The organism is Pseudomonas palmensis, assembly GCF_017848315.1.
GTDB classification, from domain to species: domain Bacteria; phylum Pseudomonadota; class Gammaproteobacteria; order Pseudomonadales; family Pseudomonadaceae; genus Aquipseudomonas; species Aquipseudomonas palmensis.
The window spans coordinates 1-57,671 of sequence record NZ_JAFKEC010000031.1 but is presented as its reverse complement, the minus strand read 5'-3'; the positions used below and the strand labels follow the sequence as shown (position 1 = coordinate 57,671).

Here is a 57,671-nt window from a genome sequence, read left to right as displayed (position 1 = left end):
TCAACAGCCTGTTCGGGCTGCTGTGCTGGGAAGCCATCTTCGCGCCCGTGCCCGGCGCGTTCTTCCACCCGTTCCAGAGCGGCCCGCTGGACCTGCACGATGCCGGCTTCCAGGCGCGCCGCGCCGAGCATTTTGCCGCCTGCCTGGGGCAGCTGGACGATGAGCGCTACCGCCACACCATCCTGGCCAACTACCAGGCCAAGCACGGCCTGCAATCACCCTTCGTGTACTGGGAACTGCTGGATGCCACGCTGTTGCAGCAGGCCCTGGACTGCCTGCCGGCGGCGCACCTCAAGCGCTGCTTCGAGCGCCTGCTGGAGGATATCCAGGCCAACCGCGCCGGCATGCCGGACCTGATCCAGTTCTGGCCCGGGCAACGGCGCTACCGCATGATCGAAGTGAAGGGCCCGGGCGATCGCCTGCAGGACAACCAGCTGCGCTGGATCGCCTTCTGCACCGAGCACGGCCTGCCCGTCGAGGTGTGCCACGTGCAGTGGGCACAGCCGGCAGCATGAGCTACAAGGTAGCGGTGCGTGCGCTGTGCGAGTTCACCGCCAAGGTCGGTGACCTGGACCTGCGCTTCACCCCGTCGCCCTCGGCCCAGGAGGGCATCACCGGCCACCGCACGGTGGTCACGCGCCGGGGCCGGGGCTATGAGTCGGAGGTGGCGCTGGAGGGGCAGTTCGAGCAGTTGCAGGTACGCGGGCGCGCCGACGGCTACAACCCGGCGCTCAACCGCCTGGAAGAGATCAAGACCTACCGCGGCGACCTGGCCAGCCAGCCCGACAACCACCGCCAGCTGCACTGGGCACAGGCCAGGGTGTATGGCTGGCTGCTGTGCCAGCAGCGAGAACTGGCCGAGGTGAACCTGGCGCTGGTGTACCTGGACGTGGACAGCGACCGAGAAACCCTGGTGGAGGCCCGCCATACCGCCGCCGAACTCGAGCAGTTCTTCATCGCCCAGTGCACGCTGTTCCTGCGCTGGGCCCAGCAGCAGATGCAACGCCAGGCCTTGCGCAACAGCGGCCTGCAGGCGCTCGCGTTCCCCCACGCCAGCTTTCGTATCGGGCAGCGCGAGCTGGCCGAAACCGTGTATAAGGCGGTAAGCACCGGCCGCTGCCTGATGGCCCAGGCCACCACCGGCATCGGCAAGACGCTGGGCACACTGTTCCCGTTGCTCAAGGCGATGGTGCCGCAGCAACTGGACAAGGTGCTGTTCCTGACCGCCAAGACGCCGGGGCGGGCGCTGGCGCTGGAGGCCGTGCAGCGGGTCATGCACGCCAGCCCCGAGCTGGCCCTGCGTAGCCTGGAACTGGTGGCACGGGAAAAGGCCTGCGAGTTTCCCGGCACCGCCTGCCACGGCGAAGCCTGCCCTTTGGCCAAGGGCTTCTACGACCGCTTGCCCGCCGCCCGCCAGGCCGCCGCGCAGCAGCCGGTGCTGGACCAGGCCCGCCTGCGCGAGGTAGCCCTGGCGCACCAGGTGTGCCCGTACTACCTGGGGCAGGAGATGGCGCGCTGGGTGGATGTGCTGGTGGGCGACTACAACTACTACTTCGACCAGAGCGCCTTGCTGTTCGGCCTGGCCCAGCTCGACCAGTGGCGGGTGGCGGTGCTGGTGGACGAGGCGCACAACCTGGTGGAGCGTGCACGCCAGATGTACAGCGTGAGCCTCGATCAATGGCAATTGAAGGCCCTGCGGCGTGATCCCCCGGCAGGCATGGCCAACGCCTTGCAGCGCCTTGACCGGGCCTGGAACGCCGTGCACAAGGACCAGGACGTTCCCTACCGCGCCACCGGCCAGTTGCCCGAGGCCTTTCTCAAGGCGCTGCAGCGTTTTGTCAGCCATGTGCAGGACAGCATGAACCAGCAGCCTGCCGGCGTCGAAGGGCCGCTGTTGCAGCTCTTCTTTCAGGCTTCGCAGTTCCTGCGCCTGTGTGAGGTGTTCGACGAGCATTTCGTGTTCGACATCAGCAAGCGCGACGGCCCGGGCCGGCGCAGCCTGTCCACCCTGTGCCTGCGCAACGTGGTGCCGGCGCCGCTGATCGGCCCGCGCATGGCCGCTGCGCGCAGCGTCACGCTGTTTTCCGCCACCCTCAGCCCACGCCATTACTACGCCGACCTGCTCGGCCTGCCGGCCGACACCGCGTGGCTGGATGTGGCCTCGCCGTTTGCCGCCGAGCAGTTGCAGGTGCGCGTGATCAGCAGTGTGTCGACGCGTTTCCAGCACCGGCAGGCGTCACTGGCGCCGATCGTGGAACTGATCGCCGAGCAGTACCGCCTCCAGCCGGGCAACTACCTGGCGTTCTTCAGCAGCTTCGACTACCAGCAGCAGGTGGCGCGGCTGCTGGCCGAGCGCTACCCGCACATCGTGCAATGGTCGCAGTCGCCCGGCATGGACGAGGCGCAGCGCAAGGGCTTTCTCGAACGCTTTGTCGAAGACGGGCAGGGCGTGGGCTTCGCCGTGCTGGGCGGGGCGTTCGGCGAAGGGGTCGACCTGCCTGGCACCCGGCTGATCGGCGCCTTCGTTGCCACCCTGGGGCTGCCCCAGGTCAACCCGGTGAACGAACAGCTCAAGCTGCGCATGGGTGCTCTGTTCGACGCGGGCTTCGACTACACCTACCTGTACCCCGGCGTGCAGAAGGTGATCCAGGCGGCCGGGCGGGTGATACGTGGCACTGAAGATCGCGGTGTGGTCATGCTGATCGACGACCGTTTTGCCGAGCCCCGGGTGCAGCGGATGTTTCCCGGCTGGTGGGCACCGCAGTACAAATAGTCGCGGCGGGCGGGATCGCCGCCGTCGCGTTGTGGTCGAAGTGCCAGTAAACTGCGTATTTTCATCACCCTGTACATCTTTACTTGAGGTTTTGCATGAAGCTCAGTCCCTTGGCGGGTAAACCGGCGCCAGCCTCCGTGCTGGTCGATATCCCCCAGCTGCTGACCGCGTACTACACCGGCCAGCCCGATGCAGGCGTCGCCATCCAGCGCGTTGCCTTTGGCACGTCGGGGCACCGCGGCAGCTCCGTGGACCTGGGCTTCAACGAAGCGCACGTGCTCGCCATCAGCCAGGCCATCTGCCTGTACCGCAAGGCGCAGGGCATCGACGGGCCGCTGTTCATCGGCATCGACACCCATGCGCTGTCGACCCCGGCGGCTGCTACCGCACTGGAGGTGCTGGCAGCCAACGGCGTCGAGGTGATGCTGGCCAAGGATGACGAGTACACCCCGACCCCGGCCATCTCCCACGCCATCATCTGCTACAACCGTGGCCGCAGCCGTGGCCTGGCCGACGGCATCGTGATCACCCCGTCGCACAACCCGCCGCAAAGTGGCGGCTTCAAGTACAACCCGCCCAATGGCGGCCCGGCCGACAGCGACGTCACCAAGTGGATCGAGGCCAAGGCCAACGAGCTGCTGGCCGACGGCCTCAAGGGCGTACAGCGCATGGCCCATGCACAGGCCCTCAAGGCCAGCACCACGCACCGTCACGACTACCTGGGCAGTTACGTCAGCGACCTGGTCAATGTGATTGATTTCGATGTGATTCGTGGTGCGGGCCTGCGCCTGGGTGTCGACCCGCTGGGCGGTGCCGGGGTGCGTTACTGGTCGGCGATTGCCGAGCACTACAAGCTCGACCTGGACGTGGTCAACACCGAGGTCGACCCCACGTTCCGCTTCATGTGCGTGGACTGGGACGGCCAGATCCGCATGGACCCGTCCTCGCCTTACGCCATGCAGGGCCTGATCGGCCTGCGCGATCGGTTCGACGTGGCGTTCGGCTGCGACCCCGACCATGACCGCCACGGCATCGTCACCCCGTCAGGTGGCCTGCTGGCGCCGAACAACTACCTGGCGGTGTCCATCGACTACCTGTTCCAGAACCGCCCGCAATGGCGCGCCGATGCGGCCGTGGGCAAGACCGTGGTCAGCAGCGGCATGATCGACCGCGTGGCGGCACGCCTGGGGCGTCGCCTGTACGAAGTGCCGGTGGGCTTCAAGTATTTCGCCGATGGCCTGTTCGACGGTTCGCTGGGCTTTGGTGGGGAGGAGAGCGCCGGCGCCTCGTTCCTGCGCAAGGACGGCACGGTGTGGAGCACCGACAAGGACGGCCTGATCCCGTCGCTGCTGGCGGCAGAGATGACCGCCCGTACCGGGCGCGACCCAAGCCAGGCATACGAGGCGCTGACCGAGGCGCTGGGCAGGCCGTTCTCCACCCGGGTGGATGCCAAGGCCACGCCGCAGCAGAAGGCCCAGTTGGGCAAGCTGTCGCCGCAGCAGGTCAAGTCGACCACGCTGGCGGGCGAGCCGATCGAGCAGATCCTCAGCCATGCGCCGGGCAACGACCAGGCGATTGGCGGCTTGAAGGTGATGACGGCCAACGGCTGGTTCGCGGCGCGGCCGTCGGGCACCGAAGACATCTACAAGATCTATGCGGAGAGCTTCGTCGACGACGCGCACCTGCAGCGCCTGGTGGGTGAGGCGCAGGAGCTGGTGGACGCTGCCATCGCCTAAAAGCTTCGCGGGTCAAGCCCGCTCCCACAAGGTTTTGCGGCGTTCGCAAACCCTGTGGGAGCGGGCTTGACCCGCGATGACGTCGGTACCTACGCCACATCCACCAGCACAATCTCGCTGTCTTGCAGCGCCACCACCCTGAGCACCTGCTAATCCTCCACCGCCACCCCGTCGCGGGCCTCGGCGCGCAGGCCGTTGACCTCGATCACGCCCTTGGCCGGCACCAGGTAGGCCCGGCGACCCGCATCGATGCGGTACTCGGCGCTTTCCCCGGCCTTCAGCGTCGCCGCCACCAGCCGCGCATCGGCGCGGATCCCCAGGCTGCCTTCATCCCCCTCGCGCCCGCTGGCCAGGGTCACGAACCCTTCGCCGCGCTCGCCCTTGGGAAACGGCCGCACGCCCCACGACGGTGCCTGGCCCACACGCTGGGGCACAATCCAGATCTGGAAGATCCGCGTGTCCACGGCCTCCACGTTGTACTCGCTGTGGGTGATGCCGGTACCGGCGCTCATCACCTGCACGTCACCGGCTTCGGTACGGCCCTTGTTGCCCAGGCTGTCCTGGTGGGTGATCGCGCCTTCACGCACATAGGTGATGATCTCCATGTCGCGGTGCGGGTGCGGCGGGAACCCGCTGCCGGCGGCGATCAGGTCGTCGTTCCATACCCGCAGCGTGCCCCAGTTCATGCGGCGCGGATCGTGGTATTCGGCAAAGGAGAAGTGATGGTGGGCATCCAGCCAGCCATGGTTGGCGTGGCCAAGGGTGTCGAAGGGGCGCAGTTGCAGCATGCTCGTGTCCTCGGTAATCAGGTGGATGGCGCTGATGATCCTCTCGATAAACATCGAAAAAAAGCGTAAATATCGGCTAAATATGATCGTTATATTCGATATATAACCTGCGGTAGTTTCGCTGTTTCGTCGCCTAATCCACTGATCTGAAAGCATTCGGCTGGTGATTTGGTCGTGATAAGGCGAACATGGCCGCTGATTGAATTGATTGCCGGAGTCGGTGTGTCACACGAGCGTCCCAAGCTACCCACGGATCTAACCCCACCCGCGCAACTGCCCTGGGTCAGACGTCTGGCCGCACGCCTGCTGGGCCGTGGCCTGAGCCGGTTGCAGGCACAGCACCGCGATTCGTGGTTCCAGGGCCATGCCAACGGCCAGCGCACCGGGCATGCCGACGGGCTGCGTGAAGGCTATGAAGAAGGGCGCGTGGACGGTTTCGAGGCCGGGCGCCAGGTGCTGGTGATCCGCGATACGCGCCCGGATGCCCACGGCGTGCCGGGGCTGGACGATGCCCTGTTCGACGACTGGCGCCTGCCGCTGACCCCCGAGCTGAAGAAGCGCTTCAAGGCCGACGTCGCTGCGCGCCTGCCGGCCCACGCCCAACCCAGCGCAGCGCAGTGGAAGATGATCTTCAGCGACACGCCGTCCACCTGCGTGATCGCCGGCGCCGGCGCTGGCAAGTCCACCTCGCTGGTGCTGCGTATCCTGTTGCTGCGCCATTACCTGGGCTTCGAGCTGGAGGCCATGACCGTGGTCACCTTCACCCGCGAGTCGCGCAAGGACTTCATTGCCCGCCTGGTGCAGGTGTTCGGCCTGTGGCAACTGGCCCTGAGCCCGGTGCAGGCGCGTGAGCTGGTGCGCACCTTCCATTCGCGCATCCTGCCGCTGGTGCGCAGCCTGCCGGGCTTCAGCCAGGTGCGGGCGTTCGAGACCCTGGGCAGCGAGCAGCCCGGGGGCAGCGAGGCGGGCGTGGACAGCAACCCGTTCGACCTGCGCATCAACGATGCCCAGCGCCAGCAACTCAACCTGTGCTACCGCGACCTGCTGCACACCAGCCCGCGGTTCGCCGAGCTGATTGCCGGGCTGCGCCGCGAAGCCCTGCAGCTCAAGGCCCTGGACCGCGACCACCCCGACGTGCAGAAGCGCGTGGCGGTGACACAGCTGTCGTCCGGGCGCGACGAAGAGCTGTGCGACGTGATCGAAGACCTGTGGTTCCAGGCGGGTGCCTGGCCGATCAAGGGTATCGAGCCCAGCCGCGAAACCGTCGAAATCAACGGCAGCCGCTTTCATTTCCACGGCCATATCGCCGAGCTGGACGCCTGGGTGGTGCTGGGTTTCGACCCCAAGGAGAATCAGCAGTACAAGCGCCCCGGCGCCAAGCTGCCGGTGTGGGCCGAATGGGTGATCAAGCGCACGCTGTTCCAGGCGTTCTGCGACAAGCCGGTGATCTGGCTGGAAAACTACGCGGCGGCCAAACGCCTCACCGCCTCGCTGGCCGGCGATGCGGTGGCCGGGCCGGGCTTTGACTACAAGGTAAAAGGCGAGCTGGGCGCGGCGCCCTTGCTGGATGCGTTCGTCGGCGCTGCCGGGTTCATCGAGAACCTGGGGCTGGATGTGAGCGTGGCGGTGGGCGGCATGAGCTTCCCGCAGGGCGACACCGACGCGCTGTTCTTCGAGGCCCTGAGCCTGTACTGGAAGGCGCTGGAGGCGCACCTGCTGGCACAGTCGCCGCCGATCATGAGCTACAACCGCATGTTCGCGCTGTTCGGCGAGAACAACCCGGAAAACCTGCGGCTGCTGCCCGACCCGATGCTGCGCCCGTTGTCGCACCTGATGATCGACGAGTTCCAGGACGTGTCGCCGCAGATCGTCTCGTGGCTGCGCGCCTGCCTGCGCGAGATCCGCCGGCGCGGCCCGGCCATGCACGTGGGGCAGGTGGCGCAGCATTCCTCGCTGCTGTGCGTGGGGGACGACTGGCAGTCGATCTATGGCTGGCGCGGCAGCTCGCCCAAGTACTTCATGGAGTTCGCCAAGCAGTTCGTCGCCCCCAGCACCACCCGCGTGATGCTGGCCGACAACTACCGCAGCCACCAGCACATCATCGATGCAGCCGAGCATATCGTTAAGTCGGCCCCGGCAATTGCCGGCAAGAAGGCCCGTGCCTGCGGCCCGGCGGCCGAGCAGCCGGTGCCGGTGATGGTGATGGAGCGCGACGAAGCCACACTGGCCCGGCAGTTGATGGACCACTACCGCGATGGCGAGTCGGTGATGCTGCTGTACCGCAAGAGCGTCGACAAGTCGGTGATTGCCGAGCACCTGCAGCCCTTGCTCAACCACGAGGCCAGCCTGCCGGCGGCGCAGCGGCGGTTCCGCCAGCTCACCTACCACAGCGCCAAGGGCCTGCAGGCCGATGCGGTGTTCATGCTCGGTGACTGCCAGCACCTGACGCGCTCGCCGTACAAGAACCAGGTGTACCGCCAGGCCGGGCTGGGCCGCGCGGGCGACCCCGAAGGCTACGACAACGCCCAGAAGGACGAGATCCTGCGCCTGGCCTACGTGGCCATCACCCGCGCGATCAAGCACTGCTACTGGCATGTGGAGACGCCGACCGGGGAGGCGGCGAACCTGCCCCGGGCGTCTGTTCAGGTGGACGGGAACAAGGCCTGCTTCGAAGACCTGCGCGGGGCGCAGCCTCAGGACGCCTCGCGGTAGGGGTTGCGTGGGTCGTGCAGCCAGTCCAGGAACGGCTTGCCGGTGTCCTGGGGCACCATCTCGATGCAGTCCTCCACCGGGCAGGTGATCTGGCACAGGTTGCACCCCACGCACTCGGCGTCGATCACCTCGTAGCGGTGCCCGCCCTCGGCCTTGACCAGGCTGGCGATGGCCTGGTGCGAGGTGTCTTCGCAGGCAATGTGGCAGCGCCCGCAGCCGATGCAGGCCTGCTGGTCGATCCTGGCGATCACCTGGTAGTTGATGTCCAGGTACTTCCAGTCGGTGGTGTGGCCCACCGCGCGCCCGCGAAAGTCCTGCAGGCTGTGGTAGCCCTGACTGTCCATCCAGCGCGAGAGGCCGTCCTTCATTTCATCGACGATGCGAAAGCCATGCAGCATCGCCGCGGTGCACACCTGCACCGAGCCGCAACCCAATGCAATGAACTCGGCGGCATCCCGCCAGCTGCCGATGCCGCCGATGCCACTGATGGGCAGCCCGTGGGTGGCCGGGTCGCGGGCAATCTCGGCCACCATGTTCAGCGCGATCGGCTTCACTGCCGAACCGCAGTAGCCACCGTGGGTACTGGCCTCGCCGACGATCGGCAGGGCGATCATGCGCTCAAGGTCGACGCTGGTGATCGAGTTGATGGTGTTGATCAGCGACACTGCGTCGGCGCCGCCGCGGTGCGCGGCGCGGGCCGACTGGCGGATGTCGGTGATGTTGGGGGTGAGCTTGACGATCACCGGCAGCGAGCGGTAGGTCTTGCACCAGCGTGTCACCTGCTCGACGTACTCCGGCACCTGGCCCACCGCCGCGCCCATGCCGCGCTCGGGCATGCCGTGGGGGCAGCCGAAGTTCAGCTCGATGCCGTCCGCCCCGGTGGCCTCCACCAGCGGCAGGATGGTTTTCCACGCGTCCTCCACGCACGGCACCATCAGCGATACGATCAGCGCGCGGTCGGGCCAGGCCTTTTTCACCTGGGTGATCTCGCGCAGGTTGATCTCCAGCGAGCGGTCGGTAATCAGCTCGATGTTGTTGATGCCCAGCACCTCGCGGTTGGGCCCGAAGTGCGCCGAGTAGCGTGACGACACGTTGACGGCGGCGGGGTCTTCGCCCAGGGTTTTCCAGACCACGCCACCCCAGCCGGCCTCGAACGCACGTATCACGTTGTAGGCCTTGTCGGTGGGCGGTGCGGAGGCCAGCCAGAACGGGTTGGGCGCCTTGATGCCAGCGAATTCGATCGACAGGTCTGCCATTTATGCGGCCTCCACGTTGAGGGTCAGTTGGGCATGGATGGCCTCGGCGGCCCGCTTGCCGTGCTGCACGGCCTGTACGGTGAGGTCCTGGCCCAGGTGCGTGCAGTCGCCGCCGGCGTACACGCCCGGCAGGCTGGTGCGCAGGTTGTCGTCCACGCGGATACGCTCGCCATCACGCTCCAGTTGCAGGGCCTGCGGGTCGCTCAGGGCCTGGCCGTCGAAGGCCTGGCCGATGGCCTTGAAGATCGCATCCGCCGCCAGTTCGAAGGTTTGCCCGGTGGTTTGCAGGCGTCCGTCCACCAGGTGCGTGCGGGCAAAGCGCATGCCGCGCACCCGGCCCTGGTCGTCGAGCAGCACCTGCTCGGGCTGGGCCCAGGTCAGCAGCCGCACCTGGTTGGCCTTGGCGATGTCCTGTTCATGCTGGGTGGCGCCCATGTCCTGCAGGCCACGGCGGTACACCAGGTTGACGTCATGGGCGCCCAGGCGGGCCATCTGTACCGCCATGTCGATGGCGGTGTTGCCGGCGCCGAGCACGATGCAGCGTTCGGCCAGGGGCAGGGTGCTCAGGTCGTCGGCCTGGCGCAGTTCGCGGATGTACTCGGTGGCGCTGAGCAGGCCCGGGGCGCCTTCGTCGGGCAGGCCCAACTGGCGGCTGGCGGCCAGGCCCAGGCCGAGGAACACCGCGTCGAACTGCTGTTGCAGCTCGCCCAGGCTGAGGTTGTCGCCCAGCACCTGGCCGTGGCGGATCTCGATACCGCCCACCTGCAGCACGAAGTCCAGCTCGCGCTGGGCGAAGTCGTCCACCAGCTTGTACTTGGCGATGCCGTATTCGTTGAGGCCGCCGGCCTTTTCCCGTGCTTCGAAAATCACCACCTCATGCCCGTGCCAGGCCAGCCGGTGGGCGCAGGCCAGGCCTGCGGGGCCGGCGCCGACCACGGCGATGCGCTTGCCGGTACTGGGCGCACGCTGGAACGGGTGCTCGGCGAACTCGGCATGATCGACCGCGTAGCGTTGCAGCAGGCCGATCAGCACCGGGGCGCATTCCTGGGCGTTGTTGCGCACGCAGGCCTGCTGGCAGAGGATCTCGGTGGGGCACACCCGGGCGCAGCTGCCACCGAGGATGTTGGCCGAGAGAATCTTGATGGCCGCGCCCTGCACGTTGTCCTGCTGGATGTTGCGGATGAAGGAGGGGATGTCGATGTCGCTGGGGCAGGCGTCGACGCAGGGGGCGTCGTAGCAGTACAGGCAGCGCGCGCTTTCCACGGCGGCCTGGCGCGGGGTGAGGGGCGGAGCCAGGTCGCTGAAATGCGTGGCGAGGGTGGCGTTGTCGTCTTGCGGGTGCGGGAGATGGTTCAAGGCGTTGATCACGGTAGTGGCCTCTTTGTTTTTTTATAGAAACCGGGGCGCTGGCGCGCCCATCGCGGGTCAAGCCCGCTCCCACCGGGATCGCACGATACCTGTGGGAGCGGGCTTGACCCGCGATGCTTTAAAGGCTCAGCGCTTGACCGCGCCGGGCCTGCACTGCTGCGCACGCTTGCTCAGCAGGTCGAACACCGCCGGGTATGCCGGCCGTTCGACATAGCGCCCGGCGCCGCGCTCGGCGCGCAGGTCGCCGTCGGCCCACACCAGCTTGCCCTGGCTGATGGTATGGCTGGGCACCCCGCGCACCGTCTTGCCTTCGAAGATGTTGAAGTCGACGTTCTGGTGGTGGGTCTTGGCCGAGATGGTGCGCGTGCCGTGCGGGTCCCACAGCACCAGGTCGGCATCGGCGCCGACCCGCAGCGCACCCTTGCGTGGGTACAGGTTGAAGATCTTGGCGGTGTTGGTGGAGGTGAGGGCGACGAAGTCCTGCATCGACAGCCGGCCGGTGTTCACGCCTTCGTCCCACAGCACCGCCATGCGGTCCTCGATGCCCGCCGTGCCGTTGGGGATACGGCTGAAATCGTCACGCCCCGCGGCCTTCTGCTCGGCGCAGAAGCAGCAATGGTCGGTGGCGGTGGTATGCAGGTTGCCCGATTGCAGCCCGTGCCACAGGGCCTCCTGGTGCCCGCGCGGGCGAAACGGCGGGCTCATCACATAGCCGGCCGCCGTCTGCCAGTCGGGGTGCTGGTACACGCTGTCGTCCAGCAAGAGGTGCCCGGCCAGCACTTCGCCGTACACCGGCTGGCCCTTGGCGCGGGCATAGGTGATCTCGTCCAGCGCCTCGCGGGTGGACACGTGCACCAGGTACAGCGGGGTGCCGAGGGTTTCGGCAATGCGGATGGCACGGCTGGCCGCTTCGCCTTCCACCTGCGAAGGGCGCGACAGCGGGTGCGCTTCGGGGCCGGTGATGCCCTGGGCCAGCAGCTTGCGCTGCAGGTGGTACACCAGCTCGCCGTTCTCGGCATGCACCGTGGGCACCGCGCCCAGCTCCAGGCAGCGCTCGAAGCTGCCGACCAGGGTGTCGTCGGCGGCCATGATCGCGTTCTTGTAGGCCATGAAGTGCTTGAAGCTGTTCACCCCGTGGTGGTTGACCAGCTCGGCCATTTCCTCGCGCACCTGCTCGCTCCACCAGGTGATGGCCACGTGAAAGCCGTAGTCGGCCGCCGATTTCTCGGCCCAGCCGCGCCACTGGTGAAAGGCTTCGAGCAGCGATTGCTGCGGGTTGGGGATCACGAAGTCGATGATCGAGGTGGTGCCGCCGGCCAGGCCGGCGGCGGTGCCGGTGTAGAAGTCCTCGCTGGCCACCGTGCCCATGAAGGGCAGCTGCATGTGGGTGTGGGGGTCGATGCCGCCGGGCATCAGGTACTGCCCGCTGCCATCGAGCACGGTACAGCCGGCGGGGACGTCGAGGTTGTGGCCGATGGCCTGGATCAGGCCGTCTGCGCAGTACACGTCGGCCGGGTAACTCTCGTCATGGGTAATCAGGGTGGCGCCACGAATCAAAAGCGTCATCACGAAGCTCCTCGCAGGCTTGACCGGTTGCTACCGGCTCTAGATTTTTGTCGTGATCGGCGCCGGAGTAATCCTGTCATCGCCGTCAAGAATTGAATCTAGTTGGCGATCCGGGATTGGGCAAGATTATTTTTTATATGCTTATTCTGTTTTCAACTTATTGAAAAATAAGAATAAAACCTCTTTTTACGGGTTAGGAGAGGTTTCTGGCGAGTCCTGTCTTGCTTGACAGGATGCGTAAATGGTCAAGATTTCTCAGATCACCTGACCGTGATTGCCTTACCTGCACGCGCAAGACTCCGGCGCCTCATCGCGAGGTGCACATAACCAGAAAAGTGGAGCGGCCAATGCACCAGACCCGATCGCAAGTGAGCGAGCGTGACGGCTTGTTCGAGCTCGACGCCGGCACCGACGTCCTCGACAGCCCTCGCTACAACCATGACATCGCCCCGACCAAGGTGGGGCAGCGCACCTGGAACAAATGGCACATCACCGCACTGTGGGTCGGCATGTCGATCTGCGTGCCCACCTACACCCTGGGCGGGGTGCTCACGGCGTATTTCGGCCTGACGGTGGGCGAGGCGCTGCTGGCGATCCTGCTGGCCAACACCATCGTGCTCATCCCGCTGACGCTCAATGCCTTCCCCGGCACCAAGTACGGCATCCCGTTCCCGGTGCTGCTGCGCTCCTCGTTCGGCATCATCGGCTCCAACGTGCCGTGCCTGATCCGCGCGCTGGTGGCGTGCGGCTGGTTCGGTATCCAGACGATGTTCGGCGGGCTGGCCATCCACCTCTTCCTGGGCTCGTTCTGGCCGGAATGGAAGGCGCTGGGCGGCACCGGCGAGGTCATCGGCTTCATGCTGTTCTGGTGCCTCAACCTGTGGGTGGTGCTGCGCGGCGCCGAGTCGATCAAGTGGCTCGAAACCCTGTCGGCACCGCTGCTGGTGCTGGTGGGTGCCGGGCTGCTGGTGTGGGCGCTGCCCAACGTGTCGTTCAGCGAACTGCTGGCGCAGCCGCCCAAACGCCCCGAAGGCGCCAGCGTGACCGGCTACTTCTTCGCCGGGCTGACCGCCATGGTGGGTTTCTGGGCCACGCTGTCGCTGAACATCCCGGACTTCAGCCGCTATGCCCGAAGCCAGAAGGACCAGATCCTGGGGCAGATCTTCGGCCTGCCGCTGACCATGTTCCTGTTTGCCGCGCTGGGGGTGGTGCTGACTGCTGCCTCGGCCTCGCTGGTGGGCGAGACGGTGTCCGACCCGGTGAGCCTGATCGGGCATATCCAGAGCCCGCTGTGGGTGGCGCTGGCCATGGCGCTGATCATCATCGCCACTCTGTCGACCAACACCGCGGCCAACATCGTTTCGCCCACCAACGACTTCCAGAACCTGGCGCCCAAGTGGATCGGGCGTACCACCGCCGTGCTGCTGACCGGGCTGGTGGGCCTGCTGCTGATGGCCCATGAGCTGCTCAAGAAACTCGGCCTGATCGTCTCGGACGTGAGCCTGGAGTCGGTGTATTCCAACTGGCTGCTGGGCTATTCCAGCCTGCTGGGGCCGATTGCCGGGATCATGGTGGTGGACTACTTCCTGCTGCGCAAGCAGACCCTCGACCTTGCCGGGCTGTACCGCGACGACGTGTACCCGGCCTGGAACGCGACCGGCTTCATCGCCTTCGGCGTGCCGGTGGTGCTGACCTTGTTGTCGCTGCACAGCCCGGCGTTCAGCTGGTTCTACGACTTCGGCTGGTTCACCGGCTCGGCGCTGGGCGGGGTGATCTACTACGCCCTGGGCAGCCTGAAGGGCGCGCGTGCCACCAGCCTCAAACCCACCGTGTAACCCCACGGCCCGCAGAGGCCGGCCAAGCAGGAGATGCTCATGCAAACCGCTAAGGACGTTCTGCAAAGTACCCAGGCCCACATCGATGGCCAGCGCCTGTGGCAGTCGCTGATGGAGCTGGCGCAACTGGGTGCCACCGCCAAAGGCGGTGTATGCCGCCTGGCCCTGACCGACCTGGACCGCCAGGCCCGCGACCTGTTCGTGCAATGGACCGAGGCTGCCGGCTGCACCGTCAGCGTGGACGGGGTGGGCAACATCTTTGCCCGCCGGCCCGGGCGCAACCCGCAACTGCCGCCGGTAATGACCGGCAGCCACATCGACACCCAGCCCACCGGCGGCAAGTTCGATGGCTGCTTCGGGGTGCTGGCCGGGCTGGAAGTTCTTCGTACACTCAATGACTTGCAGATAGAAACTGAGGCGCCACTTGAGGTTGTGGTGTGGACCAACGAGGAGGGCTCGCGGTTCGCGCCGTGCATGATGGGCTCGGGCGTGTTCGCCGAGAAGTTCACCCTTCAGGAGACGCTGGCCAAGCGCGATGCCCAGGGCGTGAGCGTGGGCGAGGCGCTGAATGCGATCGGCTACGCCGGCACCCGCGCGGTCAGTGGGCACCCGGTGGGCGCCTATTTCGAGGCGCATATCGAGCAGGGGCCGATCCTGGAGGACCAGCGCAAGACCATCGGCGTGGTGCTCGGCGCGCTGGGGCAGAAATGGTTCGACCTCACCCTGCGCGGTGTCGAGGCCCACGCCGGGCCGACCCCGATGCACCTGCGCAAGGACGCCCTGGTAGGCGCCAGTGCGGTGGTGGCGGCGGTCAACCGCGTGGCTCTGGAGCATCAGCCCCATGCGTGCGGCACGGTGGGCTGCCTGCAGGCGTACCCGGGCTCGCGCAACGTGATCCCCGGCGAGGTGCGCATGACCCTGGATTTTCGCCACCTGGAGCCGGCGCGGCTGGACTCGATGATCGCCCAGGTGCAGGAGGTGATCGCCGCGACCGCGCAGCAGCACGGGCTGACCTACACGCTGACGCCCACCGCGGACTTCCCGCCGCTGTACTTCGACAAGGGCTGCGTGGAGGCGGTGCGCAGCGCGGCGCAGGGGCTGGGCATGTCGCACATGGACATCGTCAGCGGGGCCGGGCACGACGCGATCTTCCTGGCCGAACTGGGCCCGGCCGGGATGATCTTCGTGCCGTGCGAGGGCGGCATCAGCCATAACGAAATCGAGAATGCCGACCCCAAGGACCTGGCGGCCGGGTGCGCAGTGCTGCTCAGGGCGATGCTGGCGGCGGCGCACGCGGTGGCGCAGCGTGAAGCTGCTTAACTACATGAGGTTGTTGACTTATCTGATTGATATATATGAAATAAAAATCACAACTTAAAGTGGTTTCTAGGTTGTGGATGTTGGTCTCTTCGCCGGCAAGGCCGGCTCCTGCAACGCCAGTAGGAGCCGGCCCTGCCGGCGAAGGGTTCACCAGGCCCGGCAACAGCCCAGCGTTTTTTTGTCGATTGCCCGGCGCAGCCTGTATAAACTGCACGCCACCTTGCTGGTCGCTACCTGAACCGGCAGCTGAAACAAGAGAGTCGAGATGGGCGCACAGTGGAAAGCCAAGCATAGAGAAGTAGCAGCCAACGCCAAGGGCAAGATCATGGGCAAGCTGTCCAAGGAGATCCAGATCGCGGCCAAGGCCGGTGCCGACCCGGACATGAACCCGCGCCTGCGCCTGGCCGTGGAACAGGCCAAGAAGGCCTCGATGACCAAAGAGACCCTGGAACGCGCCATCCGCAAGGGCGCGGGCCTGGATGGCGACGCGGTGCAGTACCACCACGTTACCTACGAAGGCTTCGCCCCGCATCAGGTGCCGCTGATCGTCGAATGCCTGACCGACAACGTCAACCGCACCGTGGCGCAGATTCGCGTGCTGTTCCGCAAGGGCCAGCTGGGCGCTTCGGGTTCGGTGGCCTGGGACTTCAACCATGTCGGCCTGATCGAAGCCAGCCCTGAAACCCCTGATGCCGACCCGGAAATGGCCGCCATCGAAGCCGGTGCACAGGACTTCGCGGAAGGTGAAGAAGAGGGCTCGACCCTGTTCATCACCGACACCACCGACCTGGACGCGGTACAGAAGGCCTTGCCGCAACAGGGCTTCAAGGTGATCTCGGCCAAGATCGGCTACACCCCCAAGAACCCGGTCAGCGGGCTCAGCGACGAGCACATGGCTGAAGTCGAGGCATTCCTGGAAGCCATCGACGACAACGACGACGTGCAGAACGTGTACGTCGGCCTGGCGGGCTGATAACCCACTTCGCCGGCAAGGCCTGCTCCTACGCCTCTTGCAGGAGCCGGCCTTGCCGGCGAAGCACACGTTCAACCTGCGCAAAATCCGGCCTTGCCAGCACCTGCGGCTGAACACAGCTCGCCTGCAGGTCCGCCAGTTCCTCTGACGCCTCCCCGCAACACGCCAGCAGTTCCCCCAGCAACACCCCGAACGCCCGCACCTCGATACGCTGCAATGCGTCTGCTGCAACACTGCCATCCTGCGCAAAGAACGATGCCGCGCCAAAGTCCCCGAGCACCGCGTTGCCCTGTGCATCGCACAGGATGTTGTGCGCGTACAGGTCGCCGTGGGTGATGCCGCGCTGGTGCAGGTGCGCTGCGACCGACGCGATGGCCGTCGCCAGCCGGGTTGCGGCTTGCAGGCCAAGGCACAGGTCAGGCGGGTAGACGTCTCGGGTGCAGGTTTGCAGGCTGGGCGGCCCGGCCAGGGCAGACAGGTGGGTGCCCACCAGCGCCATCAGCAACCCCGGCACCTGGTGCGGGTGGTTGGCTACCTGCCCCAGCAGCGGGATCAGGTTCGGGTGGGCGCCAGCTGCCACGCACGCCTGCATTTCGTTGAGCGGCGAGCCATCGCTGGTCATCTGGCCCTTGTACAGCTTGAGCGCCGCCTTTCGGCCCGCCACCTGCACGCGGTGAATCACCCCGGAGGCGCCCTGGCCCAGCACCTCGCCCAGCTCTAGGGCGTGCCAGTCGATGGCGTCGCACCGGCCCGGCGCCTGCGGCGCCGCAAGGCCCTGGGGCAAGGGGTTGCCGGCATACGCCAGCCACGCCAGGCGGGGCATCGTCAGCAGCCACTGGGGCAGTTCGCTCAACCGGTTGGCCGACACCCGCAGCAGTTCGAGCCGCTGGCACCGCGCAAGGCTGGCCGGCAGGGCGCGCAGGCGGTTGCCCGCCAGCATCAGCTTTTGCAGCTGCTGGCAGTCGCCCAGTGCGTCGGGCAACTGTTCAAGGCAATTCTCGGTCAGCACCAGTGCCCGCAGGTTGGGGCCCAATGCGGCGGCCGGCAGGTGCGTGATGCGGTTGTTGCGCAACCCGACCATTTCCAGGCGCAGGCACTGGCCTACGCTGGCCGGCACCTCGGTGAACCGGTTGTGGGAGCAGAACAGCACCTTGAGCCGGTGCAGCCGGCCCAGGTCATGGGGCAGGCTGCTCAACGCATTGCCGCTCAGGTTGAGCACTTCGAGGCTGTCGGCCAGTTCGAAGATCTCATCCGGGAACTGCGTGAGCCCGCAGCTCAGGTCGAGGCGGGTGGCACCTGCCAGGCGGCCGCGCCTGAGGTCGTCGAGGGTGTGCATGAAGGGGCTGCAAGGACAATGAAGACGGCGGCGATGATACCCGACTTAAGTACCATGGCAGGCGCGCAATTGGCGTCCATACTCGATATTCGCCCTTTTAATAACAACAAAGTTCAGGGTTACCGATCGATGACTTACCAGCACAGCTACGACCGCTCCATTGCCGACCCCGCCGCGTTCTGGGCCGAACAGGCTGACCACCTGGCCTGGTACCGCAAGCCTGCGCAGACCCTTGTGGCCAACCCCGACGGCACCCACCAGTGGTTTGCCGACGGGCAACTCAACAGCTGCTACCTGGCTCTCGACCACCAGATCGAGCAGGGCCGTGGCGAGCAGACCGCACTGATCTACGACTCGCCCGTCACCGACACCCGCCAGACCTACACCTTCGTGCAACTGCGCGACGAGGTGGCGCGCCTGGCCGGCCTGTTGCGCGAGCTGGGGGTGAAGCAGGGCGATGGGGTGATCATCTACATGCCGATGGTGCCGCAGGCGGCCATGGCAATGCTGGCCTGCGCCCGCATCGGCGCGGTGCATTCGGTGGTGTTCGGTGGCTTTGCCGCCAACGAGCTGGCCCTGCGCATCGACGATGCGCGGCCTGCGCTGCTGCTCACCGCCTCCTGCGGGCTGGAGTTCGACCGCGTCATCGAATACAAGCCGCTGGTGGACAAGGCCCTGCAACTGGCCACCCACCAGCCGCGCCAGGTGCTGGTGCTGCAGCGCCCGCAGGCCCGCGCCGAGCTGCGCGAAGGCCGCGATCTGGACTGGCAGGCGGCAGTGGCTGCGGCCAGCCCGGTGCCACCGGTGGCCTTGGCCGCAGGCGACCCGCTGTACATCATGTACACCTCCGGCACCACCGGAAAACCCAAGGGCATCGTGCGTGAGAACGGCGGCAACGCCGTGGCGCTGCGCTTTGCCCTGCGCCATATCTACGGCATGCAGCCGGGGGATGTGTGGTGGGGCATCTCCGACGTGGGCTGGGTGGTGGGGCACTCGCTGATCGTCTACGGGCCGCTGATGAACGGCTGCACCACGGTGTTCTACGAGGGCAAGCCGATCCGCACCCCGGACGCTGCCGCCTACTGGCGCGTGGTGGAGCAGTACCGGGTCAACGGGCTGTTCTGCGCACCCACGGCCATGCGCGCAATCCGCAAGGAAGACCCGCAGGGCGAGCTGTTCAAGCGCCATGACCTGAGCTCGCTGCGCCAGATCTTCCTGGCCGGGGAAAAACTCGACTCCAGCACCCATCAATGGCTGGAGGCGGCCAGCGGCAAGGCCGTGCACGACCACTGGTGGCAGACCGAAACCGGCTGGCCGGTGACCGCGCCCTGCGTCGGGCTGGAAGGTTGCGGGGTGCGTCCGGGTTCGAGCAACCGCGCCGTGCCGGGTTACCACGTGCGCGTGCTGGACGACGACGGGCACCTTCTGGGCCCCAACGAGCAGGGTGCCATCGTGATCGCACTGCCGCTGCCACCCGGCTGCAGCCAGACGCTGTGGGGCGACCATGCGCGCTACCTGCAGGCCTACCTGCACAGCCACCCCGGCTACTACCACACCGGCGATGGCGGCTACCTCGACGAGGACGGTTTCGTCTACATCATGGGGCGCACCGATGACGTGATCAACGTGTCCGGGCACCGGCTGTCCACCGGCGAGATGGAAGACCTGGTGGCGCGCCACCCGGCGATTGCCGAGTGCGCGGTGGTGGGGGTGCGCGACGAAATCAAGGGCCAGGTGCCGTTGGGCCTGGTGGTGCTCAAGGACGGGGTCAGCCTGAGCGAGCAGCAGTTGCAGGCCGAACTGGTGGCCAGCGTGCGCGAGCAGATCGGCGCGCTGGCCTGCTTCAACCAGGTGCGGGTGGTCAAGCGCCTGCCCAAGACCCGCTCGGGCAAGATTTTGCGGGCGGTGCTGCGCAAGATCGCCGACCACCAGCCCTACGCCCCGCCCTCGACCCTGGACGACCCGGCCGTGCTGGCCGAGATCGAAGGGGTGCTGGCCAGCCTGGCGCGGGCCAGCTGAGGGTCAACCCGGGCAGGCCACCGGGCCCAGCACATTGAGCTGGCCCAGCCGGCTGCGGGTGCGGGCCAGGTCGATGGCGCTGCCGCCCAGGCTTTCGCACAGCGAGGCCTGGCCGACCAGCACCAGGTGCTTGTCCTGGTCATACAGCACGTCCACCAGGTTGATGAAGCGCTGCTGCGCCGCCATCGAGCACTGCGCCAGGTCCGGCAGGTGCTCGATCACCCAGTGGTCGTAGCGGCGCGCCAGCTCCAGGTAGTCCATCACCGCCGTGGGTTGCTCGCAGATCGCCTCGAAGCTGAAGCCTACCGTGCGCTCCTGGCTGAACAGGGCCTGCAGCGAGCGCTTGCCCACCTGCAGCCTTACCGGCGCGCCGGCCTGATCCAGGCCGGCGGCATGGCGCTGCGCCGGGCTGCCGGGCCAGAGGTAGTGACCCTGGGTGAAGCGCTGCTGGCTGCCGGAGGCCGGGTGGCTGCGGTAGTCCTTCTCGCCGCCCACTTCAAGCACCTGCATGTGCGCCTCGATCAGGCGGATCACCGGTTCGAAGCGCTGGTGGTAGAGCGGGTTGGGCAGCAGCCCGGCAGGCGGGTAGTTGGAGGTCAGCAGCACGAACACGCGGCGCTCGAACAGCGCCTTGAACAGGCCGGTGATGAGCATCGCGTCGCCGATGTCGTGCACGTGGAACTCGTCGAAGCACAGCACCTGGCAGCCTTGCAGCAGCTCGTCCAGGGTCGCGCCCAGCGCATCGTCCTGCTGGCGATGGCGGAACATGCCCTCGTGCAACTGGGCGAAGAAATCGTGAAAGTGCAGGCGGCGCTTGTGCGGATGCTCCAGTGACTGGAAGAAGCCGTCCAGCAGCCAGCTCTTGCCCCGTCCCACCGCCCCGTACAGGTACAGGCTGCGCGCCGTGCCGTCAGCCAGGTGCGCGGCCTGCTCGGCCATGCAGGCGATCACCCGCTGCTGGCCGTGGCTCAAGGTATAGCCCTGCTCATCGGCCTTTCGTCGGAAGAATTCATCGACTTCAACAGCCGCCAGGCGCTTGGCCGGCGGGTGTGCACGGGCAGCCAGGCGCTGGCGCAGGGCGCGCAGCGGCGAACGGATCCAGGACGGCGGTAAGGCGGTCAATCTCAGGCTCCTTGGGGGTGCCGGGCACAGGGGCCGGCTGAGTGGGCGGCGCTAATGTACCGAATAGGGGGTTGGGCTGCCAGTCATGTCGTGCCTGGCAGGTCATGTAGGAAGGTTCTTGTACGCGGCCTATACATTTCCGAGCTTGCTGGCAGGTTTTTCTTCGGCTGCTACCCTCTGGAACAGATGGATCCTGCATTGCAAGGAGGGTAACGGTGAAGGGACGCTCTCTGGCTGCGCTGCTCGGGCTGGTTGTCGCAGACGCTGCCGCCGCCGCAGATTTTCTGGTGGAAGTTCGCGTGGATGTACAGCGTGGTTGCCAGCTGGTGCACCAGACCCGCGATGCCGGCGCCCAGGCCCAGGGCCTGCTCGACTTCGGCCGTACCGCGCGCCTGGACGATCCGCAAGGCCCGCTGACCGGCGCCTTGCTGCAACAACGCCCCCCACGTCTGGAATGCAACCCCGACACGCTGTACCAGGTGAAGGTCGATGGCGGCCAGCATGGCGGCGTCGGCGAGGTGCGCTACCTGGCCAGCGACACGCCACAGGCCCGCCCCATCCCGTACCGCCTCTACCAGGACCCGGCCTGGCGCACTCCGCTGGCGGTGAACATCGCCCAGCACGCACGCGTACCCGACTCGGGGTCGGTGGAACTGCCGCTGTACGCCCGCATCGACACCCTGGCCCAGGTGCCCCGTGTCGGCCATTACTCGGACTTGCTCAAGGTGACCGTCACCTGGTGACCCTGTGCGTGCTAAAGGAACTGGCAGCATGAAGACATCGCAGATTCTGTTGATCAGCCTCGGGCCCTTGCTGTTGTGTCCGATGGCCAATGCCGCCCTCAGCGGGCATATCCAGGCACGCCTGGTGATCAGCGCAGCCTGCCAGATCAGCAATGTGCCGGACGACAGCCCGGCCGGTGGCGGCCTGGGCCTGCTGGACTTCGGCACCCAGGGGCCAAGCTGGGCCCGCCCGCTGAGCGCCAACCTCGACCAGACCGGCGGCAGCGGCACCCTGCAGGTCAGCTGCAACCCCTCGGTGCGGGCCTTCACGGTGAGCATCAATGGCGGCAGCAACGATGCCAACGGCGTGCGCCGCCTGCGCAACGGGAGCGAGCTCATCCCCTACCAGCTGGCGGCCGATCCAAGCGGTGCAGTGCGCTACGGCATCGGCCAGCAGCGCAACTTCTCGATCAGCAGCGCTGCGCAAATCCCCATACCGATCTACGGCGCCGTGGTGGCACACCCCAGGGCGCTGCCGGCCGGCATCTACCGTGACACCCTGATGGTGACCCTGGACTGGTAACAACAAGGAGTGACTCATGCATCCCAACGTCTCACGCATACTCTTCGCCGGGCTTGGCCTGGCCCTTGCCAGCCAGGCCCAGGCGGCCACGGTCACGGGCAATATCAACGCCACCCTGACCCTGACCGCGGCCTGCCAGGTGAACGGTTCGACCGCCACCACCGGGGTCAACTTCGGTAACCTGGATTTCGGCTCGCAGATTGCCCTGTTCACCGAGGCCAGCGCCCAGGTGATCGGCACCGGTGGTGGCGGCGCCATCAGCGTGCTGTGTTCGCCCGGTGCCACGCCGGTGGTGAAGGTGGGCGCAGGCGCGCATGACGCGGCCACCACCGGTGGCAGCCGCGCGCTGGCCATGGGCACCAACTACGTGCCCTATGACTTCTATACCGATGCCGGGCACACCAATCTGCTGGCAATCAACGGCACCATCACCCTCGCCACCAGCACCGGGGTGGCGCAGACCGTCAACCTGTACGGCCGCGCCGTGGGCAAGCCGTCGCTGCCGCCAGGGGTGTACACCGACACGGTGGCGGTCGAGCTGAGCTTCTAGGTCATGCGCCGGTTGCTCGGTGGCCTTGCGGTGCTGGCCTGGGCAGTGCCCATGCCGCTGGATGCCGCGCTCACCAGCACGCTTCAGGTCAGCGCGACGATTGCGGCAGGTTGCCTGGTGGTGGGCGGCGCCAGCAACTACGGCACCCTGGACTTCGGCACCCGTCCGGCGCTCGGCGCCGCCAGCGTGAACACCCAGCTGGCAGGCACCACGGTGACCCTGCAATGCACGCCCGGGGTGGCCCTGAAGATGAGCGTCGACGGTGGCCTGAACAACAACGGGGTACGCAACCTCAAGCGCACCAGCGGTACCTCGCTGGTGGCCTATCAGTTGTACCGCGACGCGGCCTTGTCCCAGGTGCTGGGCATCGGTCAGCTCGTGGCGGTCAGTTACAGCGATCCGACGGCGATCAAGCTGCCGGTGTATGCGCAAGCCCAGTTACCCGGCGTGTTGCCGGCGGGCACCTACACCGACGTGGTGCAAGTGGTGTTGTCCTGGTGAGTGCGCTCCCGGGGTTGTATCGGAGCAAGCCAAAGGAGAGGGTGCATGGCGCTGTACGCACGTGGATGGCAAGGGATGGGCAAGTGGCTGCTGGTGGGCGCCTTGCTCGGCGCAGGGGGCGCCCAGGCGGCCACATCGGTGTTGATCTGGCCGATCGACCCGGTGCTGGAGGCCGACCAGAAGGCCGGGGCGTTGTGGTTGGAAAACCGTGGCACCACCCCGGCGAACCTGCAGGTCAGGGTGTTCGCCTGGCGCCAGGACGGGTATGACGACCAGTTCCAGCCCCAGCGCGAGATCATCGGCAGCCCGCCGGTAGCGACCATCAAGCCGGGTGAGAAACAGCTGATTCGCCTGACCCGCACCGGCCAGTCGCCGGCCGGCCAGGAACAGGCCTACCGCATCATCATCGACGAAATCCCACCCGCCCTGCCGGCCAGCGATGCGCAGACTTCCCAGGCGCAGATCCGCTTCCAGATGCGCTACTCGGTGCCATTGTTCGTCTACGGCCAGGGGCTGTGGAGCAAGCCGGACGCCGAGGGCAAGCGTGATGCAGCGGGCGTGGGCACGCCGTTGCTGAGCTGGCGACAGGTATCGCAGCAGGGCAAGCCTTTCGTCGAGATCCGCAACGTGGGGCCGGTGCATGCGCGCCTCACCGATGTGGTGATGCAGCAGGGCGCCCAGAGCAAGCCGCTGGTCGACGGCTTGCTGGGTTATGTACTGCCCGGCGCGAGCATGCGCTGGCCGGCACCTGCAGCAGCCTCGGCGGCCAGTGTGCTCAAAGGGCGCGTCAACGGGGCCGAGCCGCCCCAGACCATCAACCAGGGCCACTGAGCCCGGCGCCTCAAGGGCGCATGAAGATGGAGCAGGGGCCAGGGAGGACCCGGACATGGTGGGACGGCGTGCGTGAGTACTTCTCTGGCCTGCACCCGCAGCGTGACGCTGGCGGTGCTGCTGGCGGGCAGCGCGGTCGCAGGCGAACTGCCGCCACCCCCTGCGAGTATGGAGGCTGTCGCCGATGCGCCGTTGTACCTGGAACTGGTGGTCAACCAGATGAGCAGCGCTAGCGTGGTGCTGGTGCACCAGCGGGCCGGGCGCCTGTACATGGCCACCGCCGACCTGCAGGCGGCGGGCGTGCAACTGCCCGGGCAGCCCGGCCCGGAACTGGCGCTGGACGCCATCGATGGCTTGCACAGCGAGTACGACAGCCAGAACCAGCGGCTGCTGGTGCAGGTGCCGGCGGCGTGGCTGCCCAACCAGCGTATCGGCGAGCGCTCGCTGGGGCCGGCCGGCGAGGCGTTGAGCAGTTTCGGCGCCTTGCTCAACTACGACGCCTACTTCAACGACACCGATGAGGGGGGCACCTACCTGGCAGCCTGGAACGAACTGCGGGTGTTCGACAGCTGGGGCACCTTCTCCACCACCGGGCAGTGGCGCCAGCGCCTCGGCGGGGCAGGCTACGAAGGCGCCCAGGAAGGTTTTCGGCGGTACGACACCACCTGGCGCTACACCGACGAGGCGCGCCTGCTGACCTTCGAGGCCGGCGATGTGCTGACCGGCGCCTTGCCCTGGACCAGCTCGGTGCGGGTGGGCGGGGTGCAGCTGTCGCGGGACTTTGCCGTGCGCCCGGACCTGGTGACCTACCCCTTGCCGGCCTTCGCCGGTGAAGCCGCGGTGCCCTCGTCGGTGGACCTGTTCATCAATGGCTACAAGAGCGCCAGTGCCGACCTGCAGCCAGGCCCCTATACCCTGACCAACGTGCCGTTCATCAACGGTGCCGGCGAGGCGGTGGTGGTGACCACCGACGCCCTTGGCCGGCAGGTCTCGACCACGTTGCCGTTCTACGTCACCAGCAGCCTGCTGCAACAGGGGCTGGCGGACTTCTCGGTGGCGGCCGGCGCCCTGCGCCGCGACTATGCCGTGCGCGACTTTGCCTACGGCCCGGGCGTTGCGGCGGGCAGCCTGCGCTATGGCCTGACCGACTACTTCACGCTGGAAAGCCATGCCGAGGCGGCCGGGTCCCTGGGCCTGGGCGGGCTGGGCGGCAACCTGCGGGTGGGCAACTTCGGCGTGCTCAACACGGCGCTGAGCCAGAGCCGCTTCGAAGGCCGCAGTGGCCAGCAGTTGAGCCTGGGCTACCAGTACAACAACCGCTGGCTGGGCTTCAACTACCAGCGCCTGGAGCGTCATGGCGACTACGCCGACCTGTCGCTGGTCGACAGCCCGTACATCCGCCTCAGCCAGCGCAGCGAGCAGGTCACCCTGAGCCTCAACCTGCAACGCTATGGCAGCCTGGGGGCGGGCTACTTCGATGTGCGCGCCGCCGACAACTCGCGCACGCGCCTGCTCAACCTCAGCTGGAGCAAGCCGCTGTGGGGCAATAGCAGCCTGTACCTGTCGGCCAACCGCGACCTGGACGACAGCCAGTGGGCGGTGCAGGCGCAGGTGGTGGTGCCCTTCGACCTGCACGGCACGCTGGCCCTGAGCCTGGAGCGCAACCAGCAGGGCGAGAACCTGCAGCGGGTCAACTACAGCCGCGCCGTACCCGCCCAGGGCGGCGTGGGGTTCAACCTGGGCTATGCCGGTGGCGACCGTGAAACCTACCGTCAGGCCGACCTGACCTGGCGCCTGCAATCGGTGCAGTTGCAGGCCGGGGTGTACGGCAGCAGCGACAACATGACCCGCTGGGCCGACGCCAGCGGCTCGGTGGTGCTGATGGACGCCGGGGTGTTCGCGGCCAATCGCATCGACGACGCCTTCGTGCTGGTCAGCACCGAAGGCTTTGCCGATGTGCCGGTGCGCTACGAGAACCAGGTGGTGGGGCACACCGACAGCCAGGGGCACCTGCTGGTGCCCTACGGCAGCGGCTACTACCGCGGCAAGTACGAGATCGACCCGCTGGAACTGCCCCCCGATGTGCGCTCGCCGAATGTGGAGCAGCGCGTGGCGGTAAGGCGCGGCGCCGGCTACCTGCTGGAATTTCCGTTGCGCCGGGTACTGGCCGCCAGCGTGGTGCTGGTGGATGCCGGCAACAACGAACTGGCCGTGGGCAGCCAGGTACGCCACGAGCAGAGCGGCGCGCTGGCGGTGGTGGGCTGGGATGGCCTGGTGTACCTGGAGGACCTGAGCGAACACAACAGCCTGGTGGTGCAACTGGCCGGAGGCGGCAGTTGCCGGGTGCAGTTCGAGCTCAAGGCGCAGGCCGACCAGGTGCCGCTGATCGGCCCGCTGGTGTGCCAGTGAAGCGCCGGCTGACGGGGCTGCTTGCGCTGCTGGCACTGCTGGCCGGCATGCGCGCCCAGGCGCTGTGCCAGGTGCTGGCAACCACGCCAGCCACTTTCGGCCTGGTCAACTCCACCCTGATACGCACCACGGTGCAGACCACCACGGCGCCCAGTGCCGGCTTGAGCTGCACCGGTTCGCTGCTGACCCTGCTGCGTTCGGATGACTCCTTCAAGGCCACCTTCACCGCCAACAACGGCACCACCGGGCTGGTGGGCCCCACCGGCGACGTCATCCTCTACACGCTGTACGCCAACAACAGCACCAGCTACCCGATCACCCGGGGCCAGCCCTACGATTTTGCGCGCAACGGCATCATCGATGCCCTGGGCCTGCTCGGCGGCACCTCGCCCAAGACCGTGCCCATCTACCTGCGCACGCAAATGACCAGCAACGTGGCGGCCGGCCTGTACCAGGAGACGTTCACCGTGGCCTGGAGCATCGACTATTGCTGGGGGCTGGGTCTGGGCAGCGCCTGCCTGGGGCGGCAGGTGTTCAACGCCACTACCACCCTGACCATCAACCTGACCGTCACCAACGACTGCCAGATCAGCTCGCCCAACATCGTGTTCGGCAGCGCGCCGGTGGTCAGCGGGTTCGCCACGGTGAGCCAGAACGTCAACCTGGCCTGTACCAAGGGCAGTGCCTACACGGTGGGGCTGGATGACGGGCAGAACGTGGCAGGCGGGCGTCGGCGCATGAAATCCAGCGCCGGCAACTACCTGGCCTATGACATCTTCAAGAGTGGCGGGGGCGTGCGCTGGGGCAGCCTGAGCAGTGCGCGGCGCGCCAGCAGCGACGCCGACATCAACCCGGGCAACGGCAATGGCAGTGGCAGCGCGGCCGGCAGCCAGGTGTTCAACTACAACGCCAGGGTCTACACCGACCAGGCCACGCCGCCGGCCGGCGACTACCTGGACAGCGTGATACTCGACGTGCAGTTCTGAGCCGGCTGGCGCACGGTGCGCCACCAATACCCCAGTGCCAGCACATTCAACCCCGCGCCCAGCACGCATACCAGCAGCCAGCCGCCCCAGGCGTAGGCCAGCGTCGAGGCCAGCGAGCCCAGTGCACTGCCGATGGAGTAGAACAGCATGTAGGCGGCGGTGAGCCGGCTGTGGGTATCGGCCGGCAGGCGGTAGATCAGGCTCTGGCTGGCCACGTGCAGCGCCTGCAGGCCCAGGTCGAACACCACCACCCCCAGCAGCAGTGCCCACAGCGATTGCTCGGTGAGGGCGATGGCGCCCCATGAACCGATCATCAGCAGCAGCGAGAGGCCGCTGACCCGTTGCCCCAGGCCACGGTCGGCCAGCCCGCCGGCACGCGCGGCGGCCAGCGCCCCGGCGGCGCCGGCCAGGCCGAACAGGCCCACCTCGGTTGCCGACAACGACAGCGGCGGGGCGCTCAGGGGCAGTACCAGCGGGGTCCACAGCACCATGGCAGAGGCGAAGCTGAGCATTGCCAGCAGGGCGCGCTGGCGCAGCACCGGCTGCTCGCGCACCAGTTGCCACAACGACACCAGCAGCGCGCCGTAGCCAGTGTTGGGGCGCGCAGCCGTGTGTGCGGGCAGCACGCGCCACAGCAGCAGGGTCATCAGCAGGGTCAGCGCTGCCGACAGGGCGTAGATCGAGCGCCAGCCGGCCAGATCGGCCATCGCCCCGGACAGGGTGCGGGCCAGCAGGATGCCGATCACGATACCGCTGGTGACCATGCCCACCACATGCCCGCGTTCGGTGTCGGCCGATACGCTGGCGGCATGCGCCACTAGCAGTTGCGCCACCACCGCCAACAGGCCGGTCAGGGCCATGCCGACAAACAGCCAGGCGCTGCTGGTGGCCAGCGCGATCATCAGCAGGGCCAGCACCGACAGCAGCGACTGCAGCACGATCAGCCGGCGCCGCTCGAACAGGTCGCCCAGAGGCACCAGCAGTATCAGGCCCAGGCCGTAGCCCACCTGGGTCAGGGTCACCACCAGCCCCACCAGCGCCGGGTCGATGGCGAAGTCGCGGGCCATCGCGTCCAGCAGTGGCTGGGCGTAATACACGTTGGCCACCGCCAGTGCGCAGGCGACGGAGAACAGCAGGGCGAGCCACGGCGAAAGCCGGGGCGCAGGGGAGGCGGGCATGGCGATATCCTATGTGGTTGCATAATGAAACTGGTTGTATGCTGAGAGGACCGGTTTTATATTGCAACTACTTTTTTCAGCCTGCCGAGAGCGATCATGGTTCAACGTACCCGCCTGCAAGATGCCGAATGCCCGGTGGCCCGGTCACTGGACGCGATCGGTGACTGGTGGTCGCTGTTGATCGTGCGTGATGCGTTTGATGGCTTGCGCCGCTTTGGCGAGTTCCAGCGCAACCTGGGCATGGCCAAGAACATTTTGGCCTCGCGCTTGCGCCAGTTGGTGGAGCACCGGATTCTGGAGCTGGTGCCGGCGTCGGATGGCAGCGCGTACCAGGAGTACGTGCTGACCGAGAAGGGGCGCGGGTTGTTTCCCTTGATCGTGGGGCTGCGCCAGTGGGGCGAGGCTTTTTTCTACCAGCCTGGCGAGGCGCATTCGGTGCTGGTGGACCGCCAGAGCGGGGCGCCGGTGGGCCCACTGCAGCTGCGAGCGGCGGATGGGCGGGTGCTGGGGCCGGATGATTGCGTGCGGGTGGCGGGGCCGCCGCCGGCCTGACCTGCCTCATCGCGGGTCAGGCCGCTCCCACAGGGCACTGCAAGCCTTGTGGGGGCGGGCTTGAACCGCGATGGGGAGCGCTGCGGGGCGGCGGTGCGTCAGCCCTAGCGCAGCTCTGCGACCAGCTTCGCCAAGGTGTCGATCACTGCGCTACCCAGCGCCTTGGAGCGTTCACCCGACCAGCCGGTCACCGCATCGGGCGCGTCGTCGTGGTCCTTGAACGGCATCTCCAGGGTCAGCGACAGGCAGTCATGCGCCTGGCCCACCGCATTGCATGCCAGGGTCATGTTGGCCTGCCCAGGCTTGCTGCGCGGGTAGCCGTGGGTGGTCTGGAAGTCCCGGGTCACGCTGCACAGGGTGCTGCGAAAACGCTCCTCCAGTGCCGCGATCCGATCCGTGTAGCCCGGGTTGCCTTCGCACCCGGCCGTGAACACATGGGGTATTTCCTCATCGCCATGGGCATCCAGGAACAGGTCCACGCCATACAGCTTCATCTGCTGCTGGGCGAACAGCACCTCAGGGGTGTGTTCGATGTTCGCATCCTGCCAGGCGCGGTTGAGGTCCTTGCCCCTGGCATTGGTGCGCAGGTGCCCGGCAGCGGCACCGTCCGGGTTCATGTTGGGGATCAGGTACAGGTCGGCGACCGCCAGCAGGGCCTGCACGGTGGCATCGTTACCCTGTATGCGGTCAATCACGCCCTCCATGAACCACTCGGCCATGTGCTCGCCGGGGTGCTGCTGGGCGATGATCCACAGCTTGCGCTTGCCCGCGCCCCCGTCGCCCGCCCGCAGCAACGGGATATCGCGCCCTTCGACGCTGCGCCCGGTGGCCAGCAGTTCGACGCCCGGCAAGGCGCTGGCGCGTTCGATCAGCTGATTGTGCCGCGCGCGCGGGTAGGGCTCGAAATAGGCGAACCAGGCCTGTGTTTCGCGGGGCTCAAGGCTGAAGTGCAGGGCCTTGCCGTCGTAGCGGGTCGGCACGCGAAACCAGTTCTGCTGGTCGTAGGACGCTACCGCCTGGTAGCCCTCCCATGCGGCGCTATAGGACGACTGGCTGGCGTTGTCCAGGCTGAAGGCGTGGGTATGCCCGGGCGTCAGCCCGCTGGCCTTGAAGTGAAACCACTGGAAATGCCCGCTGTGGGTGTCGGGGCGGATGTTCAGGTGAATCCGGGACGGGTTGCCGGCATCGACGAGCAGGATGTTGCCGGCATCGAATGCGCAATCGATGCTAACGGGGGACAGCGTCACGGTCATGGCCAGGCTCCGGTAGAGTTGTTGTGCCAACCACTCTACACCCCTGGATCACGACCAGAAACCGATCGCCAGCGCCGCTGCCAACCCCAGGCCGAGCGCCACCGAGCAGCCTCCCAGCGAAACACCGGCCCAGGCCTGGCGATACCAGTGCCCATCGCCCAGTTGCCGGGCCGGTGCCAGCAGGTTGCGCCAGCGCAATTCGGTGGCATGGAACGCATGCAGGTGTTCGGGGGCGGCATCCAGCCAGCGGCGAAAGTCGATGCGCTCGCTGGCGGTGATGTCCGGGCTCTGCAGGCGCACATACCATTGCGCCGCCGCAGTGCTGGAGGCGCTGCGCACCGGCAGGGCGGCCTGCAGCACCTGGCCCATGTGCCGTTCCACGGTCGGTGCGCCGATGTCCAGGCGCTGGGCGATGGCGGCGAACGACAGTTGATCGAGGCGATTGAGCAGGAACACCTGCTGTACCCGGCGTGGCAGCTTTTTCAGGCGCACGAGCAGGGCATCTTCGCCGAGGTCGGCGCTATCGTGATGGTGTTCAAGGGGCAGCAACAGACGGGTCATGTACGAGCTCCTTGCAGAAAGAAACGACTGAAGAGAAGGGGGCGTCTTCCCTGACGCTGCGACAGCTTAATCTACATGAGATTGATTCTCAAGTGCTGAATCGGCAAAGGTTTGTCTCGGGGTTACATATCGAGACATACATTTGCTATCATCGCTGCCATTCAAGCACCACCCGCCTTCATTAGCCTGAAGAGCCAAAAAAAAGACCCGGCAAAAAGCCGGGTCAAAAACCGTGATTAGCCTGATGAGGAGATAATCTGAGAGTCCGACCTAAGGGCTTTCAGTTATCCAACCAGTCTCGCGACCAGTTGTTTGCAATAATAATCGTTCTCATTTTCAAGTCAAATGAATTTTCTGTTATCCAGCAAAAAATTCCGCATCGCTGTGCCTGGTCGTTGAACCACGGCCTGCCCCACCGCCGTTCCCGTTGCCCATCATCCCTCCCTTGATTGAAGCTCCTGCCGCCTGGCCTGTTCCGCGAGGCTGCGGTCCAGCAGCGCCCTGGCCATGTTGATCATGTGCATCACCGAGAAGGCCATGTCCCGTGAGTTGCCCTTGAGGTTGTCGGCCGACTCGTAGGCGCTGGCTGCGGCGCAGCGCAGCATGCTCGAGGCGTGTTCGGTGGCCGCTTCGGCCGAGAGGTCCTGGCGGGCGATGAACAGCTGGTCGTCCGTGTGGCTGACCGTAGATGGGGTAGGGTTGAGGTAATAGTCCAGTGCGCGGCGTGCCGCTTCGCTGTCCAGGTCGTTGAAAGGGGGTGGGGTCATGGGGCTGCCTTCCTTGTGGTGAGTAGGAAAAGATTACCCTTCAATCCTAAGTACATGTTGTATTGTATTCCATCGCTTAAATACTACAGATTATGTATTGAGTCGCTGCTGTCAGTCCGTATCGTGCCAGCGATGAAAAAATGGAATGAACTGGCGAAAGCCAGAATGCGCGAGCTGGGCCTCACGCAGGAGAAACTGGCCGAACGCCTCGGGGTGACCCAAGGTGGCGTTGGCCATTGGATTCGGGGAAGGAACAACCCACCGCTGGCCACCATCGACGAAATCCTGCGGATACTGGGCATGGGGCGCATGGGCGTGGTCTGCGACGACGCCGTCGCGGAGCCGTCCGGGGTGTATGCCACACCGGCGCTGGGTGCATTCCGCTACCCGCTGTCGGACTGGGAGCACCTGGCCGAGCCTGTCGAAGGCGCGCCGACCGTGCTCAGCGACCACCTGGCCGATGGCCCGTGCTACTGGCTGACGGTGGAAGGTGACGCGATGAATTCGCCCATGGGCCTGAGCGTGCCGGCGGGCATGATGGTGCTGGTGGACAGCGGTCGAATTGCCGAGATCGGCGCGCTGGTGATCGCGCGCCTGCCCGGCAATCCTGTCGCGGTGTTTCGCCAGCTGGTCGAGGAGGGTGGTCAGCGGTACTTGCAGCCGCTCAATCCCACCTGGCCCAAACTGACGTGGGAGGAGGGCACCGAGGTGCTCGGTGTGGTGGTGCAGGCGTCTATCCGGCTGGGCTGAAAAGCGTCGCTGGCAAGCCGGCCCACACAGGGTTTCGTGGCGCCCACAAAACCCTGTGCAGGTGCAGCGCCGTCAGCCTTCCTGAACCTCCAGCTCCACCAGCGCGGCCCCTTCGCTGACCATCTCGCCTTCCTGGCAATACAGCGCCTTGATCGTCCCCGCCTGGGGTGCGCGGATGCTGTGCTCCATCTTCATGGCCTCCAGCACCACCAGTTGCGTGCCGGCCTCGACCGCCTGACCGACCTCCACCAGTACCCGCACGATGCTGCCGTTCATGGGCGCACTCATGCCGCCCTGGTGCGCATGGCCGGCGTCCGCCTCGGCAATCGGGTCGAAAGCGCTTACCCCGTGCAGCTCGCCATCCCACTCCAGATACAGCGTTTGCCCACGGCGCACGGCCAGGTGCCTGCGCCGCACGCCTTCGTGCTCGATCACCAGGTGCTCGCCGTCCATGCGCGCGGACACCGACCCGGGGTTCAGGCTCAGTGCCCGGTCTTCGCCATTGCAGCGCAGGTGCAGGGCGGTCTGCGCCGGTACGCCCGGCCTGAAACCGGTGGCGGCTGCCCACGGCGAGTGCCGGTCATCAGCGCGCACGCAGGCGGGGCGCGATTGCTGGAAGGCCTGCCCGGCAGCCTGCCAGAACGCTGTCGGCAACGCGACGGGCGCGGGCAGCAGTTGATCCTGATAGCGCGGGATGAACCCGGTATCCAGTTCGGCCTCGGCGAAGGCGCGGTGGGCCAGGATGCGGCGCAGGAAGGCGATGTTGGTCTTCAGGCCGCCAATGGCGAAGCTGTCGAGCATCGCCAGCAGGCGCAGGCGTGCCTGCTCCCGGTTCTCGCCCCAGGCAATCAGCTTGCCCAGCATCGGGTCGTAGAACGGCGAGATGCTGTCACCTTCGCACACGCCGCTGTCGACCCGGCGCCCTTCGCCCGGCGCCGACTCGCGGTACAGCGCCAGGTGCCCGGTGGCCGGCAGAAAGTCGTTGGCCGGATCCTCGGCGTACAGGCGTACCTCGATGGCATGCCCGTGCAGCGGCACCTGATCCTGCGTCAGCGGCAGCGCCTCGCCGCACGCCACGCGGATCTGCCAGGCCACCAGGTCCAGGCCGGTGATCGCCTCGGTCACCGGGTGCTCCACCTGCAGGCGGGTGTTCATTTCCATGAAGAAGAATTCGCCACGGGCATCGAGCAGGAACTCGACCGTGCCTGCGCCCACATAGCCGATGGCCTGGGCCGCACGTACCGCCGCCTCGCCCATGGCCTGGCGCTGCGCCGGGCTCAGGCCGGGGGCCGGGGCTTCCTCGACCACCTTCTGGTGACGACGCTGGATCGAGCAGTCACGCTCGTTCAGGTACAGGCAGTTGCCATGCTGGTCGGCGAACACCTGGATTTCGACGTGACGCGGCTTGAGCACGTACTTTTCGACCAGCATGCGTGCATCGCCGAACGACGACAGCGCTTCACGCTGGGCCGAGGCCAGGGCTTCACCCAGCTGGCTTTCCTGCTCGACCACCTTCATGCCCTTGCCACCGCCACCGGCGGTGGCCTTGAGCAGTACGGGGTAGCCGATGCGCTGGGCGGCCGCGCGGAAGGTCTCCAGGTCCTGGGCTTCGCCGTGGTAGCCAGGCACCAGCGGTACCCCGGCCACTTCCATCAGCGCCTTGGCCGCCGACTTGCTGCCCATTGCGTCGATGGCACTGGCCGGCGGGCCGAGGAAGATCAGCCCGGCCTCTTCGATGGCCCGGGCAAAGCCTGCGTTCTCAGACAGAAAGCCATAGCCCGGGTGTATCGCCTGGGCGCCGCTGGCCTTGGCCGCGGCAATCAGCCTGGGGATGTCCAGGTAGCTCTCGGCCGCCTTGGCGCCACCCAGGTCAACCCGGATATCCGCTTCGCGGCTGTGCCGCGCATCGCGGTCGATGGCGCTGTGCACGGCCACGGTGGTCAGGCCCATGGCCTTGGCGGTGCGCATCACGCGGCAGGCGATCTCGCCACGGTTGGCGACCAGCAGGGTGGTCAGCAGAGGGCGGCTCATGGGCGTGGCTCCTTGTCCGAAGCGGGGGTTTGCCAGGCTGGCGTGCGTTTTTCGAGGAAGGCGCGCAGGCCCTCCTGGCCTTCGGCGCTCACGCGGATACGCGCAATGGCGCCTTCACAGTAGCGGCGCAGGGCAGGGGTGAGCTCACCATTGCCCACTTCGCGCAGCAGCTCCTTGCTGGCGCACATGGCCTGCGGGCTGTTGAGCAGCAGGTTGTCGACCCAGCGCTCGACCTCGGCATCCAGCTGCGCGGCCGGGCAGGTTTCGGCCAGCAGGCCCAGTTCGCGGGCCCGCTCGCCGCTGAAGCGTTCGGCGGTCAGGGCATAGCGGCGGGTGGCGCGCTCGCCCATGGCCTGCACCACGAACGGGCTGATCACCGCCGGCGCCAGGCCGATGCGCACTTCAGACAGGCACAGCTGCGCGTCGTCGGCACCGATGGCCATGTCGCAGCAACTGATCAGCCCCACGGCACCGCCGAAGGCTGCGCCCTGGACCACCGCCAGGGTCGGCACCTTGAGCCGCGCCAGGTTGTACATCAGCTCGGCCAGCTCGCGGGCGTCGTCCAGGTTGGTGTTGTAGTCCAGCTGCGCCGACTGCTGCATCCAGGCAAGGTCGGCGCCGGCACTGAAGTGCCGGCCGCGCCCGCGCAGCACCATGAAGCGCAGGCTGGCGTCGTTGCCGATCTGGTCGATGGCGATGATCAGTTCGCGGATCATCTGCGCGTTGAAGGCGTTGTTCTTGGCCTCGCGGCTCAGCCACAGGGTGGCGAAGCCGCGCGGGTCGCGAATCAGTTCAAGGGTAGAGAAGTCGCTCATCGGTCACATCCGGAAAATGCCGAAACGGCTCGGTTCGATCGGGGCATTGAGGGCTGCCGAGAGGGCCAGGCCGAGAATCTCGCGGGTTTGCGCAGGGTCGATGACGCCGTCGTCCCACAGCCTTGCACTGGAATAGTAGGGGTGGCCCTGGTGTTCGTACTGGTCCAGGATCGGCTGCTTGAGCTGCGCCTCGTCCTGCGGGCTGAAAACCTGGCCGCTGCGCTCGCTCTGTTCGCGCTTGACCTGGGCCAGCACGCCTGCGGCCTGTTCGGCGCCCATCACGCCGATGCGCGCGTTGGGCCACATCCACAGAAAGCGCGGGTCGTAGGCACGCCCGCACATGCCATAGTTGCCGGCACCGAAGCTGCCGCCGATGATCACGGTGAACTTGGGCACCTGGGCGCAGGCCACTGCGGTCACCAGCTTGGCGCCATGCTTGGCGATGCCGCCGGCCTCGTACTTCTGGCCCACCATGAAGCCGGTGATGTTCTGCAGGAACAGCAGCGGGATGCCGCGCTGGCAGGCCAGCTCGATGAAGTGCGCGCCTTTCTGCGCGGCCTCGGCGAACAGGATGCCGTTGTTGGCCAGAATCGCCACCGGGTAGCCGTGCAGGTGGGCAAAGCCGCACACCAGCGTGGTACCGAACAGCGCCTTGAACTCGTCGAACAGCGAGCCGTCCACCAGGCGCGCGATCACCTCGCGCACATCGAACGGCTGCTTGGCATCGGCCGGCACCACGCCGTACAGCTCGTCGGCTGCGTACAGCGGGGCGATCGGGGTGCGCACCTGCAGCTGGCCCAGCTTGCGCCAGTTGAGGTTGGCCACGCAGCGCCGGGCGATGGCCAGGGCGTGTTCGTCGTTGTCGGCATAGTGGTCGGCCACGCCGCTGACCTTGCAGTGCACGTCGGCACCGCCCAGGTCTTCGGCGCTGACCACCTCGCCGGTGGCGGCTTTGACCAGCGGCGGGCCGGCCAGGAAGATGGTGGCCTGCTGGCGCACCATGATCGCCTCGTCGGCCATGGCCGGCACGTAGGCACCGCCGGCGGTGCACGAGCCCATCACCACGGCGATCTGCGGTATGCCCTGGGCGCTCATGGTGGCCTGGTTGAAGAAGATGCGGCCGAAGTGCTCGCGGTCGGGGAACACCTCGTCCTGGCGCGGCAGGTTGGCGCCGCCGGAGTCCACCAGGTACACGCAGGGCAGGCGGTTCTGCTGGGCGATGGTCTGGGCGCGCAGGTGCTTCTTGACGGTCAGCGGGTAGTACGAGCCGCCTTTGACGGTGGCGTCGTTGGCCACGATCATGCATTCCACACCCTCGATGCAGCCGATGCCGGCGATCACGCCGGCGGCAGGCACGTCTTCGCCGTACACCTCGTGGGCGGCCAGCTGGCCGATCTCCAGAAACGGCGAACCGGGGTCGAGCAGGCGGTCGATGCGGTCGCGCGGCAGCAACTTGCCGCGTGAGGTGTGGCGCTCCTGGGCCTTGGGCCCGCCGCCCTGGTGCACGCTGGCGAGCAGGTCACGCAGGCCTTGCACCTGTTCGAGCATGGCCGCGCTGTTGAGCGCGAATTCGGGCGCGCGGGGGTTCAACTGAGACTTCAGAATCATCGTGGCTCCTGGCGCAGCTTCAAGCGGCAAGCTCCAAGCTGCAAGAGTGGGTCTGCGTTATGGCGGCGTTGCCGCTGAGCGCCTCAGCGCGTCTCGTTGAACAGCTCGCGACCGATCAGCATGCGCCGGATCTCGCTGGTGCCGGCGCCGATCTCGTACAGCTTGGCGTCGCGCAGCAGGCGGCCTGCGGGGAACTCGTTGATGTAGCCGTTGCCGCCCAGAATCTGGATTGCCTCGAGGGCCATCTGGGTGGCGCGCTCGGCGGTGTAGAGGATCACCCCGGCGGCGTCCTTGCGGGTGGTCTCGGCGCGATCGCAGGCCTGGGCCACGGCATACAGGTAGGCGCGGCTGGCATTGAGCTGGGTGTACATGTCGGCGATCTTGCCCTGGATCAGTTGGAACTCGCCGATGCTCTGGCCGAACTGCTTGCGGTCGTGGATGTAGGGCACCACCAGGTCCATGCACGCCTGCATGATCCCGGTAGGGCCGCCGGAGAGCACCACACGCTCGTAGTCCAGGCCGCTCATCAGCACCTTCACGCCACCGTTGAGCTGGCCGAGGATGTTCTCCTGGGGCACCTCGACGTTGTCGAAGAACAGCTCGCAGGTGTTGGAACCGCGCATGCCCAGCTTGTCGAACTTGTTGCTGCGGCTGAAGCCGGCCCAGTCGCGCTCGACGATGAACGCGGTGATGCCGTGGGGGCCCTTTTCCAGGTCGGTCTTGGCGTAGATCACGTAGGTGTTGGCGTCGGGGCCGTTGGTGATCCAGGTCTTGCTGCCGTTGAGCACGAAGCGGTCGCCGCGCTGTTCGGCACGCAGTTTCATCGACACCACGTCGGAGCCGGCGTTGGGCTCGCTCATGGCCAGGGCGCCGATGTGCTCGCCGCTGATCAGCTTGGGCAGGTACTTGGCTTTCTGTTCGGCGGTGCCGTTGCGGTTGATCTGGTTGACGCAGAGGTTGGAGTGGGCGCCGTAGGAGAGCGCGACCGAGGCCGAGCCGCGGCTGATTTCTTCCATGGCCACCACGTGGGCCAGGTAGCCCAGGCCCGCGCCGCCGTATTCTTCGCTGACGGTGATGCCCAGCAGGCCCATGTCGCCGAACTTGCGCCACATGTCGGCGGGGAACAGGTTGTCCTGGTCGATCTGCGCCGCACGCGGGGCCAGCTCGGCTGCGACGAACGCCTGCACCTGGTCGCGGAGCATGTCGATGGTTTCGCCCAGGGCGAAGTTCAGGGTCGGATAACGCATGCTGGCACCTTTCTTGTCGATTGTTCTTTGAGTGGCGTGGTGGTTGACCCGCGATCAAGGCGCTGCGATCTGTCACCTTTACGTTAACGTAAACCCCGCACCGAACACTGTCAATCTCCCCATGACCTTTACGTTAACGTTAATTTGCGCCACATTAGGTCTCGCGTGAATCAGCACCCACAACAATCACAATACGGGGTCGTCATGAATCAACCGAGCTACACCCAGGGTCGCCAGGACAAACCGCTGCTGGCCATGACCATCGGCCAGGCCCTGGACAACACCGTGGCGCGCTTTGCCGAGCGCGAGGCACTGGTGGTACGCCACCAGCAACTGCGCTACAGCTGGCGCGAACTGGCCGACAGCATCGACCTGCATGCCCGCGCCCTGATGGCGCTGGGCCTGAAGACCGGCGACCGCCTGGGTATCTGGGCGCCCAACTGCGCGCAGTGGTGCATCGCCCAGTTCGCCACCGCCAAAATCGGCGTGATCCTGGTCAACATCAACCCGGCCTACCGCACCAGCGAACTGGAATACGTGCTGCGCCAGTCTGCCTGCCAGTGGCTGATCTGCGCCGGCACCTTCAAGACCTCCGACTACCATGCCATGCTCGGCGAACTGCTGCCGGAGCTGGCGCACCAGGCGCCAGGCCAGCTCAATGGCGAGCGCTTGCCCGACCTGCGCGGGCTGATCAGCCTCGACGACGCGCCGCCGGGCGGCTTCCTGCCGTGGGCGGCGCTGGCCGGCATGGCCGAGCAGGTCGCCCCGGCCGAGTACCAGCAGCGCCAGCAGAGCCTGCAGTTCGACCAGCCGGTGAACATCCAGTACACCTCCGGCACCACGGGCTTCCCCAAGGGCGCGACCCTGAGCCACTACAACATCCTCAACAACGGCTACATGGTCGGCGAGAGCCTGGGCCTGACCGAGCATGACCGCATGGTGATCCCGGTGCCGCTGTACCACTGCTTCGGCATGGTCATGGGCAACCTGGGCTGCATCACCCACGGCACCACCATGATCTACCCCAACGACGCCTTCGACCCGCTGCTGACCCTCGAAGGCGTGGCCCGCGAGCGCGCCACCGTGCTGTACGGGGTGCCGACCATGTTCATCGCGCTGCTCGACCAGCCGCGGCGCGGCGACTACGACCTGAGCAGCCTGCGCACCGGCATCATGGCCGGTGCTACCTGCCCGATCGAAGTGATGCGTCGGGTGATCGACCAGTTGCACATGGGCGAGGTGCAGATCGCCTACGGCATGACCGAGACCAGCCCGGTGTCGCTGCAGACCGGCCCGGACGACGAGCTGGAGCTGCGCGTGACCACGGTGGGGCGCACCCAGCCGCAGCTGGAGAGCAAGATCGTCGACGAACACGGCTGCATCGTGCCGCGTGGCACCATCGGCGAGCTGTGCACCCGCGGCTACAGCGTGATGCTGGGCTACTGGGGCAACCCGGCGGCCACCAGCGAGGCGATCGACCCGGCGGGCTGGATGCACACTGGCGACCTGGCGAGCATGGACGAGCAGGGCTACGTGTGCATTGCCGGGCGCAACAAGGACATGATCATTCGTGGTGGCGAGAACATCTACCCGCGCGAGCTGGAGGAGTTCTTCTTTACCCACCCGTCGGTGGCGGACGTGCAGGTGATCGGCATTCCGGATGAGCGTTACGGCGAGGAGATCGTGGCGTGGATCAAGCTGCACCCTGGGCACAGCGCCACCGATGGGGAGCTGCAGGCCTGGTGCAAGAGCCGCATCGCGCACTTCAAGACGCCGCGACATTTTCGTTTCGTCGAGGAGTTTCCGATGACGGTGACCGGCAAGATCCAGAAGTTTCGCATGCGCGAGATCAGCATCGAGGAGTTGTGCAACCGTTGAGCTCGGCGTTTCAGCCATCGCGGGTCAAGCCCGCTCCCACAGGTATCGCGCATTTCTGTAAACCACCGCACTCCTGTGGGAGCGGGCTTGACCCGCGATGGGCACACCGCAGTGCAACTGCCAGATCCCGGTCTACGCTTGCACCTTCACCGGCGGCTCTTCACTGGGCGGGTCGCCCACGGGCTCCTGCTCCTTGGGCGGCTCGGGCTCCTTCTCGGGCACCGGTGGTGGCAGATTGGGGTCATCGATATTCGGATCGGGCGTTTCAGCAGGAATAGGAATATTCATGGGCCGAACCTCACATAAAGGGCTGTTCAAAGGCTGACCCATTCTTCGACCGTGGCCGCGCCGCATCGCTCATTTTTTATTGAACCCCCACGCCTGCCATTGCTCTGAACCTTACCGTCACAGCGTAACGGAGCGATGTTCGATGACCCGCGATGAGCCTTTCAGCACCGATGAAACCAGCGAGCACACCCTGACCCTGGCCAGGGCGCTGCTGCTGCCGCGCATAGTGATCGAGAACACCGAACCTGTGCTCGACGCCGGCCAGCACGCGGTCAAGGGTACCGTGGGCGAACAGGTCACCGTTACCAGCAAGGTCTTCGCCGACGGCCACGACGTGCTGGCCGTGCGCCTGAGCTGGCGCCGCCTGCAGCACCCCAACTGGCACGAAGTGCCCATGACGCTGCTGGGCAACGACAGCTGGGAGGGGCGCTTCACGGTCAGCGAGGTGGGCCGCCACCTGTTCATGATCGAGGCCTGGATCGACCAGTACGCCAGCTACTGCTACGAGCTGGAGAAGAAATTCGCCGCCGGCGTCGACGTAGGCCTGGAGCTGGAGGAGGGCCGCCGCCATCTGATGCAGAGCGCCGAGCGCAGCAGCGAGCCGCTGCGTGCGCAACTGGAGGCGGTGGCCCTGCAACTGGCCAGCCTGCCTGCCCAGGCCGGCGTCGAGCTGCTGCTGCACGGCGACACCCGCGCCCTGATGGGCCGCGCCGACCACCGTGCCTACCTCAGCCGCAGCGCCGAGTTCCCCCTTGAGGTGGAGCGCGAGCGCGCACGCTTTGCCAGCTGGTACGAGCTGTTCCCGCGTTCGGTCACCGACGACCCGGCCCGCCACGGCACCTTCAACGACGTGCATCAGCGCCTGCCGATGATCCGCGACATGGGCTTTGACGTGCTCTACTTCCCGCCCATCCACCCCATCGGCACCCAGCACCGCAAGGGCCGCAACAATGCCTTGCAGGCCGGCCCCGACGACCCCGGCAGCCCCTACGCCATCGGCAGCGCCGACGGCGGGCACGAGGCCATCCACCCGCAGCTGGGCAGCCGCGAAGACTTCCGCCGGCTGGTGGCCGCCGCCGCCGAGCATGGTCTGGAAATCGCCCTGGACTTCGCCATCCAGTGCTCCCAGGACCACCCCTGGCTCACCGAGCACCCGGGCTGGTTCAGCTGGCGCCCCGACGGCACCATCCGCTATGCCGAGAACCCGCCGAAAAAATACCAGGACATCGTCAACGTCGACTTCTATGCCGCCGACGCGGTGCCCGCCCTGTGGCTGGCCCTGCGCGACGTGGTGCTGGGCTGGGTGCAGGAGGGCGTGACCCAGTTTCGCGTGGACAACCCGCACACCAAGCCGCTGCCGTTCTGGGAGTGGCTGATCGCCAACGTGCGCAGCCAGCACCCGCAGGTGATCTTCCTCGCCGAGGCCTTCACCAAGCCGGCGATGATGGCGCGCCTGGGCAAGGTCGGCTATTCGCAGAGCTATACCTACTTCACCTGGCGCAACACCAAGGCCGAGCTGCAACAGTACTTCAGCGAACTCAACCAGCCGCCGTGGTCGTACTGCTACCGCCCCAACTTCTTCGTCAACACGCCGGACATCAACCCGTTCTTCCTGCACGACTCCGGCCGCCCGGGCTTTCTGATTCGCGCAGCGCTGGCCACCATGGGCTCGGGCCTGTGGGGCATGTATTCGGGGTTCGAGCTGTGCGAGGCGGCGGCGATACCGGGCAAGGAGGAATACCTGGACTCGGAGAAGTACGAGATCCGCCCGCGCGACTACACCCAGCCCGGCAACATCATTGCCGAGATCGCCCAGCTCAACCGCATCCGCCGCCAGCACCCGGCCCTGCAGACCCACCTGGGCATCCGCTTCTACAACGCCTGGAACGACAACATCCTGTACTTCGCCAAGGGCGATCCGGCCAGCGGCAGCCTGATCCTGGTGGCCGTCAGCCTCGACCCGCACAACGCCCAGGAGGCGCACTTCGAGTTGCCGCTGTGGGAGCTGGGCCTGGAGGACGACGCCGAAACCTTCGGCGAAGACCTGATGAGCGGCCATCGCTGGAGCTGGTACGGCAAGACCCAGTGGATGCGCATCGAACCCTGGCACCAGCCGTTCGGCATCTGGCGCATCACCCCGGCCCGCTAGCCCCCCGCCAACCAGAAGGAGTCGTACATGGCGAAGAAAGCCCGCCCAGCCACGTTCATCAACGACCCGCTGTGGTACAAGGACGCGATCATCTACCAGGTGCACGTCAAGTCGTTCTTCGACTCCAACGGCGACGGCATCGGTGATTTTCCCGGCCTGATCGCCAAGCTCGACTACATCGCCGAGCTTGGGGTCAACACCCTGTGGCTGCTGCCGTTCTACCCCTCGCCACGGCGCGACGACGGCTACGACATCGCCGCCTACAAGGCCGTGCACAGCGACTACGGCACTCTGGCAGACGTGCGCCGTTTCATCGCCGAGGCGCACAAGCGCAACCTGCGGGTGATCACCGAGCTTGTCATCAACCACACCTCCGATCAGCACCCGTGGTTCCAGAAGGCCCGGCGCGCCAAGCCCGGCTCCAGGGCGCGGGACTTTTATGTGTGGTCCGACACCGATACCAGGTACGACGGCACGCGCATCATCTTCCTCGACACCGAGCACTCCAACTGGACCTGGGACCCGGTTGCCGGCCAGTACTTCTGGCACCGCTTCTACTCGCACCAGCCCGACCTCAACTTCGACAACCCGCAGGTGCTCAAGGCGGTGATCGGGGTGATGCGCTACTGGCTCGACCTGGGCGTGGACGGCTTGCGCCTGGATGCCATCCCGTACCTGATCGAGCGCGATGGCACCAACAACGAGAACCTGCCCGAAACCCACCAGGTGCTGAAGAAGATCCGCGCCGAAATCGACGCCAACTACCCCGACCGCATGCTGCTGGCCGAGGCCAACCAGTGGCCCGAGGACACCCAGCTGTACTTCGGCGAAGGGCAGGGCGACGAATGCCACATGGCCTTTCACTTTCCGCTGATGCCGCGCATGTACATGGCGCTGGCCCAGGAAGACCGCTTTCCGGTCACCGACATCCTGCGCCAGACCCCGGAGATCCCGGCCAACTGCCAATGGGCGATCTTCCTGCGCAACCACGACGAGCTGACCCTGGAGATGGTCACCGACCGCGAGCGCGACTACCTGTGGAACTACTACGCCCAGGATCGTCGCGCGCGCATCAACCTGGGCATCCGCCGGCGCCTGGCACCGTTGCTGCAACGCGACCGGCGCCGGGTCGAGCTGCTGACCAGCCTGCTGCTGTCGATGCCGGGCACCCCGACCCTGTATTACGGTGACGAGATCGGCATGGGCGACAACATCTACCTGGGCGACCGCGACGGCGTGCGCACGCCGATGCAATGGTCCATCGACCGCAACGGCGGCTTCTCCCGCGCCGACCCGGCACGCCTGGTGCTGCCGCCGATCATGGACCCGCTGTACGGCTACCAGTCGGTGAACGTCGAGGCCCAGGCCAGCGACCCGCATTCGCTGCTCAACTTCAACCGTCGCCTGCTGGCGGTGCGCAAGCAGCAAAAGGCCTTTGGCCGCGGCAGCCTGACCATGCTCTCGCCCAGCAACCGCCGCATCCTGGCGTATGTCCGCGAATTCACCGGCAGCGACGGCAAGGGCGAAACCATTCTGTGCGTGGCCAACGTGTCCCGCGCCGCCCAGGCGGCAGAGCTGGACCTCTCGGCCTATGTCGACCAGGTGCCGGTGGAGATGCTCGGCGGCAGCGCGTTCCCGCCGATCGGGCAACTGCCGTTTCTGCTGACCTTGCCGCCCTATGGCTTCTACTGGTTCCTGCTCGCGCCCAGGGACCAGATGCCCAGCTGGCATGTGCAGCCCGCGCAGCCGCTACCGGAGTTCACCACCGTGGTGCTCAAGAAACGCATGGAAGAGCTGCTCGAATCGCCGTCGCGCGACACCCTGCAAGACGCCATCCTGCCGCAGTACCTGCCCAAGCGCCGCTGGTTCGCGGGCAAGGGCGCCGCGCTGGAAAAGGTGCGCATCGCCTATGGCGTGCGCTTCGGTGCGGCCACCAGCCCCGTGCTGCTCAGTGAAATCGAGGTCGACAGCGGCGGGCAGACCAGCCGCTATCAGTTGCCGTTCGGCCTGATCGGCGAAGACCAGCTGACCAGCGCATTGCCCCAGCAACTGGCCCTGTCACGGGTACGCCGGGGGCGCCAGGTGGGCCTGATCACCGATGGTTTCGTGCTCGAAAGCTTCATTCGCGCGGTGCTGGCCGGCTTTGCCGATGGCACGCGCCTGAGCTGCAGCGACGGCGAGTTGCAGTTCCAGGCCACCGAGCAGCTGGCCGCCCTGGAGCTGGGCGACGAGCCGGCGGTGCGCTACCTGTCGGCCGAGCAGTCCAACAGCTCGGTGGTGGTAGGGGGCAGCCTGGTGCTCAAGCTGATCCGCCGGGTCAATGGCGGCATCCACCCCGAGCTCGAGATGAGCGCCTACCTCACTGCCGCCGGCTACCCGAACATATCACCGCTGCTGGGCTGGCTGAGCCGGGTGGACGCCACCGGGCAGCCGCACCTGCTGATGATCGCCCAGGGCTACCTGAGCAACCAGGGCGACGCCTGGGACTGGACCCAGAACACCCTGGAACGCGCGATTCGCGACGAAATGGAACCCGGCACCCAGGCCCCGCAGGCCCATGCCGATGCCTTGCAGGAGCTGCAGGCCTTTGCCGCGCAGTTGGGCCAGCGCCTGGGCCAGATGCACCAGGTGCTGGCCGCGCCCACCCAGGACCCGGCGTTCAAGCCGCGGGTGAGTAGCGCGCGCGATGGCAAGGCCTGGGGCAAGCAGGTCAGTGCCCAGCTCAACCAGGCGTTCGACCTGCTGGAGCAGCACCGCGATGAGCTGGATGCCGACAGCCAGGCGCTGGTCGACGACCTGGGCAAGCAGCGCAAGGGCCTGCTCGAACAGGTCAGCGAACTGGCCATGCAGGCGGTCGGTGGCGTGCTGATACGGGTACACGGCGACCAGCACCTGGGCCAGGTGCTGGTGGTGCAGGGCGATGCCTATCTGATCGACTTCGAAGGCGAGCCGGCGCGCCCGCTGGAGGAGCGACGCGGCAAGCATAGCCCGTACAAGGACGTCAGCGGCGTGCTGCGTTCGTTCGACTATGCTGCTGCGATGGTGTTGCGCAGCGCGTCGGGGGTGGACGTCTCGCCGCCGGCCCGCCAGGCCCGTCAGCGCGTGGCGCGGCGCTACCTGCACCAGGCCCGGCATGCCTTTGTTCAGGCCTACGATCTGGCCACCGCCGACCTGCCGCACGCCTGGGAACAGCCCGGCGGGGCACGCGCGGCGCTGGACCTGTTCAGCCTGGAAAAGGCTGCCTACGAAATTATGTATGAAGCCGAGAATCGCCCGAGCTGGTTGGCCGTGCCCTTGCATGGCCTCCATGGGCTTGTCAGTACGTGGGGAGAATGAATGAGCGCGCACAAGCGGGAACAGGCTGGGCTGGGCACAAGGGATATCGATGACCTGGTCAATGCCAGGCACGGCGACCCGTTCGCGGTGCTCGGGCCGCACCCGGATGGCGCGGGCGGGCAGTGGATACGCGCCTACCTGCCCGATGCCCTGAGTGCCCGGGCGCTGGCCCGCGACAGCGGGCAGGTGCTGCTGGAGCTGGAGCAGGGCAGTGTGCCCGGGCTGTTCAGCGGGCGGTTGCAGCAACCGCAGGCGTACGACCTGCACATCAACTGGGCAGGGGGCGAGCAGGTCACCGAAGACCCCTACAGCTTTACCCAGCTGCTGCTGGGCGAGATGGACCTGTACCTGTTCGCCGAGGGCAATCATCGCGACCTGGCCAAGGTGTTCGGCGCGCAGCCCGCACAGGTGGACGGCATCGACGGGGTGCGCTTTGCGGTGTGGGCGCCGAATGCGCGGCGGGTGTCGGTGGTCGGTCACTTCAACAACTGGGACGGGCGCCGCCACCCGATGCGCAAGCGCGTGCCCAGCGGTGTGTGGGAGCTGTTCATCCCGCGCCTGCAGGCCGGCGAGACGTACAAGTACGAACTGCTCGGGCCCGACGGCATCCTGCCGCTCAAGGCCGACCCGCTGGCACTGGCCACCGAGCTGCCGCCCAGCACCGCCTCGAAGGTGGCCGCCGCGCTGGGCCATGTGTGGCAGGACCAGGGCTGGATGCGCGTGCGTGCGGCGCACCAGGCCACCAACGCGCCGCTGTCGATCTACGAACTGCACGCCGGTTCCTGGCAATGCGAGCTGGATGAAAGCGGTGAAGTGGCCCGCTACTACAACTGGCGCGAACTGGCCGAGCGGCTGGTGCCCTACATCCAGGAACTGGGCTTTACCCATATCGAGCTGATGCCGATCATGGAGCATCCGTTTGGCGGCTCGTGGGGCTACCAGCCGTTGTCGATGTTCGCGCCCACCGCGCGCTATGGCACGGCCGAGGATTTCGCCGCGTTCATCGACGCCTGCCACCAGGCCCACATCGGCGTGATCCTCGACTGGGTGCCGGCGCATTTTCCTACCGACGAACATGGGCTGGCGCAGTTCGACGGCACCGCACTGTATGAGTACGCCAACCCGCTGGAGGGCTTCCACCAGGACTGGGACACGCTGATCTACAACCTGGGGCGCAACGAGGTGCACGGCTTCATGCTGGCTTCGGCATTGCACTGGCTCAAGCATTTTCATATCGACGGGCTGCGGGTGGATGCGGTGGCCTCGATGCTGTACCGCGACTACTCGCGCAAGGCCGGCGAATGGGTGCCCAACCGCCACGGCGGGCGCGAGAACCTGGAGGCCATCGATTTTCTGCGCCACCTCAACGACGTGGTGGCCCAGGAGGCGCCGGGGGCGCTGGTGATCGCCGAGGAATCCACCGCCTGGCCGGGTGTCAGCCAGCCGACCCAGCAGGGCGGCCTGGGTTTCAACTACAAGTGGAACATGGGCTGGATGCACGACACCCTGCATTACATCCAGAACGACCCGATCCACCGTGCGCATCATCACAACGAGATGAGCTTCGGCCTGATCTACGCGTATTCCGAGCATTTCATCCTGCCGATTTCCCATGACGAGGTGGTGCACGGCAAGCACTCGCTGATCGACAAGATGCCGGGCGACCGCTGGCAGAAGTTCGCCAACCTGCGCGCGTACCTGGCCTTCATGTGGTGCCATCCGGGCAAGAAGCTGCTGTTCATGGGCTGCGAATTCGGCCAGTGGCGCGAGTGGAACCATGATGCGGAACTGGACTGGTACCTGTTGCAGTACCCCGAGCACAAGGGTGTGCAGTCGCTGGTGGCCGACCTGAACCGGCTGTACCGCGACGAGAAGGCGCTGCATCAGCAGGACTGCGTGCCGCAAGGGTTCCAGTGGCTGATCGGCGACGATGCGCGCAACAGCGTGTATGCGTGGCTGCGCTGGAGCGCCGAGGGCGAGCCGTTGCTGGTGGTGGCCAACTTCACGCCGGTGCCGAGGGAGGGTTATCGCATCGGGGTGCCGTTTGGCGAACAGTGGGTGGAGGTGCTCAACAGCGATGCCCAGGTGTATGCCGGGTCCAACTACGGCAACCTCGGGGCGGTGAACAGCGAGGCGTTGCCCAGCCATGGGCAGCCGCTGTCGCTGGCGGTGAACCTGCCGCCACTGGCGGTGCTGGTGCTGCGCCCGGCTTGAGACCTTGGGCCTGCTGCGCAGGCCATTCGCGGGTCAAGCCCGCTCCCACAGGGATTGCAGTGTTTTCAGGAACTGAACTGCACCTGTGGGAGCGGGCTTGACCCGCGATTCGATCTACAGGTCCAGCACCAGCCGGGCCGTGCGCGCCCGCGACACGCACAGCATCATGCTCTGCTGCGAAGCCTTCTCTTCATCGCTCAGGTACTGGTCGAAATGCTCGGCCTCACCCTCCAGAATCATGGTCTCGCAGGTGCCGCACACACCCTCGCGGCACAGGCATTCCACCTTGGCCGCCTTGGATTTCTCGATGGCCTGCAAGATGGTCATGCCTTCCTCCACCTGCAACTCCTGCCCCGAGCGCGCCAGCACCACGGTAAACGCCGCACCGGTCACCGGCGCCGCGGCAAACTGCTCCCAGTGCACGCGCTGCTCGGCAATGCCCAGCGACGCTGCGGTGGCGATCACCGCATCGATCAGCGGCTTGGGCCCGCACACATACACATGCGCCGCGTCATCCAGGCCCGCAAACAGCGCGGCCAGGTCCAGCTTGCGCTCCAGGCTGTCGATGTAGAACTGCGTGTTGGCCGCATGCGGCCCGCTGCTCAGTTCGGCCTGGAACGCGCCATGCTCGGGGCTGCGAAAGGCATAGTGCAGCTCGTAGGCGGTGCTGCCGGCCTCCAGTTCATGCAACTGCGCCAGAAACGGCGTGATGCCGATGCCGCCGGCGATCAGTACGTGCCGGCCCGCGCTCGGGTCCAGTGCGAACAGGTTGTTGGGGCTGGAGATGGTCAGCACGCTGCCCACCTCGACCTGCTGGTGCATGAACGCCGAGCCACCCTTGGACTGCTCTTCAAGGCGCACGCCGATCTGGTAGCTGCGGGTGTCGCGCGGGTCGCTCATCAGCGAGTAGGCGTTGCTGAACTGGCGCCCGTCGGCGCCCTGCATCTGCACGATCACGTGGCTGCCACCGGTAAATGCCGGCATCGGCGCGCCGTCCTCACGGGCCAGGGTGAAGCGCTTGATCAGCGGCGTCGCCTGCTCGACGGCGGTTACCTGCACACTGAACATCTCGTATTTGTTGGCCATGATTCACCTCGACTGCCACTGGCTCACACGGCCAGGCACAGGTACTTGATTTGCAGATAGTCTTCGATGCCGTAGCGCGAGCCTTCGCGGCCCAGGCCCGACTGCTTGACGCCGCCAAACGGCGCCACTTCATTGGAGATCAGCCCGGTATTGATACCGACCATGCCGTACTCCAGTGCCTCGGCCACCTTGAACACCCGGGCGATGTCGCGGCTGTAGAAGTACGCCGCCAGGCCGTACAGGGTGTCGTTGGCCTGGGCAATCACCTCTTCGTCGCTGCGAAAGCGCACGATGGCCGCCACCGGGCCGAAGATCTCGTCCTGCAGCAGCTGGGTGCCCGGTGCAATGTTGGCCAGCACCGTGGGTGCGAAGAAGTTGCCACCCAGCGCATGGGCTTCGCCGCCCAGCAGCAGGTCGGCGCCCTTGGCCACGGCGTCGTCGATCAGGCTGCGCACCTTGGCCACGGCCTTGTCGCTGATCAGCGGGCCGACCTGGCTCGCGGCGCTGGTGCCGTGGCCCACGCCCAGGGCGCGCACGCGCTCCACGAAGCGTTCGGTGAACTGCGCATACACGCTGTCATGCACGTAGAAACGGTTGACGCATACGCAGGTCTGGCCGGCGTTGCGGTACTTGGCTGCCAGCGCGCCTTCGACGGCGGCGTCGATGTCGGCATCGTCGAACACGATGAACGGCGCGTTGCCGCCCAGTTCCAGCGACACCTTCTTGATGCTCTGGGCACACTGGCCCATCAGCAGCCGGCCGATCGGGGTGGAGCCGGTAAAGCTCAGCTTGCGCACGGCCGGGTGCCCGGTGAACTGGGCTCCAATGGCCACCGCATCACCGGTGACCACGCTGAACACCCCGGCAGGGATGCCTGCACGTTCGGCCAGCTCCACCAGCGCCAGGGCGCAGAAGGGGGTTTCGTTGGCCGGCTTGACCACGATGGTGCAGCCGGCGGCCAGGGCCGGGGCCACCTTGCGCGTGATCATCGCCGCCGGGAAGTTCCACGGGGTGATGGCGGTGCACACGCCGATGCCCTGCTTGATCACCAGCAGGCGCTTGTCGTTGGAAGGGCTGGGGATGACATCGCCGTAGACGCGCTTGCCTTCCTCGGCAAACCATTCGATGAACGAGGCCGCGTAGCGGATCTCGCCCAGTGCCTCGTGCAGTGGCTTGCCCTGCTCGAAGGTCATCAGCCGGGCCAGGTCGTCTTCGTGTTGCAGCAGCAGTTCGAACCAGCGGCGCAGCACCTGCGCGCGGTCCTTGGCGGTGCGCTCGCGCCAGCCTTGCAGCGCGGCCTCGGCGGCTTCGATGGCGCGTACCGTCTCGGCGCCGCCCATCAGCGGCACGCTGCCCAGGCGTTCGCCGTTGGCCGGGTCGCAGACCTCGACCTGACGACCGTCGTCGGCATCGCACCAGTGGCCGTTGATGTACGCCTGTTGGCGCAGCAGTGTGGGATCGTTGAGTTTCACGCAAGGCACTCCATGCCGCCCCCGGCGTACCGGGGGCGGGCGTTGTCAGTCGTTGAGGTGGGCGACGGCGATCAGGTTGTGGAAGTGGGCGATGCCGTGCTCGCTCATGCCGCTGCGCTCACGGTCGGCCATGATCCGGCCCTGGCCACGGTAGCCGCGGGACTTGAGGCCCTTCTGCACGCTCTCGACCAGGCGCAGGTCCTCGGGGCGGAACACCTCGCGGTACCAGTCGATGAGTTTCTGCTGCTCTTCGGTGATGTCCTTGTTCAGGAAGTACACGTCGTAGTGCTGCAGGGTGGTTTCGGCGTCGACCGGGAACTCGTAGATCACGGTCATGAAGTTCGCGCCTGGCGGCACGTTGAACATGGTGCACGGCCATGCCCAGAAGCCGGCGAAGGAGGGGTCCTTGACGCTTTCGTCGAACTTGAACGACTGCTCCGACGGCTTGGCCAGGCCATATTGCAGGGTCCAGTTGCCGTAGGTGGTGTGGCTGTACTGGCCGACGTCCACCGAGTCGGAGAAGCCCGGGTGCGCCGGGGCGCAGTGGTAGCACTCCAGGTAGTTGTCGACGATGGACTTCCAGTTGGCCGGGGTATCGCTGACGAAACGTGCTGCCAGGTGCAGGTCGTCGATCACCGCGCAGGCCTGGCGCATGCGTGCCTGCAGGCCGGGCAGCTGGTCTTCGACGCTGCCGGCGTCCATGTCCATGTTGATGAAGATGAAGCCTGCGTACTCTTCCACGCGCAGCTGCACCAGGGTGGAGTTCTGCTTGTCGAAGTTGACCACGTTCTCGCAGTTGCGTGCGTGGGCCAGTTCGCCGTCGAGCTTGAAGGTCCAGGCGTGGTACGGGCAGGTGATCACGTTCTTGGCCTTGCCGCTGCCGCTGAGCAACTGGTGGCCACGGTGCGGGCACACGTTGTAGAAGGCGCGCAGCACGCTGTCGCGACCACGCACCACGATGATGCTCTCGCCGATGATCTCGCGGGTGATGTAGGCGTTGTTCTCGGCCACTTCGCTGCGATGACCCACACAGATCCAGCTGCGCGCGAAGATGTTCTCTTTCTCGTGCTCGAACACCGCAGGCTGGGTGTAGAACTTGGCCGGAATGGTGAAGGCCTCGTCTGCGCTGGCGCAGAAATCGGCGGGCAGGCGTTTGAAGTCGTTCATTGCTATCTCCTCACGGGGGCGTCCAGCCAGGCCGGCGCACCGTTGTTCAATTGGCTTTTACTTATTGGTTTACGTGTATCTATTGGTTAACAGAACAGGCAAAAAAAAGGACCGTCAGGCCTGCATCCGTGCAGGTGGGTCGGGGTCAGCGACTCAGCGGGCCGTCGCGGTTACCGGGGCCGCTGCGGGTTGTTCAACGGGTTCAGGCTGTTCGGGCTGCTCGCCGGCCAGGCGCGCGGCCTCTTCCTCGATGCGGTGGGCCGGCACGTGGCCGTAGTCCTGCAGCATCCACTTGAAGAAGCCGTAGATCTTGATCAGCAGAATCACCATGAACGGGATCGCGGTCAGCACCACGGCGGTCTTCATGGTCGACAGCGAGGCCTTGGCGAACAGCATGGCCAGCGGTACCAGGGTCAGCACCACGCACCAGAACAGACGGTGGGTGGGGGTGGGGTCGTCGCCTTCGCGCAGGTTGCGGGTACTGGTGGCCGCCACGGCATAGGCGGCAGCGTCCATGTGCGAGGCGCAGAACACCGCCATGATGAACAGGTACACGCCCAGGAACACCTTGCCCATCGGCAGTGCTGTCAGCAGGGCACTGACCGCCGATTCGCCGCCTTGCTCGCTGAGGATCTTCGGTACGTCGATGGCGCCGTTGATGAACTGGTGCATGCTGTAGCTTTCCAGCGCGCCAAAGAAGAACCAGCAGCCCACGCTGCCACCGGCGAGCAGGGCGAACACCACTTCCTTGAGCTGGCGCCCACGGGACACACGGGTCACGAACATGGCCACGCCCGGGGCATAGGACACCCACCACAGCCAGTAGAACACCGTCCAGTTGCGGGTGAACGCGCCGTCGCCGGCCGGGTCGGTGAACAGGCTCATGCGCACATAGTTCTGCACCATCAGGCCGATGGAGTTGGCGGTGTTGTTGATGGTGAACTGGGTCGGGCCCACCAGCAGCACCACGCCGGCGAACACCAGCGCGCCGATGCACACCATCTTGCTCAGGCGCTGCAGGCCGCCATCGATGCCGATGTAGGAACTGAGCGAGAACAGGATGGCCACTGCACCGATCACCATCAGTTGCACTGTGAAGGTGTCGGGGGTACCGGCCAGGTCATGCAGGCCGCGGGTCAGGGTCGAGGCGGTGAGCGCCAGCGACACGGTCAGCGCGCCCATCATGGTCAGCAGGAAGATCAGGTCCACGGTGCGACCGATCGGGCCGGTGGCCTTGAAGCCGGTCACCGCCTCGACGATCGAGGCCAGGTTCAGGCCGCTCTTCTTGCGCACGTGGAAGTGATAGGCCATGGCCAGCGAGGCCAGGGCATAGATCGACCAGGCGCTGATGCCCCAGTGGAAGAACGAGTAGCTGACGCTGTATTCCAGCGCCTGGCTCGATTGCGCGGCAATGTTCAGACCAGGGGTCTGGTAGTAGTAGGCCCATTCCATCACGCCCCAGTACAGGGTCGAGGACCCCATGCCGGCACAGATGAACATGAACACCCAGGTGGGGGTGGAGTACTCGGGCTTGCCGCTGCCGAAGCGGATGTTGCCGTACTTGCTGAACGCCAGATACAGCACGGCCAGCGAACTGCCGAATACCAGCACCTGGACACTGGTGCCGAAGGTACGGGTGGCAATCTCGAACAACTGGTTGGCGGCCTGTTCGGCCTGGGAGGGAAACACGGCGAGGCCGATCACGGTGAGCAGCACGGCAATCAGGCTCACGGTAATCAGGAACACATCTATCTGTTTTTTATTCTTGTGCGACATCATCGTCTCCTGGACGTTGGCGTTCTTATCTGTACCCGGCAGGCAATCCGGGGGTAATGCGGTAAAGCGTCCTCCTTCTGTTAACTGTAAGTTAACTACTATCTTTTGGTTAACAGATTCTGCCTAGAATCTTGTGGGCTCGCAAGAGGTGACGGGCCGGATTGTCTGGCAATTCAGACAACCGGCCCGTTGTTTCACCCTTCGATCAGCGCGGTGATGGCCTGGCCGACCTGTTGGGTGGACTTCTGCCCGCCCATGTCGCGGGTGGTGTCGCCGGCGGCGATCACGCGCTCGATGGCGCCGAGGATGTCGTCGTGGGCGGCGCGGTAGCGCGGGTCGGCGCCGTCATTGCCGAGGAACTCCAGCATCAGCGCCCCGGACCAGATCATCGCGATCGGGTTGGCGATGTTCTGGCCGAAGATGTCCGGCGCCGAGCCGTGGACCGGTTCGAACAGCGACGGGAACCTGCGCTCGGGGTTGAGGTTGGCCGACGGTGCGATGCCGATGGTGCCGGCGCAGGCCGGGCCCAGGTCGGAGAGGATGTCGCCGAACAGGTTGGAAGCCACCACCACGTCGAAGCGGTCCGGCTGCAGCACGAAGCGTGCGCAGAGGATGTCGATGTGCTGCTTGTCCCAGCTGATCTCGGGGTAGTTGGCAGCCATCGCGGCGGTGCGCTCGTCCCAGTACGGCATGCTCACGGCCATGCCGTTGGACTTGGTGGCCGAGGTCACGTGCTTGCGCTCACGGGTCTGCGCCACGTCGAAGGCATACTTGAGAATGCGGTCGACGCCGCGGCGGGTGAACACCGACTCCTGCAGCACGAACTCGTTTTCGGTGCCTTCGAACATGCGACCGCCCAGCGAGGAGTACTCGCCCTCGGTGTTCTCGCGGATCACCACGAAGTCGATGTCGCCCGGCTCGCGACCGGCCAGCGGGCAGGGTACGCCGGGGAACAGGCGCACCGGACGGATGTTCACGTACTGGTCGAAGTCGCGGCGGAACTTGAGCAGCGAGCCCCACAGCGAGATGTGGTCCGGCACCTTGTCGGGCCAGCCGACCGCACCGAAGTACAGCGCATCGAAGCCCTTGAGCTGCTCGAACCAGTCATCGGGCATCATCTTGCCGTGGGCCAGGTAATAGTCGCAGCTGGCCCACTCGAAGAATTCGAACTGGATGTCCAGGCCGTGCTTGCGCGCGGCGGCTTCGACCACGCGGATGCCCTCGGGCAGCACTTCGTTTCCGATACCGTCGCCGGGAATGGCGGCAATCTTGAAGGTCTTGGTCATGGCGGCTCACTCGTTGTTGTTTGGGAACAGGTGAGCGCATGCTATAAGCCATTGGGTCAGAGATAATCTCGCCCAACATGAATTCTTTGTGCACATATCGTGAATAGTCTGCCCAACCTCGAAGACCTCAACATTTTTGTCCAGGTGGCCAAGCGCGCCAGCTTTGCCGCGGTGGCCGAGCAACTGGGCATGTCGGCCGCGTTCATCAGCAAGCGTGTGCGCCTGCTCGAGCAGCAGATGGGCGTGCGCCTGCTGCACCGCACCACGCGGCGGGTGTCGCTGAGCGAGGAGGGCGAGCGGGTCTACCAGTGGGCCTTGCAGATCTTCGAGACGGTGCAGCGCATGGGCGACGACATCAGCACCCAGCACCGCGTGCCGGTGGGCCAGTTGCGTATCGCAAGCAGTCTGGGCCTGGGCCGGCGCTTCGTGGCGCCGGCGCTGTCGGAGCTGGCCGAGCGCTACCCGCAGCTGGATATTCGCCTGGACGTGCACGACCGCCTGGTGGACCTGATCGAGGAGGGGGTAGACCTGGATATCCGCGTGGGCAACGTGATTGCCCCGCACCTGATTGCCAAGCCGCTGGCCCACAACCGGCGCGTGCTGTGCGCCGCACCGGGCTACCTGCAACGGCGCGGCACGCCGCGCCAACTGGCCGAGTTGAGCAGCCATGACTGTTTGGTGATCAAGGAGCGTGACCACCCGTTCGGCGTCTGGCAACTACAGGGGCCGCAGGGCGAGCAGAGCGTGCGGGTGACCGGCGGGCTGTCGACCAACCACGGCGAGGTGGCGCACCAATGGTGCCTGGACGGGCGGGGGATACTGCTGCGTTCGTACTGGGATGTGCACGACAGCCTGGCCGATGGCCGGCTGGTGCCGGTGCTGGAGGACTATCACCAGGCGGCGGACATCTGGGCGGTATACACCTCGCCCCTGGCCAGCTCGGCGAAAGTACGCGTGGCGGTCGAGTTCCTGCGCCAGTACTTCGCCGAGCGCTACAGCCTGCCGGTGCTGGGCTAGCCCTTGGCGGGCACGATCTTCTTGATGGTGCCGTTGGTGATTTCGATCAGCACGTAGTTGTCCTGGATCTTGACCCACTGGCTGTCTTCGTCGGGCTGGCTCAGGCCCTTTTCCTTCCAGCCGCGCAGGGCCATGTCGTCGCGCTTGTAGAGGTCGGGGGCCTTGTCGTGCACCTTCAGCTCGCGGGTCGGGGACTCGGGCGCGACCACGCTGGGCTCGGCGGCCTGGGCCGGGAGCTGGACCAGGGCGACACTGCCGAGCAGGGCAAGGGTGGTGAACAGTTTGCGTGCAGTCATGCGGTACTCCTGATGGCTGGGGCTTGAAGGGTGGGACTGCGCGGTGCTGAAAACATTCAATCGGCTGTATATCTGCGGCGTTGCCTTCGCTGGCAATGCCAGCTCCCACAGGGTTTTGTGAACGCCTGACACGGTTTCTGTGACACAACCCGCACCCCAGAGCCTTCGTCTGAACTTTTTGAAACGCCCGGGGTTCGAAAGGTCGCATTCGACCCCGAGTGCCTTTCACATAAATGGAGACTGAAAGTGATGTCCAAGCGATTCGGCAACCTGCTGCTCAAGACCTCGGCCCTGGCGGTACTGGCCGCCCCCCTGAGTGCGCTGGCCGCAGCCCCCACCGACCCGATTGCAACCTTTGGTGTTCTCGGCGCCTACAACAAGTTCAAGCTCGAAGGCGGCAGCGAGTCCGATACCGACCGCATGGGTGAAGGCGGCCTGTTCTTCAACTTCGGCAACAAGCTCACCGCTGAATCCGGCTTCATCTACCAGGCCGGTGTCGACCTCAAGTACGGCGACCACAACGACACCAAGCTCAAGGAAGGCCAGGCCGACGTGGACCTGGGCTGGCGCGCCGCGATCGATGCGCGCAACTCGGTCGACCTGATCGTGGGCGGCGGCTACAACTGGTCGCGCTACGAGCTGGAATCCAACGGCTACGACATGAAGCTGACCGGTCGCACCCCCTTCGCCAAGGCCGCGCTGGGCTACAACCACCAGTTCGACGACATGACCCTGCGCCTGGAAGCCGGTGCACGCCGTTCGCTGGACAGCAAGGCCAAGCTGCATGTCGAAGACGTGGGCAACGACACCGTCGACCTCAAGGACCGTACCAACCCCTATGCCGAAGTCAGCCTGCTGATGAACCAGAAGGGCTCGATGCCGGTGATGGCCGGCCTGTACTACACCCGCACCGAGTACAAGCTGGACGAAGACTCGGAAGTGGCCGACAACATCAAGCTCAAGCGTGACGAGTTCGGCATCAAGGTCGGCCTTGCGTTCTAAGGGCTAGCGCCCGCGCTTGCGCGACACCACCGCCTCGATGTTCTTGCGCCCGATCAGCCTTGGCTGTTCGGGCGCAGTCATTTCACCCAGCCACTTGTACATCACCAGGCAGTCGACCAGGCCCAGGCGGGCATGCTGGTAGGCCCTGGGCAGGCGCCCGACGGTCTCGAAGCCCAGCGCGTGCCACAGCGCCACGGCCACCTCGTTGCTGGCCACCACCGAGTTGAACTGCATGGCCAGGAAGCCCTCGTTGCGTGCCAGGCGCTGGGAGTGCTCGCACATCAGCCGCGCCACGCCGCGCCCGCGGGCGGCCTCGGCGACCATGTAGCCGCAGTTGCTCACATGGCTGCCGGGGCCTGCGGCATTGGCCTTGAGGTAGTACGCGCCCAGCAACTGGCCCTCGTCCTCGACCACCAGCGTGTGCAGCGGCACCTCCAGCCACAGGTGCCGGGCCTGCTCCAGGCTCAGGTTCGGGTCGTAGGCGTAGGTCTCCCGCGCTGCGATCACGGCCTGGAAGGTGGGCCAGAAGCGGTCGAAATCGGCGGCGGTCATCGGG

45 protein-coding genes (1 of these 45 running past the window's edge) are annotated in these 57,671 nt (G+C 66.3%); 23 read left to right on the top strand and 22 right to left on the bottom strand.

Features of this window, described 5'->3' with window-relative positions:
* The 3 genes from JZZ72_RS16835 to pgm form a co-directional block, all read left to right on the top strand.
* Nucleotides 1-515, top strand: the 3' end of a protein-coding gene (locus JZZ72_RS16835) for a VRR-NUC domain-containing protein (protein ID WP_210014736.1). 1,138 nt of this gene lie to the left of the window's left edge; 515 of the gene's 1,653 nt are visible here — the last part of the coding sequence; its start codon lies off the left edge, out of view; it ends in the stop codon at nucleotides 513-515.
* Entirely contained in the window at nucleotides 512-2,773 is a 2,262-nt protein-coding gene (locus JZZ72_RS16830) for an ATP-dependent DNA helicase (protein ID WP_210014735.1), read from the top strand. Before JZZ72_RS16835 ends, JZZ72_RS16830 begins: the two co-directional genes overlap by 4 nt.
* Before the next feature lie 95 nt (nucleotides 2,774-2,868).
* Nucleotides 2,869-4,509 carry a phosphoglucomutase (alpha-D-glucose-1,6-bisphosphate-dependent) gene (gene pgm / locus JZZ72_RS16825; RefSeq protein ID WP_210014734.1) on the top strand — a complete coding sequence of 547 codons (1,641 nt, stop codon included), beginning with the start codon at nucleotides 2,869-2,871 and terminating at the stop codon, nucleotides 4,507-4,509.
* 149 nt (nucleotides 4,510-4,658) lie between these two features.
* On the opposite strand, the gene JZZ72_RS16820 is transcribed toward pgm, so the two are convergent.
* Nucleotides 4,659-5,297 (bottom strand): pirin family protein, encoded by a 639-nt coding sequence (locus JZZ72_RS16820; RefSeq protein ID WP_210014733.1) that lies wholly within the window; start codon nucleotides 5,295-5,297, stop codon nucleotides 4,659-4,661.
* Between the two features lie 222 nt (nucleotides 5,298-5,519).
* Here JZZ72_RS16820 and JZZ72_RS16815 point away from each other — a divergent pair, with 222 nt between their 5' ends.
* The gene (locus tag JZZ72_RS16815; protein ID WP_081315098.1) at nucleotides 5,520-8,009 is read left to right on the top strand and encodes a UvrD-helicase domain-containing protein; all 2,490 of its coding nucleotides are present in this window, start codon (nucleotides 5,520-5,522) and stop codon (nucleotides 8,007-8,009) included.
* On the opposite strand, the gene preA is transcribed toward JZZ72_RS16815, so the two are convergent.
* The 3 genes from preA to hydA all read right to left on the bottom strand — a co-directional run bounded on the left by preA (nucleotide 7,991) and on the right by hydA (nucleotide 12,199).
* Nucleotides 7,991-9,265 (bottom strand): NAD-dependent dihydropyrimidine dehydrogenase subunit PreA, encoded by a 1,275-nt coding sequence (gene preA, locus JZZ72_RS16810; RefSeq protein ID WP_210014732.1) that lies wholly within the window; start codon nucleotides 9,263-9,265, stop codon nucleotides 7,991-7,993. The two genes, JZZ72_RS16815 and preA, sit on opposite strands and share 19 nt — an antisense overlap.
* Nucleotides 9,266-10,633 carry an NAD(P)-dependent oxidoreductase gene (locus tag JZZ72_RS16805; protein ID WP_043863979.1) on the bottom strand — a complete coding sequence of 456 codons (1,368 nt, stop codon included), beginning with the start codon at nucleotides 10,631-10,633 and terminating at the stop codon, nucleotides 9,266-9,268.
* 126 nt (nucleotides 10,634-10,759) lie between these two features.
* Nucleotides 10,760-12,199 (bottom strand): dihydropyrimidinase, encoded by a 1,440-nt coding sequence (hydA, locus tag JZZ72_RS16800; protein ID WP_054914390.1) that lies wholly within the window; start codon nucleotides 12,197-12,199, stop codon nucleotides 10,760-10,762.
* Between the two features lie 347 nt (nucleotides 12,200-12,546).
* Here hydA and JZZ72_RS16795 point away from each other — a divergent pair, with 347 nt between their 5' ends.
* From JZZ72_RS16795 to JZZ72_RS16785, 3 genes are all read left to right on the top strand, one after another.
* Nucleotides 12,547-14,034, top strand: coding sequence for an NCS1 family nucleobase:cation symporter-1 (locus JZZ72_RS16795; RefSeq protein WP_043863977.1), 1,488 nt, complete (start codon nucleotides 12,547-12,549; stop codon nucleotides 14,032-14,034).
* A 39-nt stretch (nucleotides 14,035-14,073) separates the two neighbouring features.
* Nucleotides 14,074-15,354, top strand: a complete 1,281-nt coding sequence (locus JZZ72_RS16790) for a Zn-dependent hydrolase (RefSeq protein WP_210014731.1) — start codon at nucleotides 14,074-14,076, stop codon at nucleotides 15,352-15,354.
* 265 nt (nucleotides 15,355-15,619) lie between these two features.
* The gene (locus JZZ72_RS16785; protein WP_043863975.1) at nucleotides 15,620-16,327 is read left to right on the top strand and encodes a YebC/PmpR family DNA-binding transcriptional regulator; all 708 of its coding nucleotides are present in this window, start codon (nucleotides 15,620-15,622) and stop codon (nucleotides 16,325-16,327) included.
* A gap of 28 nt (nucleotides 16,328-16,355) precedes the next feature.
* Here the strand turns inward: JZZ72_RS16785 and JZZ72_RS16780 are convergent, their stop codons facing one another.
* A complete protein-coding gene (locus tag JZZ72_RS16780) occupies nucleotides 16,356-17,663 on the bottom strand; it encodes a leucine-rich repeat-containing protein kinase family protein (RefSeq protein WP_104572535.1) in 1,308 nt (435 codons plus the stop codon).
* Between the two features lie 129 nt (nucleotides 17,664-17,792).
* On the opposite strand from JZZ72_RS16780, the gene JZZ72_RS16775 reads away from it, so the two are divergent.
* Entirely contained in the window at nucleotides 17,793-19,682 is a 1,890-nt protein-coding gene (locus JZZ72_RS16775; protein WP_210014730.1) for a propionyl-CoA synthetase, read from the top strand.
* A gap of 3 nt (nucleotides 19,683-19,685) precedes the next feature.
* On the opposite strand, the gene zapE is transcribed toward JZZ72_RS16775, so the two are convergent.
* Entirely contained in the window at nucleotides 19,686-20,804 is a 1,119-nt protein-coding gene (zapE, locus tag JZZ72_RS16770; RefSeq protein ID WP_408004348.1) for a cell division protein ZapE, read from the bottom strand.
* A 215-nt stretch (nucleotides 20,805-21,019) separates the two neighbouring features.
* Between zapE and JZZ72_RS16765 the strand changes: the two genes are divergently transcribed.
* From JZZ72_RS16765 to JZZ72_RS16735, 7 genes are all read left to right on the top strand, one after another.
* Nucleotides 21,020-21,547 (top strand): Csu type fimbrial protein, encoded by a 528-nt coding sequence (locus tag JZZ72_RS16765; protein WP_078481712.1) that lies wholly within the window; start codon nucleotides 21,020-21,022, stop codon nucleotides 21,545-21,547.
* Nucleotides 21,548-21,575: 28 nt separating this feature from the next.
* The gene (locus JZZ72_RS16760; protein ID WP_043863971.1) at nucleotides 21,576-22,109 is read left to right on the top strand and encodes a Csu type fimbrial protein; all 534 of its coding nucleotides are present in this window, start codon (nucleotides 21,576-21,578) and stop codon (nucleotides 22,107-22,109) included.
* Nucleotides 22,110-22,125: 16 nt separating this feature from the next.
* On the top strand, nucleotides 22,126-22,659 hold the full coding sequence (locus JZZ72_RS16755) for a Csu type fimbrial protein (protein ID WP_043863970.1): 534 nt from the start codon (nucleotides 22,126-22,128) through the stop codon (nucleotides 22,657-22,659).
* A 3-nt stretch (nucleotides 22,660-22,662) separates the two neighbouring features.
* A complete protein-coding gene (locus JZZ72_RS16750; RefSeq protein ID WP_043863969.1) occupies nucleotides 22,663-23,160 on the top strand; it encodes a Csu type fimbrial protein in 498 nt (165 codons plus the stop codon).
* A 45-nt stretch (nucleotides 23,161-23,205) separates the two neighbouring features.
* Nucleotides 23,206-23,991 carry a fimbrial biogenesis chaperone gene (locus JZZ72_RS16745; protein WP_078481711.1) on the top strand — a complete coding sequence of 262 codons (786 nt, stop codon included), beginning with the start codon at nucleotides 23,206-23,208 and terminating at the stop codon, nucleotides 23,989-23,991.
* A gap of 168 nt (nucleotides 23,992-24,159) precedes the next feature.
* Nucleotides 24,160-26,400 (top strand): fimbria/pilus outer membrane usher protein, encoded by a 2,241-nt coding sequence (locus JZZ72_RS16740; protein WP_116055334.1) that lies wholly within the window; start codon nucleotides 24,160-24,162, stop codon nucleotides 26,398-26,400.
* A 47-nt stretch (nucleotides 26,401-26,447) separates the two neighbouring features.
* A complete protein-coding gene (locus tag JZZ72_RS16735; RefSeq protein WP_100632862.1) occupies nucleotides 26,448-27,386 on the top strand; it encodes a Csu type fimbrial protein in 939 nt (312 codons plus the stop codon).
* Here the strand turns inward: JZZ72_RS16735 and JZZ72_RS16730 are convergent.
* Nucleotides 27,350-28,564, bottom strand: a complete 1,215-nt coding sequence (locus tag JZZ72_RS16730; protein WP_210014729.1) for an MFS transporter — start codon at nucleotides 28,562-28,564, stop codon at nucleotides 27,350-27,352. The two genes, JZZ72_RS16735 and JZZ72_RS16730, sit on opposite strands and share 37 nt — an antisense overlap.
* Before the next feature lie 96 nt (nucleotides 28,565-28,660).
* Here JZZ72_RS16730 and JZZ72_RS16725 point away from each other — a divergent pair, with 96 nt between their 5' ends.
* Nucleotides 28,661-29,116, top strand: a complete 456-nt coding sequence (locus JZZ72_RS16725; protein WP_043863967.1) for a winged helix-turn-helix transcriptional regulator — start codon at nucleotides 28,661-28,663, stop codon at nucleotides 29,114-29,116.
* Nucleotides 29,117-29,220: 104 nt separating this feature from the next.
* Here JZZ72_RS16725 and JZZ72_RS16720 read toward each other — a convergent pair whose 3' ends face one another.
* The 3 genes from JZZ72_RS16720 to JZZ72_RS16710 form a co-directional block, all read right to left on the bottom strand.
* The gene (locus tag JZZ72_RS16720) at nucleotides 29,221-30,369 is read right to left on the bottom strand and encodes a M14 family metallopeptidase (protein WP_210014728.1); all 1,149 of its coding nucleotides are present in this window, start codon (nucleotides 30,367-30,369) and stop codon (nucleotides 29,221-29,223) included.
* Nucleotides 30,370-30,417: 48 nt separating this feature from the next.
* Nucleotides 30,418-30,930: a DUF4880 domain-containing protein gene (locus JZZ72_RS16715; protein ID WP_043863965.1), complete on the bottom strand. Its 513-nt coding sequence runs from the start codon at nucleotides 30,928-30,930 to the stop codon at nucleotides 30,418-30,420.
* Between the two features lie 434 nt (nucleotides 30,931-31,364).
* A complete protein-coding gene (locus JZZ72_RS16710; RefSeq protein WP_054914395.1) occupies nucleotides 31,365-31,697 on the bottom strand; it encodes a DUF6124 family protein in 333 nt (110 codons plus the stop codon).
* Between the two features lie 132 nt (nucleotides 31,698-31,829).
* Between JZZ72_RS16710 and JZZ72_RS16705 the strand changes: the two genes are divergently transcribed.
* Entirely contained in the window at nucleotides 31,830-32,447 is a 618-nt protein-coding gene (locus JZZ72_RS16705) for a LexA family protein (RefSeq protein WP_063611980.1), read from the top strand.
* Nucleotides 32,448-32,519: 72 nt separating this feature from the next.
* On the opposite strand, the gene JZZ72_RS16700 is transcribed toward JZZ72_RS16705, so the two are convergent.
* The 4 genes from JZZ72_RS16700 to JZZ72_RS16685 form a co-directional block, all read right to left on the bottom strand.
* Nucleotides 32,520-34,478: an acetyl/propionyl/methylcrotonyl-CoA carboxylase subunit alpha gene (locus tag JZZ72_RS16700; protein WP_058540283.1), complete on the bottom strand. Its 1,959-nt coding sequence runs from the start codon at nucleotides 34,476-34,478 to the stop codon at nucleotides 32,520-32,522.
* On the bottom strand, nucleotides 34,475-35,293 hold the full coding sequence (locus JZZ72_RS16695; protein WP_043863961.1) for a gamma-carboxygeranoyl-CoA hydratase: 819 nt from the start codon (nucleotides 35,291-35,293) through the stop codon (nucleotides 34,475-34,477). The genes JZZ72_RS16700 and JZZ72_RS16695 overlap by 4 nt, the downstream gene beginning before the upstream one ends.
* Nucleotides 35,294-35,296: 3 nt before the next feature.
* Nucleotides 35,297-36,901, bottom strand: coding sequence for a carboxyl transferase domain-containing protein (locus tag JZZ72_RS16690; protein ID WP_210014727.1), 1,605 nt, complete (start codon nucleotides 36,899-36,901; stop codon nucleotides 35,297-35,299).
* Between the two features lie 83 nt (nucleotides 36,902-36,984).
* The gene (locus JZZ72_RS16685; RefSeq protein ID WP_043863959.1) at nucleotides 36,985-38,148 is read right to left on the bottom strand and encodes an isovaleryl-CoA dehydrogenase; all 1,164 of its coding nucleotides are present in this window, start codon (nucleotides 38,146-38,148) and stop codon (nucleotides 36,985-36,987) included.
* A 204-nt stretch (nucleotides 38,149-38,352) separates the two neighbouring features.
* On the opposite strand from JZZ72_RS16685, the gene JZZ72_RS16680 reads away from it, so the two are divergent.
* On the top strand, nucleotides 38,353-40,026 hold the full coding sequence (locus JZZ72_RS16680; protein WP_043863958.1) for an AMP-binding protein: 1,674 nt from the start codon (nucleotides 38,353-38,355) through the stop codon (nucleotides 40,024-40,026).
* Nucleotides 40,027-40,158: 132 nt separating this feature from the next.
* Here the strand turns inward: JZZ72_RS16680 and JZZ72_RS16675 are convergent, their stop codons facing one another.
* Nucleotides 40,159-40,314, bottom strand: a complete 156-nt coding sequence (locus JZZ72_RS16675) for a hypothetical protein (protein ID WP_167400188.1) — start codon at nucleotides 40,312-40,314, stop codon at nucleotides 40,159-40,161.
* 142 nt (nucleotides 40,315-40,456) lie between these two features.
* Here JZZ72_RS16675 and JZZ72_RS16670 point away from each other — a divergent pair, with 142 nt between their 5' ends.
* From JZZ72_RS16670 to glgB, 3 genes are read left to right on the top strand one after another with little or no spacing between them, the layout of a single operon-like run.
* Nucleotides 40,457-42,463: an alpha-1,4-glucan--maltose-1-phosphate maltosyltransferase gene (locus JZZ72_RS16670; RefSeq protein WP_058540282.1), complete on the top strand. Its 2,007-nt coding sequence runs from the start codon at nucleotides 40,457-40,459 to the stop codon at nucleotides 42,461-42,463.
* 27 nt (nucleotides 42,464-42,490) lie between these two features.
* A complete protein-coding gene (gene treS, locus JZZ72_RS16665; protein WP_210014726.1) occupies nucleotides 42,491-45,799 on the top strand; it encodes a maltose alpha-D-glucosyltransferase in 3,309 nt (1,102 codons plus the stop codon).
* Complete coding sequence (glgB, locus tag JZZ72_RS16660; RefSeq protein WP_043863955.1) at nucleotides 45,800-48,013, top strand: 1,4-alpha-glucan branching protein GlgB; 2,214 nt, start codon at nucleotides 45,800-45,802, stop codon at nucleotides 48,011-48,013.
* Between the two features lie 114 nt (nucleotides 48,014-48,127).
* Here glgB and JZZ72_RS16655 read toward each other — a convergent pair whose 3' ends face one another.
* The 5 genes from JZZ72_RS16655 to JZZ72_RS16635 all read right to left on the bottom strand — a co-directional run bounded on the left by JZZ72_RS16655 (nucleotide 48,128) and on the right by JZZ72_RS16635 (nucleotide 54,800).
* The gene (locus tag JZZ72_RS16655; RefSeq protein WP_054914401.1) at nucleotides 48,128-49,099 is read right to left on the bottom strand and encodes a PDR/VanB family oxidoreductase; all 972 of its coding nucleotides are present in this window, start codon (nucleotides 49,097-49,099) and stop codon (nucleotides 48,128-48,130) included.
* A 23-nt stretch (nucleotides 49,100-49,122) separates the two neighbouring features.
* A complete protein-coding gene (locus JZZ72_RS16650) occupies nucleotides 49,123-50,571 on the bottom strand; it encodes an NAD-dependent succinate-semialdehyde dehydrogenase (RefSeq protein WP_043863953.1) in 1,449 nt (482 codons plus the stop codon).
* Between the two features lie 45 nt (nucleotides 50,572-50,616).
* Complete coding sequence (locus JZZ72_RS16645; RefSeq protein ID WP_043863952.1) at nucleotides 50,617-51,738, bottom strand: aromatic ring-hydroxylating oxygenase subunit alpha; 1,122 nt, start codon at nucleotides 51,736-51,738, stop codon at nucleotides 50,617-50,619.
* Nucleotides 51,739-51,891: 153 nt separating this feature from the next.
* Nucleotides 51,892-53,514 (bottom strand): BCCT family transporter, encoded by a 1,623-nt coding sequence (locus tag JZZ72_RS16640; protein WP_043863951.1) that lies wholly within the window; start codon nucleotides 53,512-53,514, stop codon nucleotides 51,892-51,894.
* A gap of 194 nt (nucleotides 53,515-53,708) precedes the next feature.
* Nucleotides 53,709-54,800 carry a tartrate dehydrogenase gene (locus tag JZZ72_RS16635; RefSeq protein WP_043863950.1) on the bottom strand — a complete coding sequence of 364 codons (1,092 nt, stop codon included), beginning with the start codon at nucleotides 54,798-54,800 and terminating at the stop codon, nucleotides 53,709-53,711.
* Nucleotides 54,801-54,899: 99 nt separating this feature from the next.
* Here JZZ72_RS16635 and JZZ72_RS16630 point away from each other — a divergent pair, with 99 nt between their 5' ends.
* Complete coding sequence (locus JZZ72_RS16630; protein WP_054914402.1) at nucleotides 54,900-55,817, top strand: LysR substrate-binding domain-containing protein; 918 nt, start codon at nucleotides 54,900-54,902, stop codon at nucleotides 55,815-55,817.
* Here JZZ72_RS16630 and JZZ72_RS16625 read toward each other — a convergent pair.
* Nucleotides 55,814-56,113: an RcnB family protein gene (locus JZZ72_RS16625; protein ID WP_043863948.1), complete on the bottom strand. Its 300-nt coding sequence runs from the start codon at nucleotides 56,111-56,113 to the stop codon at nucleotides 55,814-55,816. The two genes, JZZ72_RS16630 and JZZ72_RS16625, sit on opposite strands and share 4 nt — an antisense overlap.
* A gap of 249 nt (nucleotides 56,114-56,362) precedes the next feature.
* Between JZZ72_RS16625 and JZZ72_RS16620 the strand changes: the two genes are divergently transcribed.
* Nucleotides 56,363-57,115, top strand: coding sequence for an outer membrane beta-barrel protein (locus tag JZZ72_RS16620; RefSeq protein ID WP_043863947.1), 753 nt, complete (start codon nucleotides 56,363-56,365; stop codon nucleotides 57,113-57,115).
* A 3-nt stretch (nucleotides 57,116-57,118) separates the two neighbouring features.
* Here JZZ72_RS16620 and JZZ72_RS16615 read toward each other — a convergent pair.
* Nucleotides 57,119-57,671, bottom strand: a 553-nt coding sequence (locus JZZ72_RS16615) for a GNAT family N-acetyltransferase (RefSeq protein ID WP_236066284.1), incomplete at its 5' end; no start/stop codon positions are given.

Excerpts from the sequence above, each read along its gene's own strand:
- JZZ72_RS16705 (WP_063611980.1), top strand. The coding sequence starts at position 31,830 with ATGAAAAAATGGAATGAACTGGCGAAAGCCAGAATGCGCGAGCTGGGC.
- JZZ72_RS16685 (WP_043863959.1), bottom strand. The coding sequence starts at position 38,148 with ATGCGTTATCCGACCCTGAACTTCGCCCTGGGCGAAACCATCGACATG.
- JZZ72_RS16740 (WP_116055334.1), top strand. The coding sequence starts at position 24,160 with ATGGAGGCTGTCGCCGATGCGCCGTTGTACCTGGAACTGGTGGTCAAC.
- JZZ72_RS16715 (WP_043863965.1), bottom strand. The coding sequence starts at position 30,930 with ATGACCCGTCTGTTGCTGCCCCTTGAACACCATCACGATAGCGCCGAC.
- JZZ72_RS16695 (WP_043863961.1), bottom strand. The coding sequence starts at position 35,293 with ATGAGCGACTTCTCTACCCTTGAACTGATTCGCGACCCGCGCGGCTTC.
- pgm (WP_210014734.1), top strand. The coding sequence starts at position 2,869 with ATGAAGCTCAGTCCCTTGGCGGGTAAACCGGCGCCAGCCTCCGTGCTG.
- glgB (WP_043863955.1), top strand. The coding sequence starts at position 45,800 with ATGAGCGCGCACAAGCGGGAACAGGCTGGGCTGGGCACAAGGGATATC.
- JZZ72_RS16820 (WP_210014733.1), bottom strand. The coding sequence starts at position 5,297 with ATGCTGCAACTGCGCCCCTTCGACACCCTTGGCCACGCCAACCATGGC.
- JZZ72_RS16760 (WP_043863971.1), top strand. The coding sequence starts at position 21,576 with ATGAAGACATCGCAGATTCTGTTGATCAGCCTCGGGCCCTTGCTGTTG.
- JZZ72_RS16725 (WP_043863967.1), top strand. The coding sequence starts at position 28,661 with ATGGTTCAACGTACCCGCCTGCAAGATGCCGAATGCCCGGTGGCCCGG.
- JZZ72_RS16735 (WP_100632862.1), top strand. The coding sequence starts at position 26,448 with ATGCGCGCCCAGGCGCTGTGCCAGGTGCTGGCAACCACGCCAGCCACT.
- JZZ72_RS16755 (WP_043863970.1), top strand. The coding sequence starts at position 22,126 with ATGCATCCCAACGTCTCACGCATACTCTTCGCCGGGCTTGGCCTGGCC.
- JZZ72_RS16795 (WP_043863977.1), top strand. The coding sequence starts at position 12,547 with ATGCACCAGACCCGATCGCAAGTGAGCGAGCGTGACGGCTTGTTCGAG.
- JZZ72_RS16700 (WP_058540283.1), bottom strand. The coding sequence starts at position 34,478 with ATGAGCCGCCCTCTGCTGACCACCCTGCTGGTCGCCAACCGTGGCGAG.
- JZZ72_RS16635 (WP_043863950.1), bottom strand. The coding sequence starts at position 54,800 with ATGACCAAGACCTTCAAGATTGCCGCCATTCCCGGCGACGGTATCGGA.
- JZZ72_RS16785 (WP_043863975.1), top strand. The coding sequence starts at position 15,620 with ATGGGCGCACAGTGGAAAGCCAAGCATAGAGAAGTAGCAGCCAACGCC.
- JZZ72_RS16680 (WP_043863958.1), top strand. The coding sequence starts at position 38,353 with ATGAATCAACCGAGCTACACCCAGGGTCGCCAGGACAAACCGCTGCTG.
- JZZ72_RS16690 (WP_210014727.1), bottom strand. The coding sequence starts at position 36,901 with ATGATTCTGAAGTCTCAGTTGAACCCCCGCGCGCCCGAATTCGCGCTC.
- JZZ72_RS16645 (WP_043863952.1), bottom strand. The coding sequence starts at position 51,738 with ATGAACGACTTCAAACGCCTGCCCGCCGATTTCTGCGCCAGCGCAGAC.
- JZZ72_RS16670 (WP_058540282.1), top strand. The coding sequence starts at position 40,457 with ATGACCCGCGATGAGCCTTTCAGCACCGATGAAACCAGCGAGCACACC.
- JZZ72_RS16750 (WP_043863969.1), top strand. The coding sequence starts at position 22,663 with ATGCGCCGGTTGCTCGGTGGCCTTGCGGTGCTGGCCTGGGCAGTGCCC.
- JZZ72_RS16625 (WP_043863948.1), bottom strand. The coding sequence starts at position 56,113 with ATGACTGCACGCAAACTGTTCACCACCCTTGCCCTGCTCGGCAGTGTC.
- JZZ72_RS16620 (WP_043863947.1), top strand. The coding sequence starts at position 56,363 with ATGTCCAAGCGATTCGGCAACCTGCTGCTCAAGACCTCGGCCCTGGCG.
- JZZ72_RS16830 (WP_210014735.1), top strand. The coding sequence starts at position 512 with ATGAGCTACAAGGTAGCGGTGCGTGCGCTGTGCGAGTTCACCGCCAAG.
- JZZ72_RS16775 (WP_210014730.1), top strand. The coding sequence starts at position 17,793 with ATGACTTACCAGCACAGCTACGACCGCTCCATTGCCGACCCCGCCGCG.
- JZZ72_RS16710 (WP_054914395.1), bottom strand. The coding sequence starts at position 31,697 with ATGACCCCACCCCCTTTCAACGACCTGGACAGCGAAGCGGCACGCCGC.
- JZZ72_RS16640 (WP_043863951.1), bottom strand. The coding sequence starts at position 53,514 with ATGTCGCACAAGAATAAAAAACAGATAGATGTGTTCCTGATTACCGTG.
- preA (WP_210014732.1), bottom strand. The coding sequence starts at position 9,265 with ATGGCAGACCTGTCGATCGAATTCGCTGGCATCAAGGCGCCCAACCCG.
- JZZ72_RS16730 (WP_210014729.1), bottom strand. The coding sequence starts at position 28,564 with ATGCCCGCCTCCCCTGCGCCCCGGCTTTCGCCGTGGCTCGCCCTGCTG.
- JZZ72_RS16720 (WP_210014728.1), bottom strand. The coding sequence starts at position 30,369 with ATGACCGTGACGCTGTCCCCCGTTAGCATCGATTGCGCATTCGATGCC.
- treS (WP_210014726.1), top strand. The coding sequence starts at position 42,491 with ATGGCGAAGAAAGCCCGCCCAGCCACGTTCATCAACGACCCGCTGTGG.
- JZZ72_RS16655 (WP_054914401.1), bottom strand. The coding sequence starts at position 49,099 with ATGGCCAACAAATACGAGATGTTCAGTGTGCAGGTAACCGCCGTCGAG.
- JZZ72_RS16780 (WP_104572535.1), bottom strand. The coding sequence starts at position 17,663 with ATGCACACCCTCGACGACCTCAGGCGCGGCCGCCTGGCAGGTGCCACC.
- JZZ72_RS16675 (WP_167400188.1), bottom strand. The coding sequence starts at position 40,314 with ATGAATATTCCTATTCCTGCTGAAACGCCCGATCCGAATATCGATGAC.
- JZZ72_RS16790 (WP_210014731.1), top strand. The coding sequence starts at position 14,074 with ATGCAAACCGCTAAGGACGTTCTGCAAAGTACCCAGGCCCACATCGAT.
- JZZ72_RS16745 (WP_078481711.1), top strand. The coding sequence starts at position 23,206 with ATGGCGCTGTACGCACGTGGATGGCAAGGGATGGGCAAGTGGCTGCTG.
- hydA (WP_054914390.1), bottom strand. The coding sequence starts at position 12,199 with ATGACGCTTTTGATTCGTGGCGCCACCCTGATTACCCATGACGAGAGT.